This is a genomic window from Cupriavidus sp. GW823-FHT07A04 (genome assembly GCF_058794615.1).
Window position 1 is genome coordinate 113,529 of sequence record NZ_JBXAHA010000023.1, and the last position, 46,471, is coordinate 159,999.

Sequence of the window (46,471 nt, forward strand, 5' to 3'; positions counted from 1 at the left end):
TCTGGGCTTGGGGCTGCTTGCGGGCCAGGCTGCCACTGCCGCCGAGCTGGAAGTGCCCGCGCCGATGGTCGCGCCGCCGCCGCCGCGGCTCTTGCTGGATACCGCCACCGACAATGTCGGGCCGGCGGCGGACGGCACCCTCACGCCATCCCAGCGCACCCGTTGCCAGGGCTTGCTCGACAAGATCAATGCACTGCCCGCGGGAGCGCAATGGACCACCGGCAAAGCCACGGTGACCAGCGCGGATGGCAGCACCCATCCCAATATCGAGCGGCAAGCGGAGCGCAAGAAGCTCGATGAGGCGTATCGCCAGGAATGCGCGCAAGAAAGAAAATAGTCTCTATTTCGGGCCGCAACGGTCTGGCGTAATCGTGACTTCTCCCAGCGGCCGGTTGCCGATTCCCGCGTAACGATAGTTCAGCGTGACGCCCAACTGGCCCAGCACCGGCACGTCCGGGTTGCGGCAGATACCGCGCTCGAGCACGGGGCGGGCGCTCGCCATGAATGCCACAGTACCCTCTCGGGTCGCATCCACGCCAACCAGGCTGAGGCGGAACTGCACGCGCTTGCCGGGCGAGACGCTGCATCCCTCCAGCCGCGTGGCTGCGTCCAGCGTGAATGGCCCGGCGCGAGTCAGTTCCTGGCAAGCCCTGTTGAGTTCCGCGTCTGAACTGGCCACACCGCCGGTAAGGCGTGTCACGCCACTCATGCCGGTGCTCCTGCCATCTACCGTGCCCAGCAGCAGTCTCGCCAGCGTCGATAGCGAAGCCGGCGCGGCGGCCGCCGGCGCCAGTCCGGTCATCACCAGGAAGCCAAGCGGCGCCAGGCCCGCGCGCACGGCGAAAGGAAAGTCCCGCATAGAGATACAGGTACCGGAAGCGATGTCGGGCGCCAGCGGCATGGCCGCAGGGGGATTTCCCTGGGGGCTACCCCGCACACGGCGGCATAGTCTGAACATAGCCGCGTTTGCACGGCCTTGCTGTCAGCTTCCGTCCTACGCTACCGAGGTGCCCGCGGCGTGGATGCCTTTGGCCGAGTCTAGCCGGGCCTGGCCCGGAGCGGAGATGGACGGGCTATCCGTTGCAGGTCGGGGCGGGCGCAGCGGTACCCGCTCGGGGTCTTCGTAGACGGAGCACAGCCCCGCCGGATCGACGATGCGCAGTTGCCGCTGCCGCACGGTGATCAGCCCGACCGTGGCAAAACGCGCCAGCAGGCGGGATACGGTTTCGAGCGTCAGTCCCAGGTAGCTGGCAATATCGTTGCGCGACATCGGCAGGGTCAGCGCCGCTCCAGCATTGCCCCGGCGGCGTTGCTCGCCAGCGAGGTCGAGCAGCAGCATAGCCAGCCGCTGGGCGGCTTTCATCGATCCGATCGCGACCAGCAGCGTTCGCTCGCGCTCGGCATTGCGGCGCAACGTGCTGAGCATTGTCTCGCGGTACTCGGCGCTGAGCAGGTGTGCGCGTGCCGTCTCCACCGGCACCACGCAACAGTGCGTGTCCTGCATGGCCACCGCGCTGGTGCAATGGGCCTGGCCATCGAGATCCTCCAGCCCGAGCACTTCGCCGGAATGCGCGAAGGCGGTCACCTGGCGCCAGCCAAGCGGGGACTCGAACACGGATTTGGCGCTGCCGTTGCGCACGGGAAACATGGCCAGTACGGGCCGGCCCTGGCGGTGCACCGTTTCTCCGGCGCGCCAGAGCATGCTGGCCGGGGCCAGGCTGCGCTGCTGATCGTTTGCAGCTGACGCTTCCGCGTTGCGGCAGATTGGCTGGAACAAGCACAGCGAGCAGCTTGGAAACGCTGCGTCGGGCGTGGTCATGACATTCTCCGTTTGCCTGCGATGCACGCAAACGCAGTATAACCGCGTGCCTTTTGCCGCTATCTCTTAGTGATCTGCATTCTTTCGTCGGCTGAATTCAGCGTTTTGGTAATTCTGGGCACGCACGGAAGTGCATCTGCTGGCACATGCCGGATTAGATGAAAGAATCTAATGTCTTGCTTTCATAACATGTGATGGAAAAGCGACAGCAAGCGCTGGGTTGTCGTGTGCTATGCTGCATCGCAACAATATCGATAGCAGGAGTCTTCATGACCAAAAGCCTTTCGGCGGACTGGCATGCGCAGCTCCGGCAGATCAGCCGGGCGCAACCCCAGTCCGCGCACCATCTCAAAACGTGGTTCAACCGTATCGCTACCCTTAATCCCGCAGCGCCCCGTCTTCGGGCGCGTTCGCCGGCGCCGCTGCCTTTGCCGCCGCGCCACCCCTTGCCCGGAGAATGGGCTCCCCACCACCACCGCCTCGCGCCGCTGCCTGGCGAGCTGGTGCCTCGCTTGCCCTATTGGCTATACGTGCCTTCCGGCGCGCCCAAGCGGCCTATGCCGCTGGTGGTGATGCTGCATGGTTGCCGGCAGACGCCGGAAGATCTGGCGGCGGGCACGCGGATGAACGCGCTTGCCGAGCGCGAAGGCTTCATGGTGGCCTATCCCCAGCAGCCCCTGCGGCGCCAGATGCAGCGCTGCTGGCAGTGGTTCGACCTGGGTGCCACCGAAGGCGGCCGCGAGGCGCAGGCGCTGGCAGTATTGATCGATGCGTTGGCGGCCAGGCGGGACGTCCGTGCCGACCAGGTGTATCTGGCGGGCTTGTCCGCGGGCGCCAGCATGGCGGCGGTAGTGGCCTTGCGCTATCCCGAGAAGATTGCCGCCGTGGGCCTGCATTCCGGGGTCGTGATCGGTGCGGGCCATACGGCCAGCGACGGCTTGCGTGCCATGCAGCACGGCACACAAGCCGACCCGGCGATGTTGCTGGATGCCGCCGGCGTGACGCCGGGCGGACCGAAGATGCCGGCCATCGTGCTGCACGGCATGGACGACGGGGCGGTGCATCCCATCAACGCCCGCTTGCTTGCGCGCCAGTTCCTTGCGTACAACGGCATGAACGACCGGGTCGAGGAGCGGATGAACGGTGCCGCGGTGCGGCACCTCGCCGGCGCGGAGCAGGAAGCCGCCGCGGCGGCCGATGCAGATGCCGGTGTGGCGCAGGCTGACGGCGCAAACGGCCAGCCGGCCAGTGCCCTGCTGCCGGCCGGGGACTACCTGGAAGCCAGCTTTGGCACCTGGAACCGCGAACTGGTCGAGCTATGCGAGGTTGCCGGCCTCGATCACGCCTGGAGCGGCGGCGATGGCGACTACCCTTACCATGCGCCGATTGGCCCCGATGCCAGCGCGTTGATGTGGGAGTTTTTCAAGCAGCATCGCCGCTAGCGCTGGCCAGCGCATGTGCGTAAAAAAAGGAGGGCGCGGATGCGGCCCTCCTTTTTTCATGGCCGGCGTGTGGCTTGACGCAGGCGCAGCAGTTGCCATCAAGTTCAGGCGAGCGAGCGGTCCTTGACGAACAGCGCCGTCACCATGCCCAGCAGGCACAGCGCCACCACGTAGTAGGCGGGGGCCAGCGGATCGTTCTTGAGCATCAGCGTTACGATCATCGGGGTCAGCCCGCCGAAAATCGCGTACGACAGGTTGTACGAGAACGACAGCCCGGAAAACCGTACCTGGGCCGGGAACGCCTTGACCAGCACATACGGCACCGCGCCGATGGTGCCCACGAAGAAGCCGGCTACCGCGTACAGCGGGACCAGCAGGTCCGGGCGTGTGTGCAGGGTGCTGTAGAACACGTACGAGCTGATCGCCAGCAGCAGGCCGCCAACGAACAGGGTGACCCGCGGGCCTACCTTGTCGGCCATCAGGCCGGCCACCACGCAGCCGACCGTCAGGCACAGCGTGGCTACGCTATTGGCTACCAGCGCGGTGCGCGCATCGAAGCCATAGATCTTCTGCAGGAAGGTGGGCGTCATCAGGATCACCACCACGATGCCCGCGGACAGCATCCACGTCAGCAGCATCGATACCGCCACCGCGCCGCGGTGATCACGCACCACCGTCTTGAGCGGCATCTCCGCGGCCAGCGCCTTGCGCTTTTGCAGCTCGGCGAAGACCGGGGTTTCATGCAGCCAGCGGCGCAGGTACATGGAGCCGATGCCGAACACACCGCCCAGCAGGAAAGGCATGCGCCAGCCCCAGTCGACAAGCTCGGCCGGGGTGAAGATGGTATTGACGCCGGTGGCCACCAGGGAACCCAGCAGGATGCCAGCCGTCAGGCCTGCGGTCAGCGTGCCGCAGGCATAGCCGGTGCGGCGCGCGGGCACGTGCTCGGAGACGAACACCCAGGCGCCGGGCACTTCACCGCCAACCGCCGCGCCCTGCAGCACGCGCAGCAGCAGCAGCGCCACGGGCGCCAGCAGGCCGATCGCATGGTAGGTCGGCAGCAGGCCCATCAGCAGCGTCGGCACCGACATCAGCAGGATGGAAAGCGTGAACATCTTCTTGCGGCCAAGCAGGTCGCCGAAGTGGGCCATGATGATGCCGCCCAGCGGGCGAGCCAGGTAGCCGGCGGCAAAGATGCCGAAGGTCTGCAGCTGGCGCAGCCAGTCTGGCACCGACGGCGGGAAGAACAGTTGCCCGATGACGGTGGCGAAGAAGACAAAGATGATGAAGTCGTAGAACTCGAGCGCCCCCCCGAGGGCGGCAAGGGCAAGCGTCTTGTAATCCTGTCCGGTCAGCGGGCGCGCTTGCTGGCTGTGCGCGCTATCTGCTCCGGCAGTACTGCTGATGGTAGACATGAGGAGACTCGCATGGAAATGGTTCGCATGCGAAGCGCGCAACACGGTTGACGTGGAGGGTTCTGGCCGGAGGGTACAGCGCGGGAGAAGCAGGCACTAAGTGGCGGATAAGCCGCTGGCATGCGACAAGACGCTTCGCAAAAGCGTGACGATACCAGATCGGCGTTGAACCGGCTCCAGCCGGCGCGCTTGAATTCCTTTTGGGATCGTCCTGAAATCCCTTTTTAAATCCCTTTGAATGCCTTTGCTTTGCCTCCAAGCGTTGCGATAATGTCGTTAAAAAGTGAAATCCGGGCCACAAAGTGGCCGATCCGTCTGGCGACACCGTGTGGAATGCTTGCTCCATCATGCTCTCCAACGGGTTAGCGGACGCGGGTAGTTGGGGTCGAATCTTCTGGGATCACATGGCAATCAAGTTCTCCATGCAGGCAGCAACTGCAACGCCACGTCGCAGGGCCGGACTGCGGGTAGCCGGCGGCATTGTGGCCGCGCTGGCGGTGTTTGGCCTGGCCGGGTATTTTGGCGGGCCACCGCTGATCAAATCGTTCGCAGCCAAACAGGCCAGCGAAGCGCTGGGGCGCAAGGTCACGTTCGGGGGCGCCGAGGTGCATCCGTTCTCGCTGGCCGTCGACGTTTCCGACATGACTATCTACGAGCCCGATGGCACCACGCCCATGCTGACCGTGGGCGAAGCCAAGATCGATGGCGCCATCGCGTCACTGTGGCACTTCGCCCCGGTGGTGGATGCGGTGCATATCGACCGGCCCGCGCTGCATCTTGCGCGCGACGCCAACGGCCGCATGAACTACGCCGACATCGTGGAGCGCTTCGCGGCCAAGCCGCCCGCGCCAAAATCCGAGCCGGCGCGCTTCTCGGTCAACAATATCGCGCTGACCGGCGGCAGCCTGGTGTTCGACGACAAGCTGCTCAAGCAGACGCAGCGCGTGGACAACCTGACCATCACGCTGCCGTTCCTGTCCAACCTGCCGCATGACGTGGAGATCGTCACCCGGCCCACGCTGAGCGCGAACATCAACGGATCCGCGCTGGCGCTGGACGGCACCATGCTGCCGTTCGCGGCATCGCGTGAGACCCACCTCAATATCAACCTCGACGCCCTGGAGCTGGCGCGCTACATGCCGTTCGCGCCGAAGCTCAAGGATGCGGATATCAAGGGCGGGCTGCTGGATTCACGGCTGACGCTGGGCTTTATCCAGGACAAGGACAAGCAGGACGTCTTCCTGGCAGGCACCGCGGCGCTGCGCGACGCCGATATCCGCAAGCATGATGGATCGCCCCTGGTGAAGGCCGGGCGGGTAGCAGTGGACATCGCGCGCATTGAACCGCTGGGGCGGATGGCCCACCTGCGCAGCCTCTCCGTGGAGGGCCTGGCCGTGCAGGCAGTGCGGCACGCTGATGGCTCGCTTGACCTGGCCGACGCGTTCCTGCCGGAAGCCGCCAAGGTGGAAAGGCCGGCCCACGCGCCGGCTGCCGCAGCATCGGCAGCGGCAGCGGCGGCGCCCGCATCCGCGCCGGCCGCGGCCAAGGCTGGCCCGGCATCGGCACCCGCTGCCGCCGGCATAGCGCCGGTGCCCGAAAAGCCCTGGCGCTATGCGATAGACCAGATCACCGTCAAAGAGGCCCGCCTGGGCCTGCGCGACGACTCGGCGCCTTCCGGGCCCGGCACGCTCGCGCTCGGGCCGCTTGACGCCGACGTGGCCGGTCTTTCCGGCGACAGCGACAAGCCGGCCAAGGTGCAGGCCAAGCTGGCGATCGGCGAAGGCCAGACGCTCAACCATGAGGGTGAGCTGTCCCTGCGTGGCGGCACCATGGACGGCACGCTGCAAGCCAGCGGCTTGAAGCCCCAAGGGTTTGCCGCGTGGTGGCCGGCGGAGCTCCAGACCCGGCTTGGCGACACTGCCATCAATGCCGAACTGCATTACAAGATGGCGTGGGGCGGCCCCGCTTTTGCCTTTTCGCTGGAAAAGTCCCGCGTCGAACTGGCGCCGCTCTACCTGACCACCCGGGAGCCGGTGACGGTGGCGCAAATAGCAGCCGCCACGACTGGCGCAAGCCAACCTGCCGCCGCCGATAGCGAGCGCCGGCGCGACGCGCGCCGCGCGCGTGCCCGCGACGACAGCGATACCGCCAACCTGCCGCTGATGCTCGCCGAGCGCGTGGCGCTGGAGGACATCGCGTTCGATCTTGGCGCGCATTCCTTCCAGGCCGGCCAGTTGGTGGTCGCCAAGCCGCAGATCGCCATCACGCGTGACTTGCGCGGCGAATTGCTCGAAAGCGCGCGCCTGTGGGCTGTGCAATCCAGGCAGAAGTCCGCCCAACGCAGCACCGCCGTCCAGGCCAAGGCTGTCCAGCCCGAGAGCGCGGCTGCCGCCAAGCCATTGCCCTGGAAGGCACAGCTCGGCAAGTTCACGCTCGATGGGGGCAGCCTGCGCGTGACCGACTATGCGCCCGCGGCCGCCAACCGCGACCGCCCCGTGATTCATCAATTCCGCAATATCAGCCTCGGCACGGGCGCGCTCAACTGGCCGATGGCGGCCGGGGCCATCCCGGTGAAGCTCAAGGCCGACGTGGGCCGGCGCGGCGCGATGGCACTCGACGGCACCGTGCTGCCTGCCGGACCCGCGGCGCAACTGCAGGTCGACTTCCGAGAGCTGGACCTCGCGCCGCTGCAGCCCTACCTGGCCGACCGCTTCAACGCCGCGTTGCGTGGCGGCACCGCTACCGTCAAGGGCCGCCTCGGCGTGGAGGCGCCCGCCGGCAAGCCAATCGCCGCGCGCTTCACCGGCAATGCGCTGCTCGGCAATGTGCGCAGCGTCGACCGGGTGACCGGTGACGACTTCCTGCGCTGGCGCTCGCTTGCAGTAAACGGCATCGATTTCGCCATGGATGAGGCCAAGGGGCCGATGAAGGTCGGCGTGGCCGGTGTCGCGCTGTCGGATTTCTACGCGCGGGTGATCCTGAATGCCAACGGCCGCCTGAACCTGCAGGATGTGATGGCCGGCGGCGCTGCCAAGGGCGAGGCCGCGCCCAGCACCAGCCTGACACAAGCCAATCCCGCATCGGCGAGCGCCGCCAGCGCACCGGCCCCGGTGCCCGCGCCTGTGGCTTCCGCCGCGGCCAAGCCGCAGATCCGGATTGGCGGCGTGACGGTGGAGAAAGGCAACATCAATTTCTCGGATTTCTTTGTCAAGCCGAATTACTCTGCCAACCTGACCGACATGAAGGGATCGGTCTCCAAGGTGTCCTCGACGGAGCCGGCGCCCGCCGATCTCACGCTGGCAGGCCGCATCGACGATGATGCGCCGGTCACGATCGACGGCAAGCTCAATCCGCTGGCCGACACGCTCTACCTCGATATCGCCGCCAAGGCCGCAGGCGTGGAGCTGACCCGGCTGACCCCGTACGCGGCCAAATACGCCGGCTACCCGATCACCAAGGGCAAGCTCACGGTCGATGTGGCGTACAAGATCGAGAACGGCAAGCTGGACGCGCGCAATCACCTCTACCTGGACCAGCTCACCTTTGGCGACAAGGTCGACAGCCCTAGCGCGACCAAGCTGCCGGTGCTGCTGGCGGTCTCGCTGCTGAAGGACCGCAATGGCGTGATCGACATCAACCTGCCGGTGTCGGGCTCCTTGTCGGACCCGGAGTTCAGCATCGGTGGCGTGATCGTGCGGGTGATCGTCAACCTGCTGGCCAAGGCCATTACCTCGCCGTTCTCGTTGATTGCCTCTGCCTTTGGCGGTGGCGACGAACTGGGCTACGTGGAATTTGCGCCCGGCACCTCCACGCTCACGCCGGCGGCCACGCAGAAGATCGCGACACTGGGCAAGGCCCTGGCCGACCGCCCGGCGCTGCGCCTGGAGATCAGCGGCCGCATCGATCCCGCCACCGATACCGCCGGCGCCAAGCGCGCCTGGCTGGACGCGCGCGTGGCCGAGCAAAAGTCGCGCGAGATGCGCGCCAGCGCGAAGGCGGGCGCCGTGGCCGAAGAGAACGAAGAGGGCGAGCAAGGCGCCAAGGTGACGGTGTCGCCGCAGGAGTACCCGAAGTACCTGGAAGCGGTCTACAAGCGCGCCTCCTTCAAGAAGCCGCGCAATGTGATCGGGCTGTCGAAATCCCTGCCCACCAAGGAGATGGAGACGCTGCTGCTGGAGAATGCGCCGGTGACCGATGTGGAACTCCGGCAATTGGCCGAGCAGCGGGCGCTGGCGGTCAAGCAGGCGCTGGAGCGCGATGCCAAGGTGCCGGAAAGCCGCCTGTTCCTGACCGCCTCGAAGCTCGACGCCGATGGCATCAAGGACAAGGGCGCACCCAACCGGGTCGACTTCACCATTCGGCAGTAAATCGCCGGCAAACCTAGCCTTGCCCGCGCAGGGGGTGGCGTTGCCGTCCCCTGCGCCCTGCCTCTTGGCCCAATCGGCGGGGTACGGGCAAAAAACGCTGTATCATTTCGCCCGGAATCGATACAGGAGTGCGTTTTGCAGCAGGAAGCCGTTGTTTACAAGACTTGGGTTTGCTTGATTTGCGGATGGGTCTACGACGAAGAGCAGGGCTGGCCGGACGATGGCATCGCCCCGGGCACGCGCTGGGACGACATTCCGGAAGACTGGCGTTGCCCTGAATGCGACGTGGGCAAGGGCGAATTCGCGATGATCGAGATCTGATCGGCCGGGCCGGCAAACGCAGCCAGGCAAACGATCAGCTACCGGGCGCTCCCGGCCCGGATTACGAATACATCACAGAAGGCGGCTTAGTGCCGCTGCATTTGCCGGCAGATGCCGGCGCGCTTGCGCTGCTCGGCGCAGCGCCGATAGCGCATGCGGTAGGGGTGGCTACAGCGCCAGATCGCCGTGGCCACGGTGACCAGCAGGAACGCCGCCATCAAGACAGCCAACAGGCTCAGTGTCATAGCGGCCCCCTTTTTCACAAGCAAGCCGGGAACGCTCGAAGCGTTCAGATAAGCAACGGAAGCGCCTCCAGCAAGGCCACCGCCAGCAGAGCCCCGAAGATCGCACCCGCCGCGCGGCAACTGATGCGCAAGGCCCGGGCTGTGAAGGGGATCCCGCCGAAGGCAATCATGCCAACCAGCGCCATCGGAATCAGGAACACAAGATCATGTGACGTGAAGTGCAGCATTGCCGTCTCCTGTCTCTCTGCTTGTGCTTCCAGTATAGAAAGTGTCGCAGGGAGGCCAAGGACGATGACATTGGGGTTGTCCCGTAAGCTGCATTTTGTCGGGACGCGTGCGCAAGCCGCCTCGCTACATCCTTTGCTGCACCCGCCACCCATGCCGTGTTGGCCGCTGGCGCGGACGCCAGGGCAACCACCGGCGCCGGCCTGCTGCAGCGCTGCATAAATTCCCCTTGTAGCGCGCGTAAAAACTTCCTAAAAATTGGTCAGGCCACTTTACCTCCTGGCCCAAATCATTTTCGGGATCGCGCGCCGACATGCCCCTGCAGCAGATCGAACCCCGCCGTCTTTACCGCCAGATTGCCGACCAGTTGCGCCGGTTGATCGAGAACGGGGAGTTTCCCGTGGGCGCGCGCCTGCCGCCGGAGCGAGACCTTGCGGTGCAACTGGGCGTGTCGCGGCCATCGGTGCGCGAAGCACTGATTGCGCTGGAGGTGGAGGGGCTGGTGGAGGTGCGGATGGGCTCGGGCATCTACGCCTGTCCGCCGGAACGTGCGCGCGCTGCCAGCGTGATGGCCGAGCCGCCGCTGGATGTGATCCGCGCGCGACAGACCATCGAGGGCGAGATGGCGGCCAACGCCGCGCGGCATGCCACGCCGGCATTGCTGGACGCGCTGGAAGAATCGATTGCCATCATGCAGGAGGAGGCCGGCGCCGGACAGATTCCGGTCAAAGGCGATCGCCTGTTCCATTTGCGGATTACCGAAGTCTCGGGCAATGCCGTGCTGCAGCGCCTGGTGGCCGAGCTGTTCGACGAGCGTCATAACCCGCTCTTTGCCCGCTTCGGCAGCCACTTCGAGAACGCGTCCAGCTGGCACGCGGCCATTGCCGAGCACCGCGCCGTGGTGGCCGCCATCGCCTCGGGCTCGGCGGATGCCGCGCGCGACGCCATGTGCCTGCACCTGGAAGCCTCGCACAGCCGCTTCTACGCGGCTTGGCCCGCAGGCGCGCCAATCGAGCCCACCGAGCCAACCGAGCCAACCCCAACGCGGCGCAAGCCGCGCAAGCTTGCCGAGGAGTCATGATGTCCCTGGTCTGCCACATCCATGCGAGCGAAGACCTGCGTTTCACGCAAGTGGAGCCTGCTGCTCCCGGCCCGTTTGAGGTCGAGGTGCGCCTTGGTGCGGCCGGTATCTGCGGCTCGGACCTGCACTACTACTTCCACGGCAAGGTCGGCGCCTTCGTGATCCGCGAGCCGCTGACGCCGGGCCACGAGGCGGCCGGCATCGTCTCCCGCGTTGGCAGCGCGGTCACGCGCGTCGCGCCGGGCAACAAGGTGGCGATCAATCCCTCGCATGCGTGCGGGCAATGCGACTACTGCCGGGCCGGGCGCGACAACCTTTGCCGGAACATGCGTTTTCTCGGCAGCGCCAGCATCTATCCGCACGTGCAAGGCATGTTCCGCGAGCACTTCCTGATGCACGAGCGCCAGCTGACGCCGGTGGACAGCGATATCTCGCTGGGTGAGCTGGCGTTTGCCGAGCCGCTCTCGGTGGCGCTGCATGGCGTGAACCGCGCCGGCGAGCTGCTGGGCAAGACCGTGCTGGTCACTGGCGGCGGCACCATCGGCAGCCTGGCGGTGATGGCCGCGCGCCTGGCCGGCGCCGCGCATATCATCGCCTGCGATATCGCGGACCGCCCGCTCGAAGTGGCGTTGCGGGTTGGCGCCGACCAGGTGATCCGCACCGACCGGGAGCCACCGCAGGCGCTGCAGGACCTCGCCGATGTCTGCCTGGAAGCTGCCGGCAGCGGCGCGGCGCTGGACACCTGCCTGCTGGCCGCGCGGCGTGGCGCCCGCATCGTTCAGATCGGCACGTTGCCGGCCGAGGGGCTGCACTTTCCGGCCAACAACATCATGGCGCGCGAGCTGGAGTATGTCGGCGCGTTCCGCTTCGGGCGCGAGTTCGACTGGGCCGTGCGCTACCTTACGCAAGGCCGCCTCGACGTGCGCCCGCTGCTGTCGGCGCAGCTGCCGCTGGCGCAGGCCGTGGAGGCATTCGCGCTGGCTGCCGACAAGACGCGCAGCACCAAGGTACAGCTCACCGCCGCATAGATCCATCCACGCAGCACCTGACTGCCGCAAGCGCATCCGCAAGACAGCGCAAGGCCCACCACACCGAAGGAGACGAAGCATGAAGCCATTTTCCCTGCGCCTGCCGTCAACGTTGCTGCCGGCCGCACTTGTGCTGGCAACCTGCGTGGCCAGCCTAGCCTGCGGCAGCGCGCTGGCCCAGACCAAGCTCAAGTGGGCGCACGTGTACGAGACCTCGGAACCGTTTCACAAGTGGTCGGTGTGGGCCGCCGATGAGATCAAGAAGCGCAGCAACGGCAGGTACCAGATCGATGTGTTTCCCGCCTCCCAGCTCGGCAAGGAGAACGACATCAACCAGGGCCTGGCGATGGGCTCGGTCGATATCATCATCTCGGGCTCCAGCTTTGCCGCAAAGTCGTTCCCGCGCATCGGCGTGACTTACTACCCTTACACCTTCCGCGACGCCAACCACCTGCTGGCCTATACCAAGAGCGATATCTACAAGGAACTCACGCGCGGCTACGAGGAGAAATCGGGCAACCATATCGTCGCCACGACTTACTACGGGACACGCCAGTCCACCTCCAACAAGCCCTTCTCGCACTGTGCCGAGATGAAGGGCCTGAAGATGCGCGTGCCCGATGTGCCAGCCTACCTTGCCATGCCGCGCGCCTGCGGCGTGAATACCTCGCCGATTGCCTTTGCCGAGGTGTACCTGGCACTGCAGAACGGCACCGTGGAGGCGCAGGAGAACCCGCTGCCCACCATCGAAGCCAAGAAATTCTACGAGGTGCAGAAGTACATCGTGCTCACGGGCCATATCGTCGACCACCTCAACACGGTGATCTCGGGAGGGCTGTGGAAGAAGCTCTCCGAGGCCGACCGCAAGATGTTCAGCGACGTGGCGCAGGAAGCTGCCATGCGCGCCACCGCCGACGTGGTGGCGCGGGAGAAGGAGCTGGTAGCGGTATTCAAGCAAAAGGGCCTGACGGTCACCGACATCAATGTGCCGGAGTACCGCGACGCGGTGCTGAAGAACGTGAGCTTTGAATCGCAGGGTTATCGCAAGGCCGACTGGGACAAGATCCAGGCCGTGCAGTGACCCCGGCGGCAGGCGCGGCCGGCTTGCAGGCGCCCGATGGCAGATCACAGACCACAGATCAGGCAGATCGCAGTCTTTGCGGAGCAACACCATGGAAATGCGTTCCCGACTTGCCGACGACCTGCCCGCGCAGGCCGTTGCCGGCGAGACCTCAGGCGGTGCGCCGCAACTGGCCACCGTCGCGGAGCTGGCGCACAGCTTCGAGGAGGCGGACAACAAGCAGGTGGACCTTGCCGGCTACGCCGCCGAGGACTGGTTCACGCTGGGGCTGTTCTGGCTCATGACCGTGCTGGTCTTCCTGCAGTTCTTCACCCGCTACGTGATGAACGACTCGCTGGCCTGGACCGAGGAGCTGGCCACCTACTGCCTGATCGGCGTGGTGTTCATCGGCGCGGCCATGTGCGTGCGCAAGAGCCGGCATATCCAGGTGGACCTGATCTACCGCTACCTGCCGCATGCGCCGGCACGCGCGCTGTCCACGCTGGTGGACATTGTGCGCACTGCCTTTCTTGGCTATGCCGGCTGGCTGGTCTGGCGCTACATCCTGGTGGTGGGCGACGAGCCGATGACCACCATCGAGTGGAACAAGAGCTGGATCTACTACCTGGTGCTGGCCGGATTCGTCCTGATGTGCCTGCGCTCCTGCCAGGTGAGCTGGCTGAACTGGACGCAGGGTTTTTCCATCCTGGAGCGCCCCGAAGCGTTCGAGGCCAGCGACGACTGACGACGACTGACAACGACAGACAACGACCGACGACCGACGACCAACCCGGAGCGCGCGCCGCCATGTGGATCCTGATTGTTTCCTTCCTGCTGCTGATGCTGGTGGGCCTGCCAGTCGCCATTGCGATGGCGGTGGCTTCGCTGCTGTATATCTGGACCTCCGGCACAGTGCCGGACGTGATCCTGGCGCAGCGCATGATTGCCGGCGTGGAGAGCTTTCCGCTCCTGGCCGTGCCCTTCTTCATCCTCGCCGGCAACCTGATGAACGTGGCCGGTATCACCGGGCGCATCTATAACTTCGCCGTGGCGCTGGTGGGCTGGATGCGCGGCGGGCTGGGCCACGTCAACATCATCGGCTCGGTGATCTTCTCCGGCATGTCGGGCACCGCCATTGCCGATGCGGCGGGCCTGGGCACCATCGAGATCAAGGCCATGCAGGACCACGGCTACGAGACCGAGTTCGCGGTTGGCGTGACGGCGGCCTCGGCCACGCTCGGGCCGATCATCCCGCCGTCGCTGCCGTTCGTGATCTACGGCATGATGGCCAATGTGTCGATCGGCTCGCTGTTCCTGGCCGGCATCGTGCCGGGACTGGTGCTGACCTTGTTCATGATGGGCACGGTGGCGTGGTTTGCCCACCGCAGCGGCTGGGGCAGCGATACGGCGTTCTCCTGGAAGCTGCCGGGCAACGCCAGCATCGAGATCGCGGTGGTGCTGGCCTTTCCGCTGGCGATCTGGCTGATGACGCGCTTTGGCGTGTCCACCAACGTGGCCGCGCTGATCGCGCTGGTGGTGCTGCTGGCGCTGGACTGGTACTTCGACTTTTCCGCGGTGATGGCGCTGATGGCGCCGGTGATCCTGATTGGCGGCATGACGCTGGGCTGGTTCACGCCCACCGAGGCCGCGGTGGCGGCGGTGATCTGGGCGCTGTTCCTCGGGCTGGTGCGCTACCGCTCCATGACGCTGCGCTCGCTGGCCAAGGCCACGCTCGACACCATCGAGACCACCGCATCGGTGCTGTTCATCGTCACCGCGGCATCGATCTTCGCGTGGCTGCTCACCACTAGCCAGGCCGCGCAGATGCTGTCCGACGCCATCCTTGGCTTCACCCACAACAAATGGGTGTTCCTGCTGCTGGCCAACGTGCTGATCCTGATCGTGGGCTGCTTTATCGACACCACGGCGGCGATCACCATCCTGGTCCCGATCCTGTTGCCCATCGTGCTCAAGCTCGGCATCGACCCGATCCACTTCGGGCTGGTGATGACGCTCAACCTGATGATCGGCCTGCTGCATCCGCCGCTGGGGATGGTGCTGTTCGTGCTGGCGCGGGTGGCCAAGCTGTCGGTGGAGCGCACTACCGTGGCCATCCTGCCGTGGCTGGTGCCGTTGTTCCTGACGCTGATCGCCATCACCTATTTCCCGGCGATCACGCTGTGGCTGCCGAACCTGGTGGGCAGCAAATGAGCGCCACCATCGTCCAGGTCGAACTGCTGCAGGTGGACCTGCCGCCGCGCGTGCCGCGCTCCGACGCCATCCAGTCCTTCGTCACGCAGGAAACGCCCATGGTGCGCATCCGCTGCGATGATGGCGCCGAGGGCACGGGCTACGCCTATACCATCGGCACCGGCGGCTCATCGGTGATGGCGCTGCTGCGCGATCACCTGGCGCCGCGCTTGATCGGGCGCGATCCCGCCCAGATCGAGGCGATCTGGCGCGAGCTGCTGTTTGCCACGCACGCCACCTCGGTCGGCGCCATCACCAGCCTGGCGCTCGCCGCCATCGATACCGCGCTGTGGGACTGGCGCTGCCGGCGCGACGGCCAGCCCCTGTGGCTTGCCGCCGGCGGGGCGCAACCGCGCGTGCCGGTCTACACCACCGAAGGCGGCTGGCTGCACCTGGATGCCGATACGCTGGTGAGCGAGGCCGTGGCGGCGCGCGAGGCGGGTTTTCGCGGCGCCAAGCTGAAGGTGGGCCGTGCGCGGGCGAGCGAGGATGTGGCGCGCCTCGCGGCGGTGCGTGCCGCGGTAGGTGACGGCTTCGAGCTGATGGTGGATGCCAACCAGTGCTTCACCGCCGCCGAGGCCATCCGGCGCGCGCCTCGCTACGCCGAGCTGGGCATCGCGTGGTTCGAGGAGCCGCTGCCGGCCGACGATATCGGCGGGCACGTGCGGCTGGCCGCATCCACCTCGGTGCCCATCGCGGTGGGCGAGTCGTTGTACTCGCCTGGCCAGTTTGCCGAGTACGTGCGCCAGGGCGCCTGCGGGATCGTGCAGGCCGATGTGGCGCGCATTGGCGGCATCACGCCCTGGCTTAAGGTGGCGCACCTGGCCGAGGCCCACAACCTGCCGATTTGCCCGCACTTCCTGATGGAGCTGCATGTGTCGCTATGCGCTGCGGTGCCCAACGCGGCCTGGGTGGAGTACATCCCGCAGCTCGACGAGATTGCCGCCAGCAGCGTGCGCATCGAGGCTGGCTACGCCATTGCCCCGGACGCGCCGGGCCTTGGCATCGAATGGGACTGGGCCGCGATCGGGCGCCGCACGGTGGCGCGCACGCTGGTTTCCTGATGATTTCACCGGCTACGCAAACGTGGCCGGGACCGCTCATGGAGAACGACTGATGACGCAACGACTCGCTGGCAAGCTGGCCCTCGTCACCGCGGCCGGGCAGGGCATTGGCCGCGCCACCGCCGAAGCCTATCTGCGTGAAGGCGCGCGCGTGATCGCCGCCGATATCAACGAGCGCCTGCTCGAGGCGCTGGCCGGCCAGCCCGGCTGCACCACGCTGCGGCTGGACGTGACGGACGGCGCCGCGGTGCAGGCCGCGGCGAAGCAGGCTGGCGCGCTCGATATCCTGTTCAACGGCGCGGGCTTCGTGCACCACGGCACCATCCTGGAATGCGACGAAGCGGCTTTCGATTTCTCGATGAACCTGAACGTGCGCGCCATGTACAGCATGATGCGCGCCTTCCTGCCCGCCATGGTGGCGCAGCGCCGCGGCTCGATCGTCAACATGGCGTCGGTGGCGGGCAGCATCAAGGGCGCGCCCAACCGCTTCGTCTACGGCGCCACCAAGGCGGCGGTGATCGGCATGACCAAGTCGGTGGCGGCGGACTACATCGGCCATGGCATCCGCTGCAATGCGATCTGCCCTGGCACGGTGGAGTCGCCCTCGCTGCGCCAGCGCATCGCGGACCAGGCGCGTGATGGCGGCAAGAGCCTGGCCGAGGTGGAAGCCGCCTTTGTCGCCCGCCAGCCAATGGGGCGCATCGGCAGCGCCGCGGAGATCGCCGCGCTGGCGGTGTATCTCGGCTCGGACGAATCGGCATTCACCACCGGCACGGCGCAGGTGATCGACGGTGGCTGGTCCAACTGAGGCGGCACATCCTGCTCGTCCCTCTCAGCCATCCGCCCGGAGCCAGCATGCCAGCCGATAACATCCTCAATGTCATCCGCATACACCCCGCCGACGACATCGTCATCGCCTGCCGCCAATTGGTGCCGGGCACCGTCATCGCCGCCGAGGGCGTGACCGTCGCCAGCCTGGTGCCGCCCGGACACAAGCTGGCGGTGCGCGCCATCGCCGCGGGCGCGCCGGTGCGGCGCTACAACCAGATCATCGGTTTTGCGCGCCAGCCGATCGCGCCGGGCCAGCACGTGCATACGCATAACCTGGCCATGGGCGAGTTCGCACGCGAATACGCTGCCGGCGCCGATGCGCGCGCCACCGAGTACGTTGATGCACCTGCCTGCTTCGACGGCATCAAACGGGCCGACGGCAGCGTGGCCACCCGCAACTACATTGGCATCCTCACCTCGGTGAACTGCTCCGCAACGGTGGCGCGCGCCATTGCCGATCATTTCCGGCGCGAGCTTCGCCCCGAGGCACTGGGCGCGTTTCCCAATGTGGACGGCGTGGTGGCGCTCACGCATGGCGCGGGCTGCGCCACCGATAGCGAGGGCGAGAACCTGCGCGTATTACGCCGCACGCTGGCGGGCTACGCGCGCCACCCGAACTTTGCCGCGGTGCTGGTGGTGGGGCTGGGCTGCGAGGCCAACCAGATCGATGGCCTACTGGCCGAGGCGCATCTCGCTGGCATGGCCGGCGGCCCGCGCCTGCATGCGTTCAACATCCAGGACAGCGGCGGCACGGCCGGCGCGGTGGCGCGCGGCGTGGCCATCGTGCAGGACCTGCTTGCCGATGCCAATCGCGTGCACCGGCAAGCCGTGCCAGCGAGCCACATCACGGTGGGCCTGCAATGCGGCGGCTCGGATGGCTACTCCGGGCTGACTGCCAACCCGGCGCTGGGCGCGGCCGTGGACCTGCTGGTGCGCCACGGCGGCGGCGCCATTTTGTCCGAGACGCCCGAGATCTACGGCGCCGAGCATCTGCTGACGCGCCGCGCGGCGTCGCCAGCGGTGGCCGCGCGCCTGCTGGCGCGGATCCGCTGGTGGGAGGACTACTGCGCGCGCAACCACGGCAGCATGGACAACAATCCCTCGGCTGGCAACAAGGCCGGCGGGCTCACCACCATCCTGGAGAAGTCGCTAGGCGCGGTGGCCAAGAGCGGCACCACCAACCTGGTGGAGGTCTACGAATTCGCGCAGCCGGTGCGCGCGCGCGGCCTGGTCTTCATGGACACGCCTGGCTACGACCCGGTCTCGGCCACCGGCCAGGTGGCGGGCGGCGCCAACCTGATCTGCTTCACCACGGGGCGCGGCTCGGCCTACGGCTGCGCGCCATCGCCCTCGCTCAAGCTGGCGACCAATAACGCGCTGTGGCAAAGGCAGGCCGACGATATCGACATCAACTGCGGCGACATCGTCGATGGCGGCGCCAGCATCGCGCAAAAGGGCGAGCAGATTTTCCGGCTGATGCTGGAGACCGCATCGGGGCGAAAGACCAAAAGCGAGCTGCACGGCTACGGGCAGAACGAGTTCGTGCCGTGGTCGCTGGGCGCGGTCATGTAAGCGCGAGCAGGCACCGGGAACCATCGAAAAAAACCACGCAGGAGAGAGCATGAAGATCACCGCCGCGCGCGTCATCGTGTGTTCCCCGGGACGCAACTTCGTGACGCTGAAGATCGAGACCGACGAGGGCCTGAGCGGCATTGGCGATGCCACGCTCAACGGCCGCGAGCTGGCCGTGGCGAGCTACCTGGCGGACCACGTGGCGCCCTGCCTGATCGGGCGCGACCCGCATCAGGTGGAGGACATCTGGCAGTACCTGTATCGCGGCGCGTACTGGCGGCGGGGGCCGGTGACCATGAGCGCGATCGCCGCGGTGGATACCGCGCTGTGGGACATCAAGGCCAAGGCAGCGGGCATGCCGCTCTACCAGTTGCTGGGCGGCAAGAGCCGCACCGGCGTGATGGTGTACGGCCACGCCAATGGCAGCGATATCGAGGCCACGGTGGACGAGGTGCTGCGCTACCAGGAAATGGGCTACCGCGCGGTGCGCGCGCAATCGGGTGTGCCGGGGCTTAACAAGGTGTATGGCGTGTCGTCGGACCGCCTGTTCTACGAGCCGGCCGATGCGTCGCTGCCGTCGGAGCACGACTGGAGCACGGAGCGCTACCTGGACCACACGCCGCGCCTGTTCGAGAAGGTACGTGACGCGGCTGGCTGGGACCTGCACCTGCTGCACGACGTGCACCACCGGCTCACGCCGATCGAGGCGGCGCGCCTGGGCAAGTCGCTGGAGCCGTTCCGCCTGTTCTGGATGGAAGACGCCACGCCCGCGGAGCACCAGGAGAGCTTCCGGCTGATCCGCCATCACACCACCACGCCGCTGGCGGTGGGCGAGGTCTTCAACACCATCTGGGATTGCAAGACGCTGATCCAGGAACAGTTGATCGACTACATCCGCGCCACCGTGGTCCATGCGGGTGGCATCACGCACCTGCGCCGCATCGCTGATTTCGCCGCCATGCACCAGGTCCGCACCGGCTCGCATGGCGCGACCGACCTCTCGCCGGTGTGCATGGGCGCCGCGCTGCATTTTGATCTGTGGGTGCCTAACTTCGGCATCCAGGAATACATGCGCCACAGCGAGGAGACCGATGCGGTGTTCCCGCACGCCTACACCTTTGCCAACGGCATGCTGTATCCGGGCGATGCGCCGGGACATGGCGTGGATATCGACGAGACGCTGGCGGCCAGGTATCCCTATCAACGCGCCTACCTGCCGGTGAATCGCCTTGCCCACGATGGCACGCTCTGGCACTGGTAGTTCTAATGCCAGGCAAACACAGGCACGCACGATGACGACGCCAAGACTGCATCCCGACACGCTCGCGCAACTTCCGCAGGACGTACTGCGCCCGCGCTATCCGCGCGAACGCCTGCGCGGCGGCATTGTCCACCTGGGCATCGGCGCTTTTCACCGCGCGCACCAGGCGGCGGTGACGGACGCCGCACTGCATGCGGACGCAACCGGCGCGCACTCGTTAGACTGGGGCATCGTCGGCGTCTCGCTTCGCCGGCCCGACACGCGCGACGCGCTGGCGCCGCAGCAAGGCCTGTACACGCTGGCGCTGCGCGGGGTGCGCGACGACGGCAGCCGCTTCGCGCAGTTGCAGGTGATCGGCGCGGTGATTGCAGTGCTGGTGGCCGCCGATGATCCCGATGCCGTGCTGGAGCGGATCGCGCATGCGGACGCGCGCATCGTCAGCCTGACGGTGACGGAGAAGGGGTACTGCCATGACCCCGCCACCGGCACATTGAACTTCAGCGACCCGGGCGTCGTGCATGACCTGCTGCATGCCAGCGCCCCGGTTACCGCCATTGGCTATCTGGCGCGCGGCCTGCAACGGCGCATGGCACGCGGCCTGCCGCCGCTGACCTTGCTCAGCTGCGACAACATCGCCGCCAACGGCGACACGCTGCGCGCCTTGCTGCTGGCCTTCTGCGCGCGCGTGGATGGCGCGCTCCACGATTGGGTGGCCGAACGCTGCGGCTTTCCCAATGCCATGGTCGACCGCATCGTGCCCAAGACCACCGTGGACGATGCCGCGCGCATCAGCGCCACGCTTGGCGTGGAGGACGCATGGCCCGTGGTGGGCGAACCCTTCCTGCAGTGGGTGATGGAGGACCGCTTCGTGGCCGGCCGGCCACGCTGGGAGGCGGGCGGCGCGCAGTTCGTCGAACACGCGCACCCGTTCGAGACGCTCAAGCATCGCCTGGTCAACGGCAGCCATTCGACCATGGCCTACCTGGGCATGGTGGCCGGGTGGGCCACCACCGACCGCGCCATCGCCGTGCCGGCTGTGCGCGCGCTGGTGGCCGGCATGATGGAGCAGGAAATGCTGCCAACCTTGCCTGCGCTGCCGGGGCTGGACACCGTGGCCTATCGGCGCGACCTGCTGGCGCGCTTTGCCAATCCCGCGCTGCAGCATAAGACCAGCCAGATCGCCATGGACGGCTCGCAGAAGATCCCGCAGCGCCTGCTGGCGCCGATCCGCGAGCGCTTGCGCGCCGGTGCCCCGTTTCCGCGCCTGGCGCTGGGCGTGGCCGGCTGGCTGCATTTCCTGCGCGGCCGGGACGAGCACGGCGCCGAGTACCGTATCGAAGACCCGCTGGCATCTTCGCTGCATGCCTTGCTGGCCGAGGCCGATGCCCGGCATGCGCGGGAAGCGGATCGCATCGCGGCCATCGCGTCGTTCACGCCGGTGTTCGGGGATCTGGCCGCTTCGCGCGTGTTCGTCGAAACGCTTGCCACGCATACGCGCATGCTGCGCGAGCACGGCGTGCTGGCGACACTCGCGGCGGTCGCCGGCACCCAGGCCAGCGCCGCCTGAACGGATCGCTGCCCGCCAAGTACCGATCCTGTCACCCGCGCGTGGCACGTTGCGGCGCCAACGTGGCGCCGGCCCACCTCCAGCACTTATTTGCGCGTGTGCGGTCAAACGATCAGGCCGGCGTGTCCTATGCTGTGCAGATACGCAGGCCTGATCGGCAGTCGAGTCGCAACTTGCGTATAAGAAGCGCAACAGCAGAGCAACAGCAGAGCAACCGCAGCGCAACTGCAGCGCAACTGCAGCAAAAGCGGCGGTGAAACAGCATATCTGGAGGTGGCTATGGAACTTCACATGCAATCGCACCACTACGTGCGCCGCATGCCAGACTGGACCGCGGCAGCGGTGTCGGGGCTGGCGGCCGGGGCGCTGTTGATGGTGATCGAGCTGTTCTGGTCGACGATGGTGGCGGGCATCAACCCGTGGGGCACGACGCGGATGATCGCGGCGATCCTGATGGGGCAGGACGTGCTCCAGACTTCGTTGTTCAGCGTGGGTACCGTGGCCGCGGCGCTGATGATCCATTTTGTGCTCGGCGCGGTGCTGGGCATGATCCTGGGGGCCATCATCGCGCCATTTCACCTGGATTCGAGCACGGGCCTGGCATTGCTTACCGGCGCGGTATTCGGCATTGCCGTGTACCTGCTCAACTTCTACGGCATGACGCACTTCTTCACCTGGTTCGCCGATGCGCGTGGCTGGCATACGCTGGTTGGCCACATGATCTTCGGCATGACCGCGGCCATTGCCTACTGGAAGCTCGAAAGCAAGGATGTATCTCACTGAGCACGCAGACCGGAGGAAATACCAGCCAACCCATCAGCGCGTGCCGCAGCGCATATCCCTGCTTCCATTGCCTTGCGTCTACGCGGTTTAGTGGTTTAGTGGTTTAGACCCGCGCATTGCCACTACACGGGCCGTGCGGGCCGGCGGCGGCGGATGAAAGCTCCGGCTTTCTCCGCCGCTTTTTGTTTTGCCGCCGGTGGCGCGTGGCCGGGCCAATTTTGTGTGGCATCGCACCCAAAGCGCTGTCAAGGCCGCCTTGCCGGTGGCGGACCAGATGCACTAGTCTTATCTCAGCTTGCGTGTAGTTCGCAACCTTCTGTACGCAAGCGGGGAGGGTCGGTATGGCGATAGCCATTGCAATCGTGATCATCGTCGTTGCTTCGGTGCTCTTCCATTTCGTGAGCCCGTGGTGGGCGACACCGCTTGCCTCCAACTGGAAGCAGATGGACGACACGCTGACCATCACGCTGGTCATCACCGGCATCTTCTTCGTCATCATCAACCTGTTCGTCGCCTACATCGCCTGGCGCTACCGCCATCGCGACGGCGCGCGCGCGGCCTATCAGCCGGAGAACCCCAAGCTGGAGCTGTGGCTGACCGCGGGCACCACGCTTGGGGTGATCGCGCTGCTGGCGCCGGGCCTGTTCGTCTATGCCGAGTACGTGCGTCCACCCGGCGAGGCCATGGTTCTGGAGGTGGTGGGCCAGCAGTGGCAGTGGGGCTTTCGCTTTCCCGGCCGGGGCGGCCAGCTCGGCACCTCGGACCCGCGCTTTGTCACGCCCGCCAACCCGCTCGGCGTGAACCCGGACGACCCGCGCGGGCAGGACGACATCATCGTCGCCGGCCAGGAAGTCCATCTGCCGCTGAATCGTCCGGTCAAGGTGCTGCTGCGCTCCAAGGACGTGCTCCACGACTTCTACGTGCCGCCGTTTCGGGCCCGCATGAACATGGTGCCCGGCACTGTTACGTCGTTCTGGTTCACGCCGACCAAGGCGGGCACGTACGAGATCCTGTGCGCGCAACTGTGCGGGGTCGGCCATTACAACATGCGTGGCCACGTGGTGGTGGAGGACGAGGCGGCGTTCCAGGCATGGCTCGCGCGCCAGCCGACGTTTGCGCTGACCATGGTGAAGACGCCCCCAACGGCGCCAGCGGCTGCGCCTGCTGGCGCGCCGGCAGCCGATACGCTCGTCGAACAGGGCCGTGCGCTGGCCCAGAGCAAGGGCTGCGTGGGTTGCCACAGCATCGATGGCACCGTTGGCGTGGGGCCAAGCTGGAAGGGCTTGTATGGCAGTACCGGGACCTTTGCCGACGGCAGCAGCGCGAAGGTCGACGACGCTTACCTGAAGACGGAGATCACCGATCCGCAGGCGCGCCTGGTCAAGGGTTTCGGCCCGCTCATGCCGAAGATGGCCCTGAGCGACGAGGAGGTGAGCGCGCTGATTGCCTACATCCGCGCCAACGGCGCGCCCGGCGCTGCAACGCAGGCAGGCGCCGCGTCGGGCGCGGCGGCCAGGTAGGTCGCAGGCAGGTTGCAAAGAAGGTTACAGGAGGGAGTGCAATGGCATACGCCGACGAGGCCGCCCACGACGGACCGCAGAGCTTCTTTACCCGCTACATCTGGAGCCAGGATCACAAGGTGATCGCGGTGCAGTACACGCTGGTTGCCATCTTCGTGGGGCTGATCGGCGTGGTGCTTTCCAACCTGATGCGTCTGCAACTGGGCTTCCCCGGGCACTTCACGTTTATCAACGCCAACCGCTACTACCAGTTCGTGACCATGCACGGGATGATCATGGTGATCTACCTGCTCACGGCGCTCTTTCTCGGCGGCTTCGGCAATTACCTGATCCCGCTGATGGTGGGGGCGCGCGACATGGTGTTCCCGTACCTCAACATGCTGAGCTTCTGGGTCTACTTCCTCTCGGTGCTGGTGCTGCTGTCGAGCTTCTTCGTGCCGGGCGGGCCCACCGGCGCCGGCTGGACGCTGTATCCGCCGCAGGCCATCCTGCCGGGCACGCCCGGCTATGAGTGGGGCATCATCCTGATGCTGGTGTCGCTGCTGATCTTCATTGTGGCCGCCACCATGGGCGGGCTCAACTACGTCACCACCGTGCTGCAGGCGCGCACCGAGGGCATGACGCTGATGCGCATGCCGCTGGCCGTGTGGGGCATCTTCATGGCCACCATCCTGGCGCTGCTGGCCTTTCCGGCGCTGTTCGTGTCAGGTGTGATGATGCTGCTGGACCGCACGCTGGGCACGAGCTTCTTCATGCCGGCAATCGTGTCGCTGGGCCAGCAGCTTAACTACAAGGGCGGCAGCCCGTTGCTGTTCCAGCACCTGTTCTGGTTCTTCGGCCACCCGGAGGTGTACATCGTCGCGTTGCCGGCGTTCGGCATCGTCTCCGACCTGGTCAGCGTGCATTCGCGCAAGAGCATCTTCGGCTATCGCACCATGGTGTGGGCCATCCTGGCCATCGGCGTGCTGTCGGTGGTGGTGTGGGCGCACCATATGTTCGTGAGCGGGATGAACCCGTACTTCGGCTTCTTCTTTGCCACCACCACGCTGATCATCGCGATTCCCACCGCCATCAAGGTCTATAACTGGGTCATCACGCTGTGGCGGGGCGACATCCATTTCTCGGTGCCGATGCTGTTTGCCATCGCCTTTATCAGCACCTTCGTGATCGGCGGGCTGACCGGGCTGTTCCTGGGCAATGTCAGCGTGGACATTCCGCTGTCGAACACGTATTTCGTGGTCGCGCACTTCCATATGGTGATGGGCGTTTCGCCGATCCTGGTGGTGTTTGGCGGGATCTATCACTGGTACCCCAAGGTCACCGGCCGCATGCTCAACGACAAGCTTGGGCACATTCATTTCTGGGTGACGTTCGTCGGCACCTATGCCATCTTCTTCCCGATGCACTACCTGGGCATCCTTGGCATGCCGCGGCGCTACTACGCCTACGACAACTACGCCTTCATCCCCGAGTCGGCGCACACCATGAACGCCTATATCTCCGTGGCGGCGTTTATCGTGGCGGCGGCGCAGTTGCTGTTCATCTTCAACCTGGCCTGGAGCCTCAGGCACGGCAGGCCGGCGGGCTCCAATCCCTGGCGCGCGGCCTCGCTGGAGTGGCAGACACCGGACACGCCACCCGTGCACGGCAACTGGGGCGCGGAGCAGCCGGTGGTGCATCGCTGGGCCTATGCCTATAGCGTGCCAGGCGCGAGCGAGGATTTCATCGCGCAGAACGCGCCACCCGAGGCCGGGGGCGCCGAGCCCGAGCCGCACACCAGCCATGGAGCCGTGGCATGAACGCTAACCTGGTCTATCGCGCCGGTGCCGACGGCGAGCGGCGCCCGGGCCCCGGCCCCGGCGATGTGGGCAGGCAGCGCGCGAGGCCCGCGCCGGCCAGCATCGGGCTGTGGGTGTTCATGGGCGTGGTGAGCTCGCTGTTTGCATTGTTTATCGCCGCGTACGCCATGCGCATGGATTCGCCTGACTGGCACGCGGTAGCGTTGCCGTGGCAGGTCTGGCTGTCCACGGCCTTGCTGGCTGCGGGGAGCGGGGTGATGCTGGTGGCCGCGCGCGCGGCCCGCGCCGGACGTGTCTCGGTGGCGCACCGCGCGCTGTGCTTCGGCGGCCTGGCCGCGGCGGCGTTCGTGGCTTCGCAGTTGTGGGCATGGCAGGCCCTGCTCGCCATCCACGTGGTGCCTGCCAATAACCCGTCCGGGAGTTTCTTCTACCTGCTGACCGCGATGCATGGCCTGCATGTGCTGGGCGGCCTGGCTGGCTGGGCGATGGCCATGCGCGCCGGGCCGGGCAGCGCGCTGCGCATTCGCCTGTGCGCGCGCTACTGGCATTTCCTGCTGGCCGTGTGGCTGGTGCTGCTGGCCGCGCTTGGCTGGCTCACGCCGGAGTTCGTTCGCTTTATCTGCGGCCGCGGCTAGGCGGCCCGGCCGATTCTCGAAGGAGACGTGCCCATGTCTTCGCTACCCACTTCATCCGCACCGGCGGTGACCGGCTTGCGCGGGCTGGTGGCCGACTGGTCCTCGGACCAGCAGGCCTTCAAGGTGTCGTGGGGCAAGGCGATGATGTGGATCTTCCTCGTGTCCGACACCTTCATTTTCAGCTGTTTCCTGACCGGGTACATGACGGTCAGGATCGCCAGCACGGCGCCCTGGCCGAACCCCAGCATCGTGTTCGGGCTCAAGGTGGGTGGCACCGAGGTGCCGTTGCTGCTGATCGCCATCATGACCTTCGTGCTCATCAGCAGCAGCGGGACGATGGCGATGGCCGTCAACTTTGCCTACCGGCGCGATCGCGTGAGATGCGCGTTGCTCATGTTTGCCACGGCGCTGTTCGGCGTGGCCTTCGTCAGCATGCAGGCCTTTGAATGGACCAAGCTGATCGTGACCGAGGGCGTACGCCCGTGGGGCAACCCGATGGGGGCGCCGCAGTTTGGCTCCGCCTTCTTCATGATCACCGGCTTCCATGGCCTGCATGTGAGCTGCGGCGTGATCTACCTGCTGATCGTCGCCACCAAGGTGCTGCGGGGCCGCTACGAGCGCACGGGCAACTACCAGATCGTGGAGATCGCCGGGCTCTACTGGCACTTCGTGGACCTGGTTTGGGTGTTTATCTTCGCGCTGTTCTATCTCTGGTGAGGCCCATCATGGCTGCGTCGACCCCATCTCCCGAATTGCCCGCGCAGGCCCCCGCCGTTGCCGGCTCGCACGGCGATTTGCCGCACGGGCAAGCGCATGGGCAGCAACATGGGCAGCAACATCCCATTGGCCTGTACCTGAAGATCTGGGCACTGTTGTTCGTCCTGTCCACGTTGTCGTACCTGGTGGACTACTTCCATTTCGAGGGCTATCTGCGCTGGACCCTGATCCTGCTTTTCATGGTGATGAAGGCCGGATTGATCGTGGCCGTGTTCATGCACATGGCCTGGGAGCGGCTGGCGCTGATCTGCGCCATCCTGCTGCCGCCGCTCTGCCTGCTGGTGCTGGTGGGCCTGATGGCGGCCGAGGCAGACTACACGTTCCTCTTGCGCGGGGTTTTCTTCCGCTGAGTGTGCCTGCGCGTGCGGTGCATGTTCCGTGCGCGCCATCCGGGTACACTTGCCCGGTTGCCCGCCACTACGAGGAAACCATGCACCCAGCTACGGAAGCCATCCTGATCTATAACCATGGCCGCGATCCCGAGCGGCTGACCCGCAAGCTCGCGGCCATCGCCGCCGATCCGTTCGCCTTCCTGCGTGGCACCAACCACCTCTACGCGGCCTCAGTGGGCACCGAGGCCGCGCTGATGGAGGCACCCACCACCTATGTCTGCGGCGATCTCCATCTGGAGAACCTGGGCAGCTTCAAGGGCGACAACGGCCTGGTTTATTTCGATCTGAACGACTTCGACGACGCGATGGTTGCGCCGCTGACGGTGGACCTCGTGCGCTTGCTGTCCAGCCTGATGATCGCGGCGCCGCAGCTCGGCCTGTCGGATGCCGACGCGCGCGCGGGTGCTGAGCGCATGCTCGATACCTACGCGGCGGTGCTGGCCAGCGGCAAGCCGCGCTGGGTGGAGCGCGCCACCGCTACCGGCCTGGTGGCGACGCTGCTGCGCCGCGTCAAACGCCGCCGCCGCGGCGAGGTCCTGGCGGCGCGCACCGTGCGGCGTGGCGGGAAACGACGCCTGCTGGTCGACAACATCCATGCGCTGGCACCGCTCAAGGGCGAGCGCAAGCGCGCTGGCGCCATCCTGCGTGAGTTCGCGCGGCAGGCCCATCACGGCCAGTTCGTGGCCGACGACGCGGCGCGGCGGGTGGCGGGCGTGGGTAGCCTGGGGCTGGAGCGCTATGTGGTGCTAGCCCATGCGCCCGGCACGCCGACCGCCCAGCGGCTTATCGACATCAAGCGCGCCGCGCCCAGCGCGTGGCAAGGCTTGCCGTATGGCGCGCAACCCGCGTGGGGCAGCGACGCGTCGCGCGTGGTGCATATCCAGCACGCCATGCAGGCGGCTTCGCCTGCGCTGCTCTCAGCGGCGGCGATGGGGCCCGGGCCAGCAAGCCCGTCCTATATCGTCAAGAGCCTGCAGCCCACGGCCGACCGCGTGAACCTTGGGCCTCACACCGATCGCGCCAGCCTGAACGAGGTGCTTCTCACGATGGCGCGCTCGGCGGCCTGGGCGCACCTGCGCGGCTGCGGACATGAAGCCGCCGATCGGATCGAGGCGTTGCAGGAATTCGCTGCCGGTTCGCGCTGGCGCGCGCCGGTGCTGCGGCTGGCGCGGCATGGCTGCGAGATGGCGCAGGCACAGTGGAAGGACTTTGCCGAGGACTACCACAAGGCCCGGGGGAAATAGGCCTGGTTCGCGCGCTCGCTAGCCGTCGCCAACCCTCTTTTCCTGGCCGGGCGGTTGCCCGGCCAGGACGGTACATCAGACCTGCGTGATGAACTTGGTCACCAGGTAGCCATCGAAGGTTTCCTGGCCGCCTTCGCTGCCGATGCCGGAATCCTTGATGCCGCCAAACGGCGTCTCGGCCAGCGCCATGCCGAAGTGGTTGATGTTGACCATGCCGGCTTCCAGGCCGTTGGACACCACCGTCGCGGTCTTCAGCGAGTTGGTGAAGACGTACGAGGCCAGGCCGAACGGCAGGCTGTTGGCGCGGCGCAGCACTTCTTCCACGTCCTTGAAGCGCGTCACCGGCGCTACCGGGCCGAAGGGCTCGTCGACCATCAGCTTGGCGTCGTCGGGCAGGTCGGTGACGACGGTTGGGGCAAAGAAGAAGCCCTTGTCACCGATGCGCTTGCCGCCCGCCACCACCTTGCCGCCGCGATGATTGGCGTCGTCCAGGAACTGCTCCATCGAGGCGATGCGGCGCTCGTGCGCAAGCGGCCCCATCTGGGTGCCGTCGTCCAGGCCGTCGCCAACCTTGATCGAGCCGATCACTTCGGTAAAGCGCGCCAGGAACTTGTCGTAGGCTTTTTCCTGCACGTAGAAGCGCGTGGGCGACACGCACACCTGGCCGGCGTTGCGCAGCTTGAAGCGCGCCAGCATCTCCGCTGCCGGCTCGATGTCGGCGTCGTCAAACACCAGCACCGGCGAGTGCCCGCCCAGCTCCATGGTCACGCGCTTCATGTGGGCGCCGGCCAGCGCGGCCAGCTGCTTGCCCACCGGCACCGAGCCGGTGAAGGAGATCTTGCGCACGATCGGCGATTCGATCAGGTAGGTGGAGATCTCGCCCGGCACGCCCCAGACGATGTTCAGCACGCCCGGGGGCAGGCCTGCATCGTGGAACAGCTGGGCCAGCGCGACCACCGCGCTGGGCGAGTCTTCCGGGCCCTTGAGGATCAGCGTGCAGCCGGCGCCGATGGCCGAGACCATCTTGCGGATCGCCTGGTTGAAAGGGAAGTTCCACGGCGTAAAGGCAGCGCACACGCCGATCGGCTCGCGCACCACGATCTGGCGCACGTTGGGCTGGCGCGGCGGGATCACGCGGCCGTAGATGCGGCGGCATTCCTCGGCGTGCCATTCGGCGTGCTCGGCGCAGATCATGACTTCGCCGATGGCTTCGGCCAGCGGCTTGCCCTGGTCCAGCGTGATGTTGCGGCCGATGTCCTTGGCGCGCTCGCGGGTCAGTTCTGCCACGCGGCGCAGGATTTTGGAGCGCTCCAGCGGCGAGGTCTTCTTCCAGCTTTCAAAGGCGCGCTGCGCGGCGGCCAGGGCGCGGTCCAGATCGCCGCGGTTGGCATGCGGCAGCTTGCCCAGGAGTTCCTGGGTGGCGGGGTTGATGACGTCTTGCTCGCGTCGGTCCCCTCCCTTGACGAATTCCCCGTCGATGTAGAGGGCGAGATCCTGGTACATGCCTTTCTCCTGAAGAAGGTTGCGTGCGACAAGCGCAGCCGGTGCCGCCGCGGTGGGGGATGCCGCGCGTGGGCGCGGCGGCCAAACCGCAAGCTTAACGCGTCGGCCGGTTTTGTGCATCGGCAGGCGCCGGCGTTTCCGAGGGGTGGGAGAAAGTGCGGCAAAAGCCACCGTCCGCGATCTCTCACGGGCTCAGGAAGAATGGCTGATGCCCGGGGCTCAGCCGCGCCGCATCGCCACCATGCTGCGCGTAGCCAGCGCTAGTGCATTGTGCCGGTTGCCGCCGCCCAGGTCATCGGAGATCTCCGTGGCCGCGTTCAGCACCAGCGCGGCAAAGCCCTTGATCTTGTGCGGCTTGAACCGCTCAGCGGGCCCCGACAGCCCGATGGCGGCGATGACGTGCCCGTTGCCGTCGCAGATCGGCGCGGCCACGCCGTAGACGGTCTCGCGCCACTCGCCGCGGTTGACCGCATAGCCCTCTTTGCGCACCTTGGCCATCTCCCGCAGGAAACGCTCGGGCTCGACGATGCTGTTGGGTGTGGACGGCACCAGCGTGGTGAACATGCGCTGCAACGCGGTGTCCGGCTGGAAGGCCAGCATCGCCTTGCCGGTGGCCACGCAGTGCGCCAGCGCCCGCCCGCCGATCTGGGTATAGGCGCGCACGGGGTTGGGGCTGTCGATCTTGTGCACGTAGACCACCTCGGCGCGGTCCAGCACGGACAGGTGCACGCTCTCGCCGCTGGCGTGCATCAGCTTGTCCATCCACGCCTGGGCATGGCGGCGCAGGTCCAGCCGCGAGAGCACCGCCGAGCCCAACTCCCAGAGCTTGATCGACGCACTGTAGCCGGTGCCGGAGGCGTCGCGAATCACATAGTTGAGTTCGGTCAGCGCTTGCAGCAGCCGATGCACATTGCTCTTGGCCAGGCCCAGGCGGGTGGCGATCTCGGTGAGGCCCAGCGGCCGGTCGCTGTGCGCCAGCAACTCGATCACGCCGAGGCCCTTGATCAAGGTGTTGTTCATCGATGCTTATGCTCCATGCGGGCATCTGATGCGGATGGCGCACCCTGTTCTCAAATGTGGAACGATAGTATCGTATTTTGCAACTCCCTATAATTGTTGCAGCGCGTTGTCGCAACGCGGCCGGCAGCTTGCCGAAGAGGACGGCTGATTCACTGCGCCGCCTCTCTCTCCTTCCCTGTGGATGCTTCCCATGCGTGATCTCGACCAACAGGACCTGCCGCTGCAAGGCGTGCGGGTCGTGGAATTCTGTACCGTTGCCGCCGGGCCCTTTTGCGGCATGCTGCTGGCCGATATGGGCGCCGAGGTGATCAAGGTGGAAGCGCCCGAGGGCGACACCTTGCGGCAGTGGCCGCCGCTATCCGATGGCTTCTCCGAGAACTTCGCCTCGCTCAACCGCAACAAGGAGTCGGTGGCGCTCAACCTGAAGGATGCCGCCGACGTGGCGCTGGCGCGTGCGCTGATCCTGGATGCCGACGTGGTGATCGAGAACAACCGCCCGGGGGTGATGGACCGGCTCGGGCTGGGCTACGCCAGCTTTCGCGAGCAAAAGCCAGGTCTGGTGTATTGCTCGGTGTCCGCCTACGGCCAGAGCGGCCCGCGCGCAGGCGAGGGCGGGTTCGACCTGACCATCCAGGCTGCGGCCGGCGTCATGAGCGTAACCGGCGAGCCCGATGGCGCGCCGGTGAAGTGCGGCGTGCCGCTGGCGGACTTTGCTTCGGGGCTGTACGGCGCCTTTGCCATTGCCAGCGCGCTCACCCGGGTGCGGGCCGGCGGCGCGGGCGCACATATCGATGTGCCGATGTACGGTTGCACGCTCGGCATCGCCGCACTGCAGACCAGCGAGTACTTCGGCACCGGCCGAAGCCCGGCCAAGCTGGGCTCCGCGCATCCGCGCAATGCGCCCTACCAGGCCTTCCAGGCCGCCGATGGCTACTTTGCCATCGCCGCGGGCAACCAGAAGCTGTGGCTCGAAGTGGTGCGCGTGGTGGCACTGCCCGCTCTGGCGCAGGACGCGCGCTTCGCCACCACGCGCGACCGCGCGGCCAACCAGGCCGCACTGAAGATCCTGCTGGAGGAGCGCTTTGCCACCGCTGGCGTGGCGCACTGGATAGCCGCCTTCAATGCCGCTGGCGTGCCGCATGCGCGTATCAACGACTATGCCGCCGCGCTGGACGATCCGCAGGTGGCGCATATGGATTGGGTGCGCCCGCTGACGCTGCCTGGCGGCCACCAGACCCGCACCTTCGCCTCGCCGCTGCGTTTCGACGGGCTGGGCTTGCCGATCCGCCGCGACCCGCCGGCGCTGGGCGAGCACAACGCCGCCGTGCGCGCCCGCTACCAGGCGGGCAGTGCAGCCACGGAACAAGACCCCACGTAAGTCAAAGGCAGATAGAGGAATCATCATGAGCGACAAGACCGGCAACATCGATCGGCTGCGCGCGTTCGTTGCCACCATCAGCCGCGTGGTTACGCAGGCAGAACGCGAGGGCAGCAGCGAGCCGGACATCCTCGCGCAAGCCAGCGCCGCGCTGAGCGAACTGGTGGCGCACGACGACTGGCTGCCTGAGGCCATGGCACGCCCGCATCCTGTCTACTACCAGCAGCATCTGCTCTATGGCGATCCGCTCGATCGCTTTTCGCTGGTCAGCTTCGTCTGGGGGCCGGGCCAGCAAACGCCCGTGCACGACCACACGGTGTGGGGCCTGATCGGCATGCTGCGCGGCGCCGAGGTGGACCAGCACTACCGCGTGGAAGGCGGCCGGCTGGTGGAAGACGGCGATGCCGTGGTGCTGAGCGCCGGCCAGGTGGCCGCGGTCTCGCCCACGCTGGGCGATGTGCACCGCGTGCGCAATGCGCATGACGACCGGGTGTCGATCAGCGTGCATCTGTATGGCGGCAACATTGGCCGCATCCAGCGCCATGTGTATGACGCCGCCAGCGGCGCCACCAAGCCGTTCGTATCCGGCTACTCCAATGCGCTGGTGCCCAACCTGTGGGCGCCGGCGGCAGCGCCGGCGCAGGGGTGAACGTGGAACAAGCCGGTCTGCTGATTGACAAGCAAGGCGACGTCACCCGATTGACGCTGAACCGGCCCGAGCGTGGCAATGCGCTGTCGGCCGGGCTGGTGGAGGCGCTCGCGGCGGCGGTGCTGGCGTGCCACCACGATGGCACCCGCCTGCTCGCCATTGACGGCGCCGGCACGCATTTCTGCACGGGGTTCGATCTGGGTGAGCTGGATAGCGAGAGCGACGATTCGCTGCTGGCGCGTTTCGTGCGCGTCGAGCTGCTGCTGCAAAGCGTGCACGGCGCACCCTTTACCACCGTCGCGCTGGTCCAGGGCCGCGCCATGGGCGCGGGCGCCGACCTGATGGTGGCCTGCGAGCAGCATTGGATCGCGCCGGGCAGCACGCTGGCTTTCCCCGGCGCGGCCTTCGGCCTGGTGCTGGGCAGCGCTCGGCTGGCGCAGCTGGTGGGTGTGGCTACGGCGCGGGACTGGATCGCGAGCGGGCGGGCCGTTCGGGCCGAGGAAGCGCTGGCCTGCGACATGGCCGGCAATTTGATGGCGCCGGAGGCGCGCGCCGGCGCGCTTGCCACGTTGGCGCAGCGTGCGCGCCGGCTGGACGCCCCAACCCATGCCGCTATCCAGGCCGCCACGCAGGGCGGCCACGCCATGGCAGAAGCGGCGCGCGCGGCGCAGCTGGCCGAGCTGGTGCGCTCCGCCGCCCGGCCGGGACTCAAGGCGCGCATCGCCGCCTACCGGGCGGCGTCCAGGCGCTGACTCAGCGCGGCTCGGGGCTGAACGCCGGCAGGTCCGGCCATGCCAGCGCTGCCCAGGCGCCCTTGGGCGGCGCCAGCAGCTGGCGCAAGCTGGCTGCATCGAAGGCCTTGCCCAGAGGGTCGGCGCGGAATGCGGCAAGCCATTGCTGGCGGCCGGCGATAAAGGCATGGCCGAAGTCTTCCCAGCTGGCAAAACAGTCCTGCGCGCGCTGCGCGTTGAGCAGGAGCACGCGCCACGCGGCCATCGGCTCGACCCAGCCCATCAGCATGACGGTGCGCGCAAAAAAGGCCATCCGGACGCAGGCAAAGGCCAGCGCGGCGCGCGGATCGTCGGTCGGCAGCAGCGCATGCAGGTCGGCGCGAAACCACCGTGATTCGAACATCTGGGCGAGGTGCTGGCGCACTTCGTCATCCGTGGCATTGGCGCGGAACTCCATCTGATGCAGCAACTGCACGCGGAACAACGCGCGCGCCGCGTCGGTCATGTGGTCCGATGCGGGGTTGAAAAACCCCGTCATGCTGGTGGCATCAACCATGGGCTGCGCCAACGTCAATGCCCATTGCTTGCGCCGGGTGAACACAGCGGGACGCTTGGGGCGCAGGAAGCGGTAGACCCGCCATAGCACAAAGGCCCCGAGGAGCAGGTAGAAGACATTCATCCCATTCATCCGATCTGGCGCTCCGTTACACCTCGCGAGGGCGAAGCCTGGATTTGCGCCGCGTGCGACAGCGAGATGTCCGGCCATGGCACGTCTTCGGTGGCGACAACCGCCTCGGCGTCACCCGCGCCCGGCGTTTGCCGAGTGGCATACCGGACCGATGCCGCCATTGGCGAACGCTCCGTCAGCAAGCCAGGCTGGCGCGCGGCGACCAGCCACTCCACCATTGGCGTCGGCGCGCGGAGCCTGACAAAGAGTTGTGGGTACCGGGCGACCAATCGGGTCTGCGTCGCGGCGTCGGCCACGTCTTCAATGCGCGCCCAGCCGGCTGGCGTGCGCACCACGCCGATGGCGATGCAATCGTCCGGGGTTTCCGCATCGGTACCCAGGGCGTTCAGGCAGGCTAGCACATCTTCCACGTAGCGCGCGATGGGCGGCCTGTTCTGCTTGCCCTTGACCTGGTCGATGGTGAGCGCGCCACTGGCCAGCACATGCACGCTGATGGTGATATGCGGTTGTCCGCTGGCATCGCGGAAGCTCAGCAAGCGCAGGCGCTGCTGCGCCACCGCTTCGGCATAGCGCTCGCCGTAGCCGCCGGAGAGCGCGCGCCGGTCGGAAAACTGCCCCAGGCAATGCCGCATGACGTAGCTTTCAAAGGCCATTTCCGCGCGCAGCAGCGCACTGTCTGGCAGCAATTCCACGAACACGCCATGCGGCGTCGACAGCAAGGTACGCAGCGCTTCGGGCTGGCTCTGGCGCCAGCCGCGCTCGATGCGCGTGGCCATCTCGGCATGTTCCTTGTCCCACAGCGCCAGTGCTTGCGGGCAGGTGATGCGGTCGAGCTTGCCGTCAAGAGCGGTGCCCTTGCGCGAGGTCAGGAACTCGACGAGCCGCGCTTCCAGCGCCAGCAGGCGCGGCTCGACAGGATCCACCCAGACGACCGGGGCCGGTGGCATTGCTGCTTCGCCGCTCGCCTTGGCCGACGCGCCAAAGCGCGCCGCAACCCACTCCGGCATCGCCTCGGATCTCAGGGCCTGCCGCGCACCGTCGAGCGAATCGATCTTGATGGCCGGCTCGAAGTTGGCGACGAGATGGCGATAGAAGTGGTTGAGCAGCCAGGCGCGCACCGCGGCATCGTCGCCGCGCGCCTGGCTGCGCGCGGCGATGCCCGCCTTCAGGGCGCCGGCATTGAGGGCGTTGCGCGGCGCGTAGCCTGTCATCCGGCAGGCGGTACTCATTTCCAGACTTGCCACCAGCTCTTGCTCTTGCCGGCAGGGTTGGCTTGCGTGCGGTAGAGCGCCACTTTTTCCTCCATCGCCTTGACATCGGCGAGCTCGTATTCGTTGCTGCGCGGATTGAGTGCGATGGCACGCTCAAAGAGGGCGGCGGCCTCGGCGTGGCGCTGCAGCCCACTGAGCGTGTCGGCCGCCAGGCTGACCATCCAGGATTCCGAGCAACCATCGACGTGGCGCGCGATGCGGCTCCACAGGGCCGCGGCTTCTTCGGGGCAGTTATGCGCCAGGTTGAAAGCCATTTGCAGGCGCACGCCCAAGTCCCTGCTCGACAGCTTGCTACCGTCCTGGCCTTCTTCCCGCTCCCATTTCACCAGGCGCTCCACCCAGATGGGAATCTCGCGGTCGCGATCGAGCTTGTACAGGGCCTGCGACACCTCGCTCAGGTAGTCGTTGGGGTCATGCCGGCTGTAGCCAAACTCGGCGGCGTAGTGCCAGAGCTGCTCGGCGGCGCTGATGATCCCCTCGGAATCCTGCATTGCGATCCGCACGCTCAGCAGGCCGGCGTAGTGTTCGGCAAACGGGCTGGCGGCGATGCCGCGCCTGTGCAGCTCGACGGCATCCTCGTAGCGCCGCTCGTCGTACCGATAGATGATGGCCAGGTTGTTGCACAGCATGGAGTAGAGGTGCGCGCAGGCATCGTACGGATGGCCGGCACCGCTCTCGAAATAGCGCTCCAGGCACGCCTGCCCTTGTTCGTAGGCGGCAATCTGCAGCTTGATGAAATCGCTGTAGGTTTCGTTGCGCGACTCGGCAGGGACGCGGTCCAGGTGTTCCCCGAGCAAATCGCCAAGCGCGACCCCGAAGTTGTACGCCCACAGCCCGCTTGGCAGCGAGAAGGCCGGCAGCTTCAGCGTCTGGATCACCCCAAGCGATTGCACCCGAGCCTCGAACAGGGCATAGGCCGTGCGGTTGTCCTGCATGCCGCCTTCCTGCGCCGCCGCATACAGCCGCGCCGCTTGCGTTGTGGCATCGATGCGGCCCGCCGCGCCGTCGTTGACCGCCGCCAGTCTTGCGATCCATGGATGGCCCGGCGAACGCTGCTCGGCCAGTGCGCGTGCTGCGTCGAATACCGACTGCAAGGCCTGCGCATCCACTTGCTCACCCACGGCGCCAAAGAGCGCTTCATGGGTCGGGGAGAGGGTCCGCGGATCCTGTTCTCCCTCTTGCGCTTTTGACAGGAAGGCTGCCAGCGTTTCTTCCGTATTGCAGGCCCGCATGGCGCACAATGGCCACCAGGCCGAGCCGTCGGCCGCATCGGCCAGCCGCGCGTGAACCAGCTGCGCGGCGCCATCCCACATCTCGTCCTCGACCTGATAGATGTGCAGGAATGCCCGGCGGCCGGCCTCGTCAACGCGCTGGGCTTGCATCAGCCACGGCAGCTCGTATTCGATGAAGTCATCGCTGCCGTTCGACGACAGGCTATGGCGCGCGGCGGAGCAGGCGTCCAGTGCGCCGGGCAAATCGCCCTGCGCGTACAAGGCGCGCGCCGCGAGCCGGGACAGCCGGACTTCCAGTTCACGGCGCTGCGGCAACGACTGCTGCGCTGTCAGGGCCCTCGCGGCCTGCTGGAAGTCGGCGAGGCGCTCGGGCGCGATGCCGATCAGGGCGCTGCCCAGGCGCAGCCAGTCGTTTTCGTCGACGTCCTGTTGCGCGTCGGCCGTCTGCAGCGCCAGGATGGCCGCGCCAGCTGCTGCGCGGGCCTCGTCGTTGCTGTCATGGCGCGTCAGCGCCCAGGCGCGCCGCCGCTGATAGTCGGCGAGGTCCCATGCACGGAACGGCGCGCGTTCCGCGTTGGCCCCGTTCAATGCATGGCGCAGGTCAATTGTCTCCAGCGCAATGCCCAGCTTGCGCACTTCCAGGCTATCGAACACGCGAAGCTGCCGATACCGGTCCGCATTCAGCTCCGGCATCCCTGCCACGATGGCGCGCATCTCAGCGAGGGCACGCTGGATGCTCTCTTCCTCGTTGACGTGGTTGGCTATCTGGAGGCGATAGAGCGCCAGGTGCATGCGCAGTTCGGCCTGCGCTTCGCGCGGCGTGGCTTCCAGCGTGCCGGCGCCGTCTACGTTGACCACCGCCAGCGCAGCCTCCGGATCCCCCGCGCGCATCCATAGCGTATGCAGCCGGTCGATGGACTCAAGGGAGTCGGCCCGCAAAGGCTTGGCGCGCAATCTGGCCAGCAAATCGGCGGCTTCGCTTGAATTGCCTTCCTCAAGATCGGCTTCGAGGCGATCCAGTAACTGTTCCAGCTGAGCACCTGTCAATGCGTTGCCATTGATATCCACGGTTCTTCCCATAATGTGATCTAGTTTGCACCTAACGCGATTCTACCCGGAGATGCCACAGACTCGGAAATTGCGCCTGATGGTTCGCCCAATGGCGCTGCGGTTCAAGCGATCATCACGATAAAACGCCCCGCCTCCTTGGGGGAGGCGGGGCGTTTTATCGTGGTTGCCCGGAAGGGGGAAGGGGGAAGGGGGAAGGGGGAAGCGGGAAGCGGCAAAACGCGGCCGTACGCGCTTAGTTCTTCTGCGCGTCGGCGGGCGTGGTCGACATGTCCTTTTTCATGGTGTCGTTGTTGGCCTTCTTCTCGGCGCTCTTTTGCTGCTTGGCGGACTTCACGTCCTGCTTGTACTCTGTCTTGGCGGCCTTTTTCTTGGTCTTGTATTCGTCCGAGGCCTGCTTGTTGGCATCGCGGCGCTGGACCAGCGGATCCTTCGGCGGCTCGATCTGTGTCATGCCGGCAGGCGCCGCGGCGTTGCCGCTATCGGCAGGAACGGCGGGCGTCTGGGCAAAGGCGGCCGCACATAGCAGGCCGGCAGCCAGGGCGGTGGAAGCTTGCAAAAAGCGAATCGGCGTGTTCTTCGTCATATCGGACCTCACGGTTCATGGATGGAAACGGCGCTTGGACGCCACGGCGGGGGACACCGCCATGGCCGCTCTGCGAGACACCAAGGGCCACTTGTGTATTGCGTTTCGCCAATGTTTGACTCCTTGCGCGCAGAGCTCGTGCCCTGATCCAAACAACTGCTTACAATTGGCTTTCCGTCTGACAGACGACTACCGACAAGGGCTGTCGGCAAGGTGTGACATAGTGGCAAACGTGGGCATCGCGCATGGCATTGCCCCGCGTTTCCCGACGATCCCAGGCGCAATCAGAACACGACAAGAACACGACAAGAACACGATAAAAACACGAGACCACCCCCGAACATGCCAACAAAATCCAAAGCCCAGCTGACCACGGGCCCGATCGGCCGCACGTTGCTGCTGTTTTCGCTGCCGGTGCTGGGCAGCAACATCCTGCAGTCGCTCAACGCCTCGATCAATTCCGTGTGGGTGGGGCATTTCCTCGGCGAGGCGGCGCTGACGGCCACCTCAAACGCCAACATCATCCTGTTCTTCCTGCTCGGCGTGGTGTTCGGCATCAGCATGGCCAACACCATCATGATCGGGCAAGCCGTGGGCGCGCGCGACCTGGTCGAGGCGCGCCGCGTGGTGGGCACCAGCACCACCTTCTTTGTCCTGCTGTCGGTGCTGGCAGCGGCGCTGGGCTACGCCTTCACGCCCGACATCCTTGCCGCGATGGGCACGCCGGCCGATGCCAGGGCGCTTGCCATCAGCTACCTGCGCATCATCTTCCTGGCGCTGCCCTTCATGTATTTCTACAACTTCGTGATGATGACGCTGCGCGGCGCAGGAGACTCGCGCACGCCGTTCTATTTCATGCTGTTGTCGGTGGGGCTGGACGTGGTGCTCAATCCGCTGCTGATCTTTGGCATCGGCCCGTTCCCGGAGCTCGGCATCGCCGGCTCGGCGCTGTCCACGCTGATCGCGCAGTTGGCGAGCCTGGCCGCGATGCTGGTCGTGCTCTACCGCCGCCACCACTTCCTGGCGCTGCGGCGCCACCAGCTCGCCTACCTGAGGCCCGATACCGCGATCCTGCGCGCGCTGGTGGCCAAGGGCTTGCCGATGGGGCTGCAGATGGTGGTGATCTCGTCGTCGGCGATCGTGATGATGTCGCTGGTCAATCGCTACGGCTCGCAGACCACCGCCGCCTACGGCGTGGCCTCGCAGTTGTGGACGTACGTGCAGATGCCCGCGCTGGCGGTTGGCGCCAGCGTGTCGTCGATGGTGGCGCAGAACGTGGGCGCCGGGCTGTGGAGTCGCGTGACGCGCATCACACGCGTGGGGCTGATGTTCAACTTGCTGATGACCGGAACGCTGGTTGCCCTGATCTACCTGTTCAACCGTCACTCGCTGGGCTTGTTCCTGCCCGATGACGGCACGGCCATCGGTATTGCGCAGCATATCAATGCCATCGTGCTGTGGTCCTTCATCCTGTTCGGCTTCACCATCGTGTTGTTCGGCACCGTGCGCGCCACCGGCGCGGTGATGGCCCCGCTGGTGATCCTGTTCCTGTCGATGTGGGTGGTGCGCCTGCCATTTGCCTGGGTGCTCGAGCGCGCCGTCGGCGCCGATGCGATCTGGTGGAGCTTTCCGCTGGGCTCGGTGGTCTCGGTCACGCTGGCCGTGGCGTATTACCGCTTTGGCAACTGGCGCGCCGCCCGTATCCTGCCGGTCGCGCCCGGGCCGGCCCCGGAGCCGGAGTTCGCGCCCCAGGCGCCCGATACCAGCATGGGCACAGCGTGCGAGGAAGCCCTGAGCACGGCCGGCGCCGCCGGCGAGCCGGCGCTGGCGGGAGAGTCATGCGCAATGTCGAAGCAGGGCGCCGACTGAGTCGCTGGCCCGCATATCCCGCGTGCCAGTAAGGTGATGCAAGCGGCCCTCGGGTCTGCCGGCACGCGTCCGCACCAGGATGATCCTCGTGTTTTCCTTACGTTTTCCTTTCGATCCCCTTCAATTTCCCTTCGGCTTCCTTTCATTCGTCTTTCGGTGTTACATCACGGCGTGATGTATGTATTTTGGCGGGATTTCCAAGCGTATCGGTGAATACCCCTAAACCAAGACAAATGAAAGCAAGCTGAAAGATCGCCTCTCTAATGTTCGTTCCATCCTGCAGGGACACTATTTTCTTCCTGCCGAACGGACCACCTCCGCATGCAAAGAGCCTGCGAGCGGAGGGGCACTGCTTTCACGTACTTTGAGGAGAATCGTTTTGCGCATACGCAGCCAAAAGGACTTTGCCTCCGGCCTGATGTTCATTCTGGTCGGATTGTGCTTTTCCTGGGTCGCCCGCGGCTATTCCATGGGAACAGCCGCCAAGATGGGCCCCGGATATTTTCCGTTTCTACTCGGCCTGGTACTCGCCGTGCTCGGTGCATTCGTGCTGATCGGCTCGGTATCGAAAAAGGGTGAAGCTGACCAGCTCGCCCGCTGGGACTTGAAGACCCTGTTGTGGATTCTGGGTTCGGTGGTGCTGTTCGGCCTGCTGCTCAAGCCGCTCGGCATGGTGTTGTCGGTGTTCGTGCTGGTGCTGGTGTCGTCGATGGCCAGCCATGAGTTCAGCTGGAAGGGCGCGGTCTTGAACGCGATCGTCCTGGTGCTGATCAGCATGGGCGCCTTCGTGTACGGCATCAACCTGCAGATGCCGGTGTGGCCTGCTTTCATTACTGGTTAAGGAGTCGGCCATATGGAATTGATTGACCATCTTGCCTTGGGCTTTTCCACGGCGCTTTCGTTGCAGAACCTGGCATACGCCTTCCTGGGCTGTGTGCTGGGTACCTTGATCGGCGTGCTGCCGGGCCTGGGGCCTCTGGCCACCATCGCCATGCTGCTGCCGGTGACTTACACGCTGCCCCCGGTGGCAGCGCTGATCATGCTGGCCGGTATTTACTACGGCGCACAGTATGGCGGCTCCACCACCGCTATCCTGGTCAACCTGCCGGGTGAATCGTCGTCGGTGGTGACCACCATCGATGGCTACCAGATGGCACGGCGGGGACGAGCGGGCGTGGCATTGGCAACCGCTGGCCTGGGTTCCTTCTTTGCCGGCTGCGTGGCTACCCTGATCCTGGCCGCGTTTGCTACGCCGCTGTCGGAACTGGCGTTCAAGTTCGGTCCTGCCGAGTACTTCTCGCTGATGTGCCTGGGCCTGATCGGCGCCGTGGTGCTGGCTTCGGGCTCGCTGCCCAAGGCCGTGGCGATGATCGTGCTGGGCCTGCTGCTGGGCCTGATCGGTACCGACGTGAACTCGGGCGCCGCACGCTTCTCCTTCGACATCCCCGAGCTGACCGATGGCATCGACTTCGTCGCGCTGGCCATGGGTATGTTCGGCTTCGCGGAAATCATCGCGAACCTGGAGCAGAAGGAAGCCCGCGAGACCTTCACCGACAGCGTCACCAACCTCTGGCCGACCAGGGAAGATTTCCGCCGCATGATCCCGGCCGTGCTTCGCGGCACGTTCCTGGGCTCCGCGCTGGGCATCCTGCCGGGCGGCGGTGCGGCACTGGCTTCGTTTGCAGCCTACTCGCTGGAAAAGAAGACCTCCAAGTACGCACATGAGTTTGGCAAGGGCGCCATCGAAGGCGTGGCAGGTCCGGAATCGGCCAACAACGCCGCGGCGCAGACCTCCTTCATCCCGCTGCTCACGCTGGGCATTCCGCCCAACGCCGTGATGGCGCTGATGGTGGGCGCGATGACCATCCACAACATCCAGCCGGGCCCGCAGGTCATGACCAGCAACCCCGCGCTGTTCTGGGGCCTGATCGCCTCGATGTGGATCGGCAACCTGATGCTGATCATCCTGAACCTGCCGATGATTGGCGTGTGGGTGAAGCTGCTGACCGTGCCTTACCGCTTCCTGTACCCGGCCATTCTGGTGTTCTGCGGTATCGGCGTGTACTCGGTCAACAACCAGACCTTCGACGTGTTCATGGCAGCTGGCTTCGGCATCATCGGCTACCTGTTCCTGAAGCTCAAGTGCGAGCCGGCTCCGTTGCTGCTGGGCTTCGTGCTGGGGCCGATGATGGAAGAAAACTTCCGCCGCTCCCTGCTGCTGTCGCGTGGCGAGTTCACGGTGTTCGTGACCCGTCCGCTGTCGCTGGGCCTGCTGATCGCAGCAGCTTCGCTGGTTGCCATCGTTGCCCTGCCTTCCATCAAGGCAAAGCGCGAAGAGGCGTTCCAGGAAGAGTAGTCGTCAAGCCCCACCCGCGCCGGCCTCGCGCTGGCGCGCGCAATGCAAGAAATGGGGTGCCTCGTGCACCCCATTTTTTTAATTGGCGCGCCTGGTGCCGACCGGGCCGCTTGCAGGTAACACGCCCGGGCGCGCTTGCCGCGCCAGGGCTGCCTATGTAGATCTGCTCTATCGCACCGCTGGCAGGTGTGTCACAGGAGCCGCATGAGAGCGCCAACGCTAGACGGCTTCGTTTCGAAGCTGTACATCCTCAAGCTTGTCCAGTCGAGCCCGTCGACGGTCATGACGCTGGTTGACCGCCTGCGCGAGCATGGAGTGGAAAAGAACATCCGTTCGCTCAGGCCCATCCTGCGCAGCCTGATGATCGCACGCGCGATCACGGCGGAGCTGGTGGAAGGCAGTGGCCGCGTCTATTGCATTACCGATAGCGGACGCGAAGAACTGCACAAATACCTGTCGCACCTCGACGTCCTGCAAAGCGACATCGAGCAGACGCGCTAGCATTGCCGCACCTGGCTATCGCTCAGGTGGCCTCGCCTTCGGCCCACCGCGCCGGGTAGAGCAGCAGGCTGACGGTCGTGCCCCGCTCCGAAGACGCAATCGACAACTCGCCGCCAATGGCGGCCGCGCGGCTGCGCATATTGGCCAGGCCGTGGCCCTGGGCGCCGGACTGCGCATCGAAGCCGCGCCCGTCGTCGCGGATCTCGATCAGGATGGCCTCGGCGCCGGCGCCCGCGAGGCTGCGCGCCACCACTTGCACCGTAGCGCCGCCGGCATGCTGCATGACGTTGGAGAAGGCTTCCAGCAGCAGGTACTGTAGCTCGCGCACGATCTGCGGCGTCAGGCCGGCCACGGGCGGCAGCCGCTCCACTTGCCAGTCCACCCGCAGCTTCGCCGCCTCCAGGCGGGCCCGCAGCCGGTAGCGCAGGTTGCCCAGCACCACGGCGAGGTCGCCGCCAGTGTCTTGCATGGCATCCACCGAGAGCTTCAAGGCATCCAGCGCTTGCTGCAGATGTTGCTGCAGCACCATGGGCGAGCCATGGCCTGAGCGCAACAGGCTGAGCGCCCCGACCAGCGTGCTGCCCAGGCCATCGTGCATGTCGCGCATGATGCGCCCGCGCTCTCGCAAGGTGGCCTGCTCGCGCTCGATCTCACGTGAGTGCGCGTAGAGCAGATGCAGCTCTTCCTCCTTTTGCGCAACCTTGCGGTCCAGGTTGCGGTTGAGCTCGGCCAGCGAACTGGTGGTGCGCGTATAGCGGTCCACCAGCAGCCAGGCCATGCTGAGGCTGAACAGCTGCGAGACGTACTTGGTTAGCGATGTGTCCCAGTAAAAATCGTTGCTGAACAGGATGCGGATCACGTCGGCGGTGCTCAGCGCGCTGGCCAGCGCCACCGTGGCGGCTAGCACCAGGCGCTCGCGGCTGGGGCGCCGCAGCGCCGCCCACGCCAGCGCCGTGGCGATGCCGCACGCTAGCAGCATGTTGACGGCCCAGTCGAACAGCTTGAGGCTGGGGGTGTTGAACAGGAATGTCATCACCACGATCAGCGGCAGCTTGATCCACAGGAAAGCGGTGACCAGCCACGCCGGCCACGGCGAGCGAACGTCGATGATGATCAGCGCGAACCGGGCTGTGGCCACGATGAACAGGGTCCGGCTGGCCAGCACCAGCACCTGCCACGCGTGCAGCGGCAACGGGGCGCTGTCCAGCAGGCGCTCGACCACGCTGACCGACCATGCGATCTCGGCTAGCGCATAGAGGCCGAACAATGGATCGCGCTGGCGCCACCAGATCAGCAGCGAGATCGCCGTCAGCAACAGGCTCAGCGCCGTGATCACCAACGGCCCGATCACGCGGAACCAGAGCGCGCCCAGGTAGTGCGAATGCACCAGCCGGCCCGGCCCGAACTCGACGCGCGACAGGCCTGCCTTGGCATTCGCGCGGGCGGCGATCTTGATCGTCAGCTCGTTCTCCGGCTGCAGCATGGCCTCGGGCACGGGGATGTACAAGGGGCGCTGGCCGCCGTAGAGGGCAGGCGCATCCATGGCGCCGGAGGCGGCCAGCAGCTTGCCGTTGAGATGCATCTCGAAGCTGTTGGCCGCGCGCGCCAGGTAGAGCGCGGGGATGTCCTGCCCGGCGCCGCGGTAGGGAAAATCCAGGCGATAGGTCGCCGTGCCGTCGCGGCCGGGGTAGACGCGGTCCCAGTCGTGGGGCAGTGCGATCTCGGCCGGCTGGGGCGCCTGGCCTTGCCCGGCGCCGTCGGGGCGGACCACGGCCAGCGCTTGCTGCAGCACCTGCACCTGGTTTGCCGGGTCCGGCGCGGATGGCAGCGACGGATCCTGGCGCTCTGCGCCGCAGGCGGTGACCCCACAGCCCATGGCGAGCCACAGGGCACTCAGGCACACCAGCCGCAGGATGGGCAGCAGGGCCATCGGCATTGGCCTCAAAAGGTCTTCAACAGGCCAAGCTTGTGGGCTTCGAATACGGCCTCGGTGCGGGAGTTGACCGCCAGCTTGCCGTAAATGTTCTTGATATGCGCCTGCACGGTGTGCACGCTGATCGCCAGGTGCCCGGCGGTTTCCGCATAGGTGTACCCGCGCGAGATCAGGTCGAGCACCTCGGTCTCGCGGGCGGATAGCGTCACGTCCATGCCAGGGGCGCCCTGCGCCGGGATGCCAGGCACGCTGGCACTGCGCAGCCGGGTGATGACCTTGCGCGCGATCACCGGGCTCATCGGTGAGCCGCCGGCGCGCAATTCCAGCACGGAGGCGCGCAGGTTGTCGTCCGATTCGTCCTTGAGCAGGTAGCCGGTGGCGCCCGCGGCGATGCTGGCCAGCACATTGGCCTCGTCACCGAACATGGTGATCACCATGCAGTCGCAGCGCGGGTGCAGCCGGCGCGCTTGACGGATGACATCGATGCCGGAGCCGTCCGGCAGCCCGAGGTCGCACAGCAGCACGTCGGGCTCATGCGCGGCCAGCCACTCGCAGGCGCTGGCGCGCTGCGCGCAGGCCGCCATCACCTGGATGCCCGGCAAGCTGGCCAGCGCATTTTGCAGGCGCACGCTGGTGGCGGGGTCATCCTCGACCAGCAGGACGCGGATATCGGCCTCTGGGGCCGCAGACAGGTTCTGTGAGGGCATGGTTCAGGCTGAGGTAGTCTCGACTATGGCGCGCATTGGCGCGGGGCGGTACTCCATATTCATGGGATGGCGTCTGGCGGCAATCGTAGCGCCGGCACCGGATACGGTCAAACCGGCGGCAGCCCGCGCCGCAGCCATTCGGTTCGGCCGTGTTACCCGCCAGTCAGGCGGGTAACACCCAAGCGCGATGCGAAGCGAGCCGTCAAGGTGTGCCCAGGCCGTATGGGGCGCCTCGGGCTTCGGCGAAAAGAGCGGAAAAGAGGGACCCATGTCTGAGTATC

The 46,471-nt window shown here is 66.3% G+C and carries 41 protein-coding genes (1 of these 41 running past the window's edge); 28 read left to right on the forward strand and 13 right to left on the reverse strand.

Annotated features, from left to right (window positions below; translation table 11 throughout):
• A protein-coding gene (locus tag AC1Q7Q_RS33000) for a hypothetical protein (RefSeq protein ID WP_254615495.1) crosses the window boundary here: on the forward strand, window positions 1–337 show its 3' portion. The gene continues 32 nt to the left of window position 1, outside the view; 337 of the gene's 369 nt are visible here — the last part of the coding sequence; the start codon falls outside the window, past its left edge; the stop codon is at window positions 335–337.
• A 3-nt stretch (window positions 338–340) separates the two neighbouring features.
• On the opposite strand, the gene AC1Q7Q_RS33005 is transcribed toward AC1Q7Q_RS33000, so the two are convergent.
• The gene (locus tag AC1Q7Q_RS33005; protein WP_492372611.1) at window positions 341–859 is read right to left on the reverse strand and encodes a hypothetical protein; all 519 of its coding nucleotides are present in this window, start codon (window positions 857–859) and stop codon (window positions 341–343) included.
• Window positions 860–994: 135 nt separating this feature from the next.
• Window positions 995–1,819, reverse strand: coding sequence for a Crp/Fnr family transcriptional regulator (locus AC1Q7Q_RS33010; protein ID WP_492372612.1), 825 nt, complete (start codon window positions 1,817–1,819; stop codon window positions 995–997).
• A 269-nt stretch (window positions 1,820–2,088) separates the two neighbouring features.
• Here AC1Q7Q_RS33010 and AC1Q7Q_RS33015 point away from each other — a divergent pair, with 269 nt between their 5' ends.
• Window positions 2,089–3,261 carry an extracellular catalytic domain type 1 short-chain-length polyhydroxyalkanoate depolymerase gene (locus AC1Q7Q_RS33015; protein WP_492372613.1) on the forward strand — a complete coding sequence of 391 codons (1,173 nt, stop codon included), beginning with the start codon at window positions 2,089–2,091 and terminating at the stop codon, window positions 3,259–3,261.
• Between the two features lie 104 nt (window positions 3,262–3,365).
• Here the strand turns inward: AC1Q7Q_RS33015 and AC1Q7Q_RS33020 are convergent, their stop codons facing one another.
• A complete protein-coding gene (locus tag AC1Q7Q_RS33020) occupies window positions 3,366–4,676 on the reverse strand; it encodes an MFS transporter (protein WP_492372614.1) in 1,311 nt (436 codons plus the stop codon).
• Window positions 4,677–5,080: 404 nt separating this feature from the next.
• Between AC1Q7Q_RS33020 and AC1Q7Q_RS33025 the strand changes: the two genes are divergently transcribed.
• Entirely contained in the window at window positions 5,081–9,043 is a 3,963-nt protein-coding gene (locus AC1Q7Q_RS33025; protein WP_492372615.1) for a DUF748 domain-containing protein, read from the forward strand.
• Between the two features lie 135 nt (window positions 9,044–9,178).
• Window positions 9,179–9,364: a rubredoxin gene (locus AC1Q7Q_RS33030; protein ID WP_043356767.1), complete on the forward strand. Its 186-nt coding sequence runs from the start codon at window positions 9,179–9,181 to the stop codon at window positions 9,362–9,364.
• A gap of 86 nt (window positions 9,365–9,450) precedes the next feature.
• Here the strand turns inward: AC1Q7Q_RS33030 and AC1Q7Q_RS33035 are convergent, their stop codons facing one another.
• Window positions 9,451–9,609 (reverse strand): hypothetical protein, encoded by a 159-nt coding sequence (locus AC1Q7Q_RS33035; protein ID WP_170301920.1) that lies wholly within the window; start codon window positions 9,607–9,609, stop codon window positions 9,451–9,453.
• Between the two features lie 44 nt (window positions 9,610–9,653).
• Window positions 9,654–9,836 carry a hypothetical protein gene (locus AC1Q7Q_RS33040; RefSeq protein ID WP_006163669.1) on the reverse strand — a complete coding sequence of 61 codons (183 nt, stop codon included), beginning with the start codon at window positions 9,834–9,836 and terminating at the stop codon, window positions 9,654–9,656.
• A gap of 311 nt (window positions 9,837–10,147) precedes the next feature.
• On the opposite strand from AC1Q7Q_RS33040, the gene AC1Q7Q_RS33045 reads away from it, so the two are divergent.
• The 17 genes from AC1Q7Q_RS33045 (at window position 10,148) to AC1Q7Q_RS33125 (ending at window position 28,698) form a co-directional block, all read left to right on the forward strand.
• Window positions 10,148–10,915, forward strand: coding sequence for a FadR/GntR family transcriptional regulator (locus AC1Q7Q_RS33045; protein WP_492387260.1), 768 nt, complete (start codon window positions 10,148–10,150; stop codon window positions 10,913–10,915).
• Entirely contained in the window at window positions 10,915–11,943 is a 1,029-nt protein-coding gene (locus AC1Q7Q_RS33050) for an L-idonate 5-dehydrogenase (protein ID WP_416053361.1), read from the forward strand. The genes AC1Q7Q_RS33045 and AC1Q7Q_RS33050 overlap by 1 nt, the downstream gene beginning before the upstream one ends.
• A gap of 79 nt (window positions 11,944–12,022) precedes the next feature.
• The gene (locus AC1Q7Q_RS33055; protein WP_492375903.1) at window positions 12,023–13,024 is read left to right on the forward strand and encodes a sialic acid TRAP transporter substrate-binding protein SiaP; all 1,002 of its coding nucleotides are present in this window, start codon (window positions 12,023–12,025) and stop codon (window positions 13,022–13,024) included.
• A gap of 91 nt (window positions 13,025–13,115) precedes the next feature.
• Window positions 13,116–13,748 carry a TRAP transporter small permease gene (locus AC1Q7Q_RS33060; protein WP_492375902.1) on the forward strand — a complete coding sequence of 211 codons (633 nt, stop codon included), beginning with the start codon at window positions 13,116–13,118 and terminating at the stop codon, window positions 13,746–13,748.
• A gap of 62 nt (window positions 13,749–13,810) precedes the next feature.
• Window positions 13,811–15,214, forward strand: coding sequence for a TRAP transporter large permease (locus tag AC1Q7Q_RS33065; protein ID WP_492375901.1), 1,404 nt, complete (start codon window positions 13,811–13,813; stop codon window positions 15,212–15,214).
• Window positions 15,211–16,317: a mandelate racemase/muconate lactonizing enzyme family protein gene (locus AC1Q7Q_RS33070; protein ID WP_492375900.1), complete on the forward strand. Its 1,107-nt coding sequence runs from the start codon at window positions 15,211–15,213 to the stop codon at window positions 16,315–16,317. The genes AC1Q7Q_RS33065 and AC1Q7Q_RS33070 overlap by 4 nt, the downstream gene beginning before the upstream one ends.
• A gap of 52 nt (window positions 16,318–16,369) precedes the next feature.
• On the forward strand, window positions 16,370–17,125 hold the full coding sequence (locus AC1Q7Q_RS33075; protein ID WP_492375899.1) for an SDR family oxidoreductase: 756 nt from the start codon (window positions 16,370–16,372) through the stop codon (window positions 17,123–17,125).
• 47 nt (window positions 17,126–17,172) lie between these two features.
• Window positions 17,173–18,720, forward strand: coding sequence for a UxaA family hydrolase (locus AC1Q7Q_RS33080; RefSeq protein WP_492375898.1), 1,548 nt, complete (start codon window positions 17,173–17,175; stop codon window positions 18,718–18,720).
• Between the two features lie 49 nt (window positions 18,721–18,769).
• Entirely contained in the window at window positions 18,770–19,981 is a 1,212-nt protein-coding gene (manD, locus tag AC1Q7Q_RS33085) for a D-mannonate dehydratase ManD (RefSeq protein ID WP_492375897.1), read from the forward strand.
• A gap of 31 nt (window positions 19,982–20,012) precedes the next feature.
• Entirely contained in the window at window positions 20,013–21,548 is a 1,536-nt protein-coding gene (locus AC1Q7Q_RS33090) for a mannitol dehydrogenase family protein (RefSeq protein ID WP_492375896.1), read from the forward strand.
• Between the two features lie 279 nt (window positions 21,549–21,827).
• Entirely contained in the window at window positions 21,828–22,331 is a 504-nt protein-coding gene (locus AC1Q7Q_RS33095) for a hypothetical protein (RefSeq protein ID WP_459375043.1), read from the forward strand.
• A 341-nt stretch (window positions 22,332–22,672) separates the two neighbouring features.
• Window positions 22,673–23,851 carry a c-type cytochrome gene (locus tag AC1Q7Q_RS33100; protein WP_492375895.1) on the forward strand — a complete coding sequence of 393 codons (1,179 nt, stop codon included), beginning with the start codon at window positions 22,673–22,675 and terminating at the stop codon, window positions 23,849–23,851.
• A gap of 41 nt (window positions 23,852–23,892) precedes the next feature.
• On the forward strand, window positions 23,893–25,650 hold the full coding sequence (gene ctaD / locus AC1Q7Q_RS33105; RefSeq protein WP_492375894.1) for a cytochrome c oxidase subunit I: 1,758 nt from the start codon (window positions 23,893–23,895) through the stop codon (window positions 25,648–25,650).
• Window positions 25,647–26,285, forward strand: coding sequence for a cytochrome c oxidase subunit 3 family protein (locus AC1Q7Q_RS33110; protein ID WP_492375893.1), 639 nt, complete (start codon window positions 25,647–25,649; stop codon window positions 26,283–26,285). The genes ctaD and AC1Q7Q_RS33110 overlap by 4 nt, the downstream gene beginning before the upstream one ends.
• A gap of 33 nt (window positions 26,286–26,318) precedes the next feature.
• Window positions 26,319–27,002 (forward strand): heme-copper oxidase subunit III family protein, encoded by a 684-nt coding sequence (locus AC1Q7Q_RS33115; protein ID WP_492375892.1) that lies wholly within the window; start codon window positions 26,319–26,321, stop codon window positions 27,000–27,002.
• Between the two features lie 8 nt (window positions 27,003–27,010).
• Window positions 27,011–27,412: a cytochrome C oxidase subunit IV family protein gene (locus AC1Q7Q_RS33120; RefSeq protein WP_492375891.1), complete on the forward strand. Its 402-nt coding sequence runs from the start codon at window positions 27,011–27,013 to the stop codon at window positions 27,410–27,412.
• 80 nt (window positions 27,413–27,492) lie between these two features.
• Window positions 27,493–28,698 (forward strand): DUF2252 family protein, encoded by a 1,206-nt coding sequence (locus AC1Q7Q_RS33125; protein WP_492375890.1) that lies wholly within the window; start codon window positions 27,493–27,495, stop codon window positions 28,696–28,698.
• 75 nt (window positions 28,699–28,773) lie between these two features.
• Here AC1Q7Q_RS33125 and AC1Q7Q_RS33130 read toward each other — a convergent pair whose 3' ends face one another.
• Window positions 28,774–30,201 (reverse strand): NAD-dependent succinate-semialdehyde dehydrogenase, encoded by a 1,428-nt coding sequence (locus tag AC1Q7Q_RS33130; RefSeq protein WP_043356737.1) that lies wholly within the window; start codon window positions 30,199–30,201, stop codon window positions 28,774–28,776.
• A gap of 219 nt (window positions 30,202–30,420) precedes the next feature.
• Window positions 30,421–31,221: an IclR family transcriptional regulator gene (locus AC1Q7Q_RS33135; protein WP_492375889.1), complete on the reverse strand. Its 801-nt coding sequence runs from the start codon at window positions 31,219–31,221 to the stop codon at window positions 30,421–30,423.
• Between the two features lie 190 nt (window positions 31,222–31,411).
• Here AC1Q7Q_RS33135 and AC1Q7Q_RS33140 point away from each other — a divergent pair, with 190 nt between their 5' ends.
• Genes AC1Q7Q_RS33140 through AC1Q7Q_RS33150 form a run of 3 tightly spaced genes read left to right on the forward strand, consistent with a single transcriptional unit; the run spans window position 31,412 to window position 34,000 of the window.
• Entirely contained in the window at window positions 31,412–32,599 is a 1,188-nt protein-coding gene (locus AC1Q7Q_RS33140; protein WP_492375888.1) for a CaiB/BaiF CoA transferase family protein, read from the forward strand.
• Window positions 32,600–32,624: 25 nt separating this feature from the next.
• A complete protein-coding gene (locus AC1Q7Q_RS33145; protein WP_492375887.1) occupies window positions 32,625–33,248 on the forward strand; it encodes a cysteine dioxygenase family protein in 624 nt (207 codons plus the stop codon).
• A gap of 2 nt (window positions 33,249–33,250) precedes the next feature.
• Window positions 33,251–34,000: an enoyl-CoA hydratase/isomerase family protein gene (locus AC1Q7Q_RS33150; RefSeq protein ID WP_492375886.1), complete on the forward strand. Its 750-nt coding sequence runs from the start codon at window positions 33,251–33,253 to the stop codon at window positions 33,998–34,000.
• Window position 34,001: 1 nt separating this feature from the next.
• On the opposite strand, the gene AC1Q7Q_RS33155 is transcribed toward AC1Q7Q_RS33150, so the two are convergent.
• The 4 genes from AC1Q7Q_RS33155 to AC1Q7Q_RS33170 all read right to left on the reverse strand — a co-directional run bounded on the left by AC1Q7Q_RS33155 (window position 34,002) and on the right by AC1Q7Q_RS33170 (window position 38,824).
• Entirely contained in the window at window positions 34,002–34,658 is a 657-nt protein-coding gene (locus AC1Q7Q_RS33155) for a DUF1266 domain-containing protein (RefSeq protein WP_492375885.1), read from the reverse strand.
• A gap of 5 nt (window positions 34,659–34,663) precedes the next feature.
• Complete coding sequence (locus AC1Q7Q_RS33160) at window positions 34,664–35,896, reverse strand: hypothetical protein (protein WP_492375884.1); 1,233 nt, start codon at window positions 35,894–35,896, stop codon at window positions 34,664–34,666.
• On the reverse strand, window positions 35,893–38,217 hold the full coding sequence (locus AC1Q7Q_RS33165; RefSeq protein WP_492387261.1) for a coiled-coil domain-containing protein: 2,325 nt from the start codon (window positions 38,215–38,217) through the stop codon (window positions 35,893–35,895). Before AC1Q7Q_RS33165 ends, AC1Q7Q_RS33160 begins: the two co-directional genes overlap by 4 nt.
• A gap of 256 nt (window positions 38,218–38,473) precedes the next feature.
• A complete protein-coding gene (locus AC1Q7Q_RS33170; protein WP_492376735.1) occupies window positions 38,474–38,824 on the reverse strand; it encodes a hypothetical protein in 351 nt (116 codons plus the stop codon).
• A 342-nt stretch (window positions 38,825–39,166) separates the two neighbouring features.
• Between AC1Q7Q_RS33170 and AC1Q7Q_RS33175 the strand changes: the two genes are divergently transcribed.
• The 4 genes from AC1Q7Q_RS33175 to AC1Q7Q_RS33190 all read left to right on the forward strand — a co-directional run bounded on the left by AC1Q7Q_RS33175 (window position 39,167) and on the right by AC1Q7Q_RS33190 (window position 43,550).
• The gene (locus tag AC1Q7Q_RS33175) at window positions 39,167–40,693 is read left to right on the forward strand and encodes an MATE family efflux transporter (RefSeq protein ID WP_492376734.1); all 1,527 of its coding nucleotides are present in this window, start codon (window positions 39,167–39,169) and stop codon (window positions 40,691–40,693) included.
• A gap of 379 nt (window positions 40,694–41,072) precedes the next feature.
• Entirely contained in the window at window positions 41,073–41,534 is a 462-nt protein-coding gene (locus AC1Q7Q_RS33180) for a tripartite tricarboxylate transporter TctB family protein (RefSeq protein ID WP_150987427.1), read from the forward strand.
• A gap of 12 nt (window positions 41,535–41,546) precedes the next feature.
• A complete protein-coding gene (locus AC1Q7Q_RS33185; RefSeq protein WP_150987429.1) occupies window positions 41,547–43,049 on the forward strand; it encodes a tripartite tricarboxylate transporter permease in 1,503 nt (500 codons plus the stop codon).
• A 204-nt stretch (window positions 43,050–43,253) separates the two neighbouring features.
• Window positions 43,254–43,550 (forward strand): helix-turn-helix transcriptional regulator, encoded by a 297-nt coding sequence (locus AC1Q7Q_RS33190; protein WP_043356716.1) that lies wholly within the window; start codon window positions 43,254–43,256, stop codon window positions 43,548–43,550.
• Between the two features lie 22 nt (window positions 43,551–43,572).
• Here the strand turns inward: AC1Q7Q_RS33190 and AC1Q7Q_RS33195 are convergent, their stop codons facing one another.
• Together AC1Q7Q_RS33195 and AC1Q7Q_RS33200 are read right to left on the reverse strand one after the other, a co-directional pair.
• A complete protein-coding gene (locus AC1Q7Q_RS33195) occupies window positions 43,573–45,480 on the reverse strand; it encodes a sensor histidine kinase (protein ID WP_492376733.1) in 1,908 nt (635 codons plus the stop codon).
• 11 nt (window positions 45,481–45,491) lie between these two features.
• Window positions 45,492–46,190, reverse strand: coding sequence for a response regulator (locus AC1Q7Q_RS33200; protein ID WP_492376732.1), 699 nt, complete (start codon window positions 46,188–46,190; stop codon window positions 45,492–45,494).
• Between the last annotated feature and the right edge of the window lie 281 nt (window positions 46,191–46,471).

Bases quoted from the DNA above. Each gene is read 5' to 3' on its own strand.
- AC1Q7Q_RS33110 (WP_492375893.1), top strand. From the start codon at position 25,647: ATGAACGCTAACCTGGTCTATCGCGCCGGTGCCGACGGCGAGCGGCGC.
- AC1Q7Q_RS33050 (WP_416053361.1), top strand. From the start codon at position 10,915: ATGTCCCTGGTCTGCCACATCCATGCGAGCGAAGACCTGCGTTTCACG.
- AC1Q7Q_RS33190 (WP_043356716.1), top strand. From the start codon at position 43,254: ATGAGAGCGCCAACGCTAGACGGCTTCGTTTCGAAGCTGTACATCCTC.
- AC1Q7Q_RS33170 (WP_492376735.1), bottom strand. From the start codon at position 38,824: ATGACGAAGAACACGCCGATTCGCTTTTTGCAAGCTTCCACCGCCCTG.
- AC1Q7Q_RS33095 (WP_459375043.1), top strand. From the start codon at position 21,828: ATGGAACTTCACATGCAATCGCACCACTACGTGCGCCGCATGCCAGAC.
- AC1Q7Q_RS33185 (WP_150987429.1), top strand. From the start codon at position 41,547: ATGGAATTGATTGACCATCTTGCCTTGGGCTTTTCCACGGCGCTTTCG.
- AC1Q7Q_RS33125 (WP_492375890.1), top strand. From the start codon at position 27,493: ATGCACCCAGCTACGGAAGCCATCCTGATCTATAACCATGGCCGCGAT.
- AC1Q7Q_RS33100 (WP_492375895.1), top strand. From the start codon at position 22,673: ATGGCGATAGCCATTGCAATCGTGATCATCGTCGTTGCTTCGGTGCTC.
- AC1Q7Q_RS33045 (WP_492387260.1), top strand. From the start codon at position 10,148: ATGCCCCTGCAGCAGATCGAACCCCGCCGTCTTTACCGCCAGATTGCC.
- AC1Q7Q_RS33090 (WP_492375896.1), top strand. From the start codon at position 20,013: ATGACGACGCCAAGACTGCATCCCGACACGCTCGCGCAACTTCCGCAG.
- AC1Q7Q_RS33015 (WP_492372613.1), top strand. From the start codon at position 2,089: ATGACCAAAAGCCTTTCGGCGGACTGGCATGCGCAGCTCCGGCAGATC.
- AC1Q7Q_RS33115 (WP_492375892.1), top strand. From the start codon at position 26,319: ATGTCTTCGCTACCCACTTCATCCGCACCGGCGGTGACCGGCTTGCGC.
- AC1Q7Q_RS33070 (WP_492375900.1), top strand. From the start codon at position 15,211: ATGAGCGCCACCATCGTCCAGGTCGAACTGCTGCAGGTGGACCTGCCG.
- AC1Q7Q_RS33135 (WP_492375889.1), bottom strand. From the start codon at position 31,221: ATGAACAACACCTTGATCAAGGGCCTCGGCGTGATCGAGTTGCTGGCG.
- AC1Q7Q_RS33075 (WP_492375899.1), top strand. From the start codon at position 16,370: ATGACGCAACGACTCGCTGGCAAGCTGGCCCTCGTCACCGCGGCCGGG.
- AC1Q7Q_RS33025 (WP_492372615.1), top strand. From the start codon at position 5,081: ATGGCAATCAAGTTCTCCATGCAGGCAGCAACTGCAACGCCACGTCGC.
- AC1Q7Q_RS33175 (WP_492376734.1), top strand. From the start codon at position 39,167: ATGCCAACAAAATCCAAAGCCCAGCTGACCACGGGCCCGATCGGCCGC.
- AC1Q7Q_RS33060 (WP_492375902.1), top strand. From the start codon at position 13,116: ATGGAAATGCGTTCCCGACTTGCCGACGACCTGCCCGCGCAGGCCGTT.
- manD (WP_492375897.1), top strand. From the start codon at position 18,770: ATGAAGATCACCGCCGCGCGCGTCATCGTGTGTTCCCCGGGACGCAAC.
- AC1Q7Q_RS33005 (WP_492372611.1), bottom strand. From the start codon at position 859: ATGCGGGACTTTCCTTTCGCCGTGCGCGCGGGCCTGGCGCCGCTTGGC.
- AC1Q7Q_RS33040 (WP_006163669.1), bottom strand. From the start codon at position 9,836: ATGCTGCACTTCACGTCACATGATCTTGTGTTCCTGATTCCGATGGCG.
- AC1Q7Q_RS33035 (WP_170301920.1), bottom strand. From the start codon at position 9,609: ATGACACTGAGCCTGTTGGCTGTCTTGATGGCGGCGTTCCTGCTGGTC.
- AC1Q7Q_RS33065 (WP_492375901.1), top strand. From the start codon at position 13,811: ATGTGGATCCTGATTGTTTCCTTCCTGCTGCTGATGCTGGTGGGCCTG.
- AC1Q7Q_RS33145 (WP_492375887.1), top strand. From the start codon at position 32,625: ATGAGCGACAAGACCGGCAACATCGATCGGCTGCGCGCGTTCGTTGCC.
- AC1Q7Q_RS33020 (WP_492372614.1), bottom strand. From the start codon at position 4,676: ATGTCTACCATCAGCAGTACTGCCGGAGCAGATAGCGCGCACAGCCAG.
- AC1Q7Q_RS33080 (WP_492375898.1), top strand. From the start codon at position 17,173: ATGCCAGCCGATAACATCCTCAATGTCATCCGCATACACCCCGCCGAC.
- ctaD (WP_492375894.1), top strand. From the start codon at position 23,893: ATGGCATACGCCGACGAGGCCGCCCACGACGGACCGCAGAGCTTCTTT.
- AC1Q7Q_RS33010 (WP_492372612.1), bottom strand. From the start codon at position 1,819: ATGACCACGCCCGACGCAGCGTTTCCAAGCTGCTCGCTGTGCTTGTTC.
- AC1Q7Q_RS33140 (WP_492375888.1), top strand. From the start codon at position 31,412: ATGCGTGATCTCGACCAACAGGACCTGCCGCTGCAAGGCGTGCGGGTC.
- AC1Q7Q_RS33200 (WP_492376732.1), bottom strand. From the start codon at position 46,190: ATGCCCTCACAGAACCTGTCTGCGGCCCCAGAGGCCGATATCCGCGTC.
- AC1Q7Q_RS33160 (WP_492375884.1), bottom strand. From the start codon at position 35,896: ATGAGTACCGCCTGCCGGATGACAGGCTACGCGCCGCGCAACGCCCTC.
- AC1Q7Q_RS33155 (WP_492375885.1), bottom strand. From the start codon at position 34,658: ATGAATGTCTTCTACCTGCTCCTCGGGGCCTTTGTGCTATGGCGGGTC.
- AC1Q7Q_RS33130 (WP_043356737.1), bottom strand. From the start codon at position 30,201: ATGTACCAGGATCTCGCCCTCTACATCGACGGGGAATTCGTCAAGGGA.
- AC1Q7Q_RS33195 (WP_492376733.1), bottom strand. From the start codon at position 45,480: ATGGCCCTGCTGCCCATCCTGCGGCTGGTGTGCCTGAGTGCCCTGTGG.
- AC1Q7Q_RS33055 (WP_492375903.1), top strand. From the start codon at position 12,023: ATGAAGCCATTTTCCCTGCGCCTGCCGTCAACGTTGCTGCCGGCCGCA.
- AC1Q7Q_RS33120 (WP_492375891.1), top strand. From the start codon at position 27,011: ATGGCTGCGTCGACCCCATCTCCCGAATTGCCCGCGCAGGCCCCCGCC.